Origin of the sequence: Geothermobacter hydrogeniphilus (assembly GCF_002898515.1) — a bacterium.
In the GTDB taxonomy this organism is placed as follows: domain Bacteria; phylum Desulfobacterota; class Desulfuromonadia; order Desulfuromonadales; family Geothermobacteraceae; genus Geothermobacter_A.
Genome location: NZ_PPFX01000011.1, coordinates 1 through 56,922 on the forward strand (window position 1 = coordinate 1; position 56,922 = coordinate 56,922).

The 56,922-nt window shown below is 61.2% G+C and carries 48 protein-coding genes, 1 tRNA gene and 1 pseudogene (1 of these 50 only partly in view); 35 read left to right on the top strand and 15 right to left on the bottom strand.

The window, feature by feature from the left end; all coding sequences use genetic code 11:
• The 9 genes and pseudogenes from C2E25_RS17475 to C2E25_RS17480 form a co-directional block, all read left to right on the top strand.
• Positions 1 to 1,442 (top strand): hypothetical protein (locus C2E25_RS17475; RefSeq protein WP_158247161.1); only part of this gene is annotated, 1,442 nt, incomplete at its 5' end.
• Positions 1,443 to 1,890: 448 nt separating this feature from the next.
• Positions 1,891 to 2,352 (top strand): annotated as a pseudogene (locus C2E25_RS18085) (SGNH/GDSL hydrolase family protein); the annotation flags it as partial.
• Between the two features lie 21 nt (positions 2,353 to 2,373).
• Positions 2,374 to 3,591 carry a hypothetical protein gene (locus C2E25_RS17810; RefSeq protein ID WP_233189359.1) on the top strand — a complete coding sequence of 406 codons (1,218 nt, stop codon included), beginning with the start codon at positions 2,374 to 2,376 and terminating at the stop codon, positions 3,589 to 3,591.
• Positions 3,588 to 5,396 carry a carbamoyltransferase gene (locus tag C2E25_RS06525; protein WP_103114958.1) on the top strand — a complete coding sequence of 603 codons (1,809 nt, stop codon included), beginning with the start codon at positions 3,588 to 3,590 and terminating at the stop codon, positions 5,394 to 5,396. Before C2E25_RS17810 ends, C2E25_RS06525 begins: the two co-directional genes overlap by 4 nt.
• Positions 5,397 to 5,422: 26 nt before the next feature.
• Positions 5,423 to 5,809, top strand: coding sequence for a hypothetical protein (locus tag C2E25_RS06530; protein WP_146032912.1), 387 nt, complete (start codon positions 5,423 to 5,425; stop codon positions 5,807 to 5,809).
• Positions 5,810 to 5,845: 36 nt separating this feature from the next.
• A complete protein-coding gene (locus tag C2E25_RS06535; RefSeq protein ID WP_103114960.1) occupies positions 5,846 to 7,945 on the top strand; it encodes a tetratricopeptide repeat protein in 2,100 nt (699 codons plus the stop codon).
• Positions 7,935 to 8,981: an SGNH/GDSL hydrolase family protein gene (locus C2E25_RS06540; RefSeq protein WP_158247163.1), complete on the top strand. Its 1,047-nt coding sequence runs from the start codon at positions 7,935 to 7,937 to the stop codon at positions 8,979 to 8,981. The genes C2E25_RS06535 and C2E25_RS06540 overlap by 11 nt, the downstream gene beginning before the upstream one ends.
• Positions 8,971 to 9,126: a DUF5989 family protein gene (locus tag C2E25_RS17635; protein WP_172399608.1), complete on the top strand. Its 156-nt coding sequence runs from the start codon at positions 8,971 to 8,973 to the stop codon at positions 9,124 to 9,126. Before C2E25_RS06540 ends, C2E25_RS17635 begins: the two co-directional genes overlap by 11 nt.
• Positions 9,127 to 9,292: 166 nt before the next feature.
• Positions 9,293 to 9,454, top strand: a complete 162-nt coding sequence (locus tag C2E25_RS17480) for a DUF5989 family protein (RefSeq protein WP_158247164.1) — start codon at positions 9,293 to 9,295, stop codon at positions 9,452 to 9,454.
• Here C2E25_RS17480 and C2E25_RS06545 read toward each other — a convergent pair.
• Entirely contained in the window at positions 9,446 to 10,777 is a 1,332-nt protein-coding gene (locus tag C2E25_RS06545) for a tetratricopeptide repeat protein (RefSeq protein WP_146032913.1), read from the bottom strand. The two genes, C2E25_RS17480 and C2E25_RS06545, sit on opposite strands and share 9 nt — an antisense overlap.
• Before the next feature lie 94 nt (positions 10,778 to 10,871).
• Positions 10,872 to 12,182 carry a tetratricopeptide repeat protein gene (locus C2E25_RS06550; protein WP_103114963.1) on the bottom strand — a complete coding sequence of 437 codons (1,311 nt, stop codon included), beginning with the start codon at positions 12,180 to 12,182 and terminating at the stop codon, positions 10,872 to 10,874.
• 382 nt (positions 12,183 to 12,564) lie between these two features.
• On the opposite strand from C2E25_RS06550, the gene C2E25_RS06555 reads away from it, so the two are divergent.
• The 3 genes from C2E25_RS06555 (at position 12,565) to C2E25_RS06565 (ending at position 15,140) form a co-directional block, all read left to right on the top strand.
• Positions 12,565 to 14,064: an FG-GAP repeat domain-containing protein gene (locus tag C2E25_RS06555; RefSeq protein WP_158247165.1), complete on the top strand. Its 1,500-nt coding sequence runs from the start codon at positions 12,565 to 12,567 to the stop codon at positions 14,062 to 14,064.
• Positions 14,065 to 14,574: 510 nt separating this feature from the next.
• Positions 14,575 to 14,826, top strand: coding sequence for a type II toxin-antitoxin system CcdA family antitoxin (locus C2E25_RS06560; RefSeq protein ID WP_103114965.1), 252 nt, complete (start codon positions 14,575 to 14,577; stop codon positions 14,824 to 14,826).
• Positions 14,826 to 15,140 carry a CcdB family protein gene (locus C2E25_RS06565; protein ID WP_103114966.1) on the top strand — a complete coding sequence of 105 codons (315 nt, stop codon included), beginning with the start codon at positions 14,826 to 14,828 and terminating at the stop codon, positions 15,138 to 15,140. Before C2E25_RS06560 ends, C2E25_RS06565 begins: the two co-directional genes overlap by 1 nt.
• A gap of 8 nt (positions 15,141 to 15,148) precedes the next feature.
• Here the strand turns inward: C2E25_RS06565 and C2E25_RS06570 are convergent, their stop codons facing one another.
• The 5 genes from C2E25_RS06570 to C2E25_RS06590 form a co-directional block, all read right to left on the bottom strand.
• Positions 15,149 to 15,889 (bottom strand): hypothetical protein, encoded by a 741-nt coding sequence (locus C2E25_RS06570; protein WP_103114967.1) that lies wholly within the window; start codon positions 15,887 to 15,889, stop codon positions 15,149 to 15,151.
• On the bottom strand, positions 15,886 to 17,391 hold the full coding sequence (locus C2E25_RS06575) for a 4Fe-4S binding protein (RefSeq protein ID WP_103114968.1): 1,506 nt from the start codon (positions 17,389 to 17,391) through the stop codon (positions 15,886 to 15,888). Before C2E25_RS06575 ends, C2E25_RS06570 begins: the two co-directional genes overlap by 4 nt.
• 214 nt (positions 17,392 to 17,605) lie before the next feature.
• Positions 17,606 to 18,541 (bottom strand): HEAT repeat domain-containing protein, encoded by a 936-nt coding sequence (locus tag C2E25_RS06580; RefSeq protein ID WP_103114969.1) that lies wholly within the window; start codon positions 18,539 to 18,541, stop codon positions 17,606 to 17,608.
• A complete protein-coding gene (locus tag C2E25_RS06585; RefSeq protein WP_103114970.1) occupies positions 18,535 to 19,275 on the bottom strand; it encodes a carboxypeptidase-like regulatory domain-containing protein in 741 nt (246 codons plus the stop codon). Before C2E25_RS06585 ends, C2E25_RS06580 begins: the two co-directional genes overlap by 7 nt.
• 4 nt (positions 19,276 to 19,279) lie before the next feature.
• A complete protein-coding gene (locus C2E25_RS06590) occupies positions 19,280 to 20,371 on the bottom strand; it encodes an ethylbenzene dehydrogenase-related protein (protein ID WP_158247166.1) in 1,092 nt (363 codons plus the stop codon).
• 229 nt (positions 20,372 to 20,600) lie between these two features.
• On the opposite strand from C2E25_RS06590, the gene C2E25_RS06595 reads away from it, so the two are divergent.
• The 15 genes from C2E25_RS06595 to C2E25_RS06665 all read left to right on the top strand — a co-directional run bounded on the left by C2E25_RS06595 (position 20,601) and on the right by C2E25_RS06665 (position 40,587).
• Positions 20,601 to 23,036: a hypothetical protein gene (locus tag C2E25_RS06595; RefSeq protein ID WP_103114972.1), complete on the top strand. Its 2,436-nt coding sequence runs from the start codon at positions 20,601 to 20,603 to the stop codon at positions 23,034 to 23,036.
• A 6-nt stretch (positions 23,037 to 23,042) separates the two neighbouring features.
• Positions 23,043 to 24,110, top strand: coding sequence for an MSCRAMM family protein (locus tag C2E25_RS06600; RefSeq protein ID WP_103114973.1), 1,068 nt, complete (start codon positions 23,043 to 23,045; stop codon positions 24,108 to 24,110).
• Positions 24,107 to 25,276, top strand: a complete 1,170-nt coding sequence (locus C2E25_RS06605) for a right-handed parallel beta-helix repeat-containing protein (protein ID WP_103114974.1) — start codon at positions 24,107 to 24,109, stop codon at positions 25,274 to 25,276. Before C2E25_RS06600 ends, C2E25_RS06605 begins: the two co-directional genes overlap by 4 nt.
• 11 nt (positions 25,277 to 25,287) lie before the next feature.
• Positions 25,288 to 26,340, top strand: coding sequence for a carboxypeptidase-like regulatory domain-containing protein (locus tag C2E25_RS06610; RefSeq protein WP_103114975.1), 1,053 nt, complete (start codon positions 25,288 to 25,290; stop codon positions 26,338 to 26,340).
• Complete coding sequence (locus C2E25_RS06615; protein ID WP_103114976.1) at positions 26,315 to 27,691, top strand: right-handed parallel beta-helix repeat-containing protein; 1,377 nt, start codon at positions 26,315 to 26,317, stop codon at positions 27,689 to 27,691. Before C2E25_RS06610 ends, C2E25_RS06615 begins: the two co-directional genes overlap by 26 nt.
• A complete protein-coding gene (locus tag C2E25_RS06620) occupies positions 27,688 to 28,722 on the top strand; it encodes a carboxypeptidase-like regulatory domain-containing protein (RefSeq protein ID WP_103114977.1) in 1,035 nt (344 codons plus the stop codon). Before C2E25_RS06615 ends, C2E25_RS06620 begins: the two co-directional genes overlap by 4 nt.
• A 3-nt stretch (positions 28,723 to 28,725) precedes the next feature.
• Positions 28,726 to 29,574: a right-handed parallel beta-helix repeat-containing protein gene (locus C2E25_RS06625; RefSeq protein ID WP_103114978.1), complete on the top strand. Its 849-nt coding sequence runs from the start codon at positions 28,726 to 28,728 to the stop codon at positions 29,572 to 29,574.
• A gap of 98 nt (positions 29,575 to 29,672) precedes the next feature.
• Complete coding sequence (locus tag C2E25_RS06630) at positions 29,673 to 30,449, top strand: alpha/beta fold hydrolase (RefSeq protein WP_103114979.1); 777 nt, start codon at positions 29,673 to 29,675, stop codon at positions 30,447 to 30,449.
• 86 nt (positions 30,450 to 30,535) lie between these two features.
• A complete protein-coding gene (locus C2E25_RS06635) occupies positions 30,536 to 31,777 on the top strand; it encodes a M48 family metallopeptidase (RefSeq protein WP_103114980.1) in 1,242 nt (413 codons plus the stop codon).
• Positions 31,774 to 32,940 carry an MFS transporter gene (locus C2E25_RS06640; RefSeq protein WP_103114981.1) on the top strand — a complete coding sequence of 389 codons (1,167 nt, stop codon included), beginning with the start codon at positions 31,774 to 31,776 and terminating at the stop codon, positions 32,938 to 32,940. Before C2E25_RS06635 ends, C2E25_RS06640 begins: the two co-directional genes overlap by 4 nt.
• A gap of 130 nt (positions 32,941 to 33,070) precedes the next feature.
• Positions 33,071 to 33,745, top strand: a complete 675-nt coding sequence (locus C2E25_RS06645) for an FKBP-type peptidyl-prolyl cis-trans isomerase (RefSeq protein ID WP_085009397.1) — start codon at positions 33,071 to 33,073, stop codon at positions 33,743 to 33,745.
• Positions 33,746 to 34,357: 612 nt separating this feature from the next.
• The gene (locus C2E25_RS06650; protein ID WP_103114982.1) at positions 34,358 to 34,996 is read left to right on the top strand and encodes a TetR/AcrR family transcriptional regulator; all 639 of its coding nucleotides are present in this window, start codon (positions 34,358 to 34,360) and stop codon (positions 34,994 to 34,996) included.
• Positions 34,997 to 35,108: 112 nt separating this feature from the next.
• Positions 35,109 to 36,446, top strand: coding sequence for a TolC family protein (locus tag C2E25_RS06655; RefSeq protein WP_103114983.1), 1,338 nt, complete (start codon positions 35,109 to 35,111; stop codon positions 36,444 to 36,446).
• A complete protein-coding gene (locus C2E25_RS06660; protein ID WP_103114984.1) occupies positions 36,443 to 37,510 on the top strand; it encodes an efflux RND transporter periplasmic adaptor subunit in 1,068 nt (355 codons plus the stop codon). The genes C2E25_RS06655 and C2E25_RS06660 overlap by 4 nt, the downstream gene beginning before the upstream one ends.
• Complete coding sequence (locus tag C2E25_RS06665; RefSeq protein WP_103114985.1) at positions 37,507 to 40,587, top strand: efflux RND transporter permease subunit; 3,081 nt, start codon at positions 37,507 to 37,509, stop codon at positions 40,585 to 40,587. The genes C2E25_RS06660 and C2E25_RS06665 overlap by 4 nt, the downstream gene beginning before the upstream one ends.
• A gap of 330 nt (positions 40,588 to 40,917) precedes the next feature.
• On the opposite strand, the gene C2E25_RS06670 is transcribed toward C2E25_RS06665, so the two are convergent.
• Positions 40,918 to 41,298 carry a desulfoferrodoxin gene (locus C2E25_RS06670; protein WP_103114986.1) on the bottom strand — a complete coding sequence of 127 codons (381 nt, stop codon included), beginning with the start codon at positions 41,296 to 41,298 and terminating at the stop codon, positions 40,918 to 40,920.
• A gap of 182 nt (positions 41,299 to 41,480) precedes the next feature.
• Between C2E25_RS06670 and C2E25_RS06675 the strand changes: the two genes are divergently transcribed.
• The 5 genes from C2E25_RS06675 (at position 41,481) to C2E25_RS06695 (ending at position 45,305) form a co-directional block, all read left to right on the top strand.
• Entirely contained in the window at positions 41,481 to 41,945 is a 465-nt protein-coding gene (locus C2E25_RS06675; RefSeq protein WP_103114987.1) for a nitrous oxide reductase accessory protein NosL, read from the top strand.
• A complete protein-coding gene (locus C2E25_RS06680) occupies positions 41,942 to 42,271 on the top strand; it encodes a hypothetical protein (protein ID WP_103114988.1) in 330 nt (109 codons plus the stop codon). Before C2E25_RS06675 ends, C2E25_RS06680 begins: the two co-directional genes overlap by 4 nt.
• A gap of 4 nt (positions 42,272 to 42,275) precedes the next feature.
• The gene (locus C2E25_RS06685; RefSeq protein WP_103114989.1) at positions 42,276 to 43,430 is read left to right on the top strand and encodes an ABC transporter permease; all 1,155 of its coding nucleotides are present in this window, start codon (positions 42,276 to 42,278) and stop codon (positions 43,428 to 43,430) included.
• A 190-nt stretch (positions 43,431 to 43,620) separates the two neighbouring features.
• Entirely contained in the window at positions 43,621 to 44,301 is a 681-nt protein-coding gene (locus C2E25_RS06690) for an ABC transporter ATP-binding protein (protein ID WP_103114990.1), read from the top strand.
• On the top strand, positions 44,298 to 45,305 hold the full coding sequence (locus tag C2E25_RS06695) for a hypothetical protein (RefSeq protein WP_103114991.1): 1,008 nt from the start codon (positions 44,298 to 44,300) through the stop codon (positions 45,303 to 45,305). Before C2E25_RS06690 ends, C2E25_RS06695 begins: the two co-directional genes overlap by 4 nt.
• 334 nt (positions 45,306 to 45,639) lie before the next feature.
• Here C2E25_RS06695 and C2E25_RS06700 read toward each other — a convergent pair whose 3' ends face one another.
• The 3 genes from C2E25_RS06700 to glpK all read right to left on the bottom strand — a co-directional run bounded on the left by C2E25_RS06700 (position 45,640) and on the right by glpK (position 47,882).
• Positions 45,640 to 46,101, bottom strand: a complete 462-nt coding sequence (locus C2E25_RS06700) for a ferritin-like domain-containing protein (RefSeq protein WP_103114992.1) — start codon at positions 46,099 to 46,101, stop codon at positions 45,640 to 45,642.
• Positions 46,102 to 46,249: 148 nt separating this feature from the next.
• Positions 46,250 to 46,325, bottom strand: a tRNA-Thr gene (locus tag C2E25_RS06705).
• Positions 46,326 to 46,406: 81 nt separating this feature from the next.
• Positions 46,407 to 47,882: a glycerol kinase GlpK gene (glpK, locus tag C2E25_RS06710; protein ID WP_103114993.1), complete on the bottom strand. Its 1,476-nt coding sequence runs from the start codon at positions 47,880 to 47,882 to the stop codon at positions 46,407 to 46,409.
• Between the two features lie 270 nt (positions 47,883 to 48,152).
• Between glpK and C2E25_RS06715 the strand changes: the two genes are divergently transcribed.
• The gene (locus tag C2E25_RS06715; protein WP_103114994.1) at positions 48,153 to 49,772 is read left to right on the top strand and encodes a glycerol-3-phosphate dehydrogenase/oxidase; all 1,620 of its coding nucleotides are present in this window, start codon (positions 48,153 to 48,155) and stop codon (positions 49,770 to 49,772) included.
• Positions 49,773 to 49,814: 42 nt separating this feature from the next.
• Here the strand turns inward: C2E25_RS06715 and hutH are convergent, their stop codons facing one another.
• The 4 genes from hutH to hutI all read right to left on the bottom strand — a co-directional run bounded on the left by hutH (position 49,815) and on the right by hutI (position 55,634).
• Positions 49,815 to 51,344 (bottom strand): histidine ammonia-lyase, encoded by a 1,530-nt coding sequence (gene hutH / locus C2E25_RS06720; protein WP_103114995.1) that lies wholly within the window; start codon positions 51,342 to 51,344, stop codon positions 49,815 to 49,817.
• A 228-nt stretch (positions 51,345 to 51,572) separates the two neighbouring features.
• Entirely contained in the window at positions 51,573 to 53,243 is a 1,671-nt protein-coding gene (gene hutU / locus C2E25_RS06725) for a urocanate hydratase (RefSeq protein WP_103114996.1), read from the bottom strand.
• A gap of 203 nt (positions 53,244 to 53,446) precedes the next feature.
• Positions 53,447 to 54,403, bottom strand: a complete 957-nt coding sequence (hutG, locus tag C2E25_RS06730; protein ID WP_103114997.1) for a formimidoylglutamase — start codon at positions 54,401 to 54,403, stop codon at positions 53,447 to 53,449.
• Positions 54,387 to 55,634: an imidazolonepropionase gene (gene hutI / locus C2E25_RS06735; RefSeq protein WP_103114998.1), complete on the bottom strand. Its 1,248-nt coding sequence runs from the start codon at positions 55,632 to 55,634 to the stop codon at positions 54,387 to 54,389. Before hutI ends, hutG begins: the two co-directional genes overlap by 17 nt.
• 101 nt (positions 55,635 to 55,735) lie before the next feature.
• On the opposite strand from hutI, the gene hutC reads away from it, so the two are divergent.
• Positions 55,736 to 56,455: a histidine utilization repressor gene (hutC, locus tag C2E25_RS06740; RefSeq protein WP_103114999.1), complete on the top strand. Its 720-nt coding sequence runs from the start codon at positions 55,736 to 55,738 to the stop codon at positions 56,453 to 56,455.
• A gap of 266 nt (positions 56,456 to 56,721) precedes the next feature.
• On the top strand, positions 56,722 to 56,922 hold the 5' end (the start) of the coding sequence (sfsA, locus tag C2E25_RS06745; RefSeq protein ID WP_103115000.1) for a DNA/RNA nuclease SfsA. 492 nt of this gene lie beyond the right edge of the window; only the first 201 of its 693 coding nucleotides appear in the window; its start codon is at positions 56,722 to 56,724; its stop codon lies beyond the right edge, outside the window.

A 56,922-nucleotide genomic window follows, 5' to 3' on the forward strand; every position in this document is an offset into this window, starting at 1 on the left:
TCGGCGACTTCGGCGGCGGCAGCTGCGATCTCTGCCACGCTCCCGGCGGCAGCGGTCCGACCGTGGTCTATCCGACCGGCAACTCCGGTTTTAGCGGTGAATCCTACGGCTCACATCTCAAGGCCTCGACTGGTGACACCCTGAGCGGTACCACCGACTGGTCGCTGCAGTGCCAGAAGTGCCACGGTTTCCACAGCGGTGATGTGCAGGTGCCGAACAACACCACCGTCGGCATCAACTACACCACCCATGGCGGCATCTGGCTGGGCGGCACGGCCACCGGCGGCAAGACCACCGAGGCGGAGATCTGCTGGAGTTGCCACGACGCCAACGGCGTCAGCGAGTGGGGGACCAACACCAACGCCAACACCGGCAACAGCACCTACAACTACGGGTCCTTAAGCACCAGCAACTGGACCACGGCGACCTGGACCAGCGCCAACTTCAGCTACAAGACCGGCGCCATCGAGTCGACCCACTCGGTCAACAGTGCCGGGACCAGCGCAGTGACCGGGACGGCCTACAACTACACCGAGAGCCCGGACGCGGTGGCGAATATCCGCTGCAGCTACTGCCACGACGTGCATAACCGCAACCAGGCGACCAACGACACCGTCACCGGCAAGCCCTACCTGCGCGGCACCTGGATGGGTAATCCTTACAACGAGGACGGCGCCCCACAGTCCGGAACCAATTATCCGAACAACAACAACTGGGGGCGGGTGCCGCGTGCCTCGACCACCACGACCATCATGGGCGGTTACTGGATCGACCAGAACAGCGGCAACCCGACCGCCGGCTGGACGCTTTCCTCTTCGGCCGGCCTGTGTACCCTCTGTCACGGCACCAATGTTGACAGTATGGATAAGAAGACCGGTGAAGGGCTCTGGGTCGGCACCAACGGCCACAGCAACGCTGTTATCGGCGGCAGCGGCTCCGCCAAAGCCAATATCTACGATGCCCGTGGCGGTACGGGCGGCAGGACCAATAACCCTTATCAGCATTTCAACGGTTTCTCCGACCCGGCCGACAACGGAAAATATGGTTTCCGGACCCCGAACAGTAAAGGTTGGCGATACAGTCCATTGTTGACTGACGGCGCCAATACCCGGCCGCGCAAATACAACAGTGATGAGTGGGGGGTTGATGAGAGTGGAGGGACGACCCAGACGCAGTATCACAAGTTCAGTTGTTCCAAGTGTCACAACCCGCACGCCAGCCGTCTACCGAAGCTGATGCAGACCAACTGCCTGGATACCAAGCATAACACCTGGGATAATGGTTTCCAGGTCAACGGCAGCGGCGGCAGCAACAACAACGGCCGATCCATTTCCAACTGGACCAGTGCCCAGAACTGCCATCGTCTCGGCGGCAACGATCCCAGTGACACTCGTGATTCGGCCGGGGTCGGCAACGGTTGGAACAAGGTCACTCCCTGGTAGTGGAGGAGAGATTCCTATGTATGAAGGTCTATAGTCATCCGAGGGTAGTGGGGAACGGTAACGTTCATCTCTGCTGAGCGGTAATCGAGTGAAAAGGCCGGGGCGTTTGTCCCGGCCTTTTCATTTTTTCAGCCCGGCGAGATTGTGTTATCGTAACGCGCAGATGCGTTCTTGGAGGGCTGGCTTGTTCAGGGCTTGGATGAAAAATATTGCAGCGCTGCTGGTGGGGATTGTCCTCCTGGTATTGCTGGAGTCACTGCTTGCTCTGCTGGGAGTGCCATCCCTCAGCCAGGAGGATCCGTTTGTAGGTTTTGCCGGTAAAAGCCCCCTGTTCGTGCGTGATGATAATGTCGAAAACCTCTTTCATCTCAACCCTGACAAGGCGGCTTATTTCAACCAGCAGCAGTTTGAAATGCCCAAAAAGAAAGGAGCTTTTCGAATACTGGTTATGGGAGGATCGACAACCTATGGTCGTCCCTATCTCGGAAAGACCGCGTTTGGTGCCTGGTTGGAAAAATTGCTTGAGCGTTACGTGCCGGGGCTTGACGTCGAAGTTATCAATGCCGGGGGTATCTCCTATGCCAGTTATCGGTTAAAGCGCCTGCTTCCGGAATTGCTGAATTACGATCCCGATCTGGTCGTCATTTACGCCGGTCATAACGAATTTCTTGAAAAGCGAACCTTTGATCCCCTGATCCGGGAGCCGGAGGGGAGAAGGCGCCTGCGCGGTATTCTTCACCACTCACGACTTTATTCAGAACTTTACCGAACCATTACGAAACTGCGCCATCACAAGGGGGGGGCTGGACGAACAGTTCTCGGAGAAGATGTGGAGGCGGTTCTTGAACAGGTCGGCGGTCCGGAACTTTACCACCGGGATTCCCGGTTCAGGGAAGGGGTCATTCGTCAGTACCGCTTTACTCTCGGAGACATGGCCCGGATGATCAGTCGGCGGAAGGTGCCGCTTATTCTCTGCACGCTGCCGGTTAATCTCTCCGGGGTTTCACCCTTCAAATCCGAACATCGCGCCGGTCTGAGAAAAGAGGAATGGCAACAGTGGCAGGCTGCTTTTGAGGACGGAGAGCAAAAGTCCCTTGCGGGAGATTTGACCGGTGCTTTGAACAGCTACCGGCAAGCTGAGCGTATTGATGACCAGTTTGCCGAGTTGTCATACCGTATCGGCAAGATCTATCTACGCCGGAAGCGGTTTCAGAAGGCGTATGAGGAGTTCGACCGGGCGCGTCAGAATGATATTGTGCCCTTGCGTGCCCTGGATGAATTCAATGTCATTATTCGACAGATAGCCGGGGACCGAAAGATTCCTCTGGCTGATATCGAGACGTTTTTCCGCAGGATTTCCCCTGGCGGAATCCCGGGGAACAATCTCTTTGCGGATCATGTGCATCCAACCCTTGAGGGCCAGCAGATTTTGGCCTGGGTTGTTCTTAATGCTGCGACAGATGCCGGTCTGGTACCGCTTTCCGCTGAACAATGGCAGGGGAGCATGGTTGACGCGAGAGCTTATCTTTCTTCTGAACTGGCAAAGATTCCAGAACGCTATCGGGCTCGTGGGCTTTGGGGGGTGGGGCGGCTTTATTACTGGGCCGGGAAATATCCAGAAGCGGAAAGGGCGTTGAAACTGGCATGGAAAACGGTACGGGATGAAGCGGAAATTCCCAAGCAGCTCGGCAGCCTTGCTCTCTGGCGGGGAGCGGGTTTCGAGGCCATGCAATATTTTGTTCAGGCGGAACAACTCGATCCCGGCGACCCCTGGATCAGGTTCGGCAGGGTTCAGGCGTTGCTGATGCAGGAGAGTGGGCGGAAAGCCCTGGATCTTCTGGATGAAACAACTTGGCCGGACGGCATGAAAATGCGTCTGGATGTTGCCCGCTGCAGGGCCCTTTTTCAAGCCGGACAGGATCGGGCGGCAAAAGCGTTGCTGAACAAGCTCCAACAGGTCGAGACGGACGTTCCGGCTTTGGAGAAGGAACTTGCCGATCTCTATGTGCTGGCCGGTCGGAAACAGGAGGCAAGGATGCATTATCTCAAGGCTTTACGCCTTGAACATCATCCGGCGCCGGATGCAGAACTTGAGCAGTGGTGGAACGATGTTGGTGCTCATCAGTTGAAAAAGAATGGCAACCCATGAATATCCTGGGACTTTCAGCCTATTACCACGACAGCGCCGCCTGCCTGGTCAGGGATGGAAAGATCGTTGCTGCCGCCCAGGAAGAGCGGTTCAGCCGAAAAAAGCACGATGCGGGTTTTCCGCTGCAGTCGTTGACCTGGTGTCTGGAACAGGCATGTCTTTCCAGTGACGATCTGGATGCGGTTGTCTTTTACGAAAAGCCGTTTTTGCGGTTTGAAAGGTTGCTTGAAACCTACCTGGCGTTTGCTCCGCGTGGCCTGAAGCAGTTCCTGACCGCTCTGCCGGTCTGGATGAAGGAAAAAATCTGGATCAAGGAAGCTATCCGTAAGCATCTCGATTACCAGGGGCCGATCTATTTCCCCGAGCATCACCAGTCACATGCCGCCTCGGCATTTTTCCCATCCCCCTTTGAAGAATCAGCTGTTTTGACCCTGGACGGAGTGGGTGAGTGGAGCACCGTCAGTTTCGGTCGCGGTTGCGGGAACCGGCTTGACCTGCTGGGAGAGATTCGTTTTCCCCATTCCCTGGGGCTGCTCTATTCCGCTTTTACCTATTATCTGGGATTCAAGGTCAACTCGGGAGAATACAAAGTCATGGGGTTGGCTCCTTATGGCGAACCGCGCTACGTTCAACGAATTCGTGATGAAATCATTGACCTGAAAGAGGATGGTTCTTTCCGGCTTAATATGGATTATTTCAACTTTGCCACCGGATTGACCATGACCAACGAGCGTTTTCACAAGCTGTTTGAAGGCCCGCCGCGCAAACCTGAATCAGAATTGACCATGCGGGACATGGACCTGGCCCGTTCCATCCAGGTGGTGACCGAGGAGGCGGTCTTGCGGATGGGACACCATGTTCATCAAGAAACCGGTTCGCCTCATTTGTGCATGGCCGGTGGAGTTGCCTTGAATTGTGTCGCCAATGGCCGATTGTTGCGTGAGGGTCCGTTTGAAAAGATATGGGTTCAACCTGCATCAGGTGATGCCGGAGCGGCGGTCGGGGCGGCACTGTTCGGTTGGTATGTGGCCCATGACAAAGAACGGAAAGTGCAGGGAGGTCTGGACTCCATGGCCGGCAGTTATCTCGGGCCGGATTATTCGGAGGAGGCCATTGGTACGATTCTCGACAAGTATCAGGCACCGCGTCAGCGCCTTGAGGAAGCGTCGCTGTTGAAGCGGACTGCCGAACTGCTTGCCTCAGGACAGGTGGTCGGCTGGTTTCAGGGACGGATGGAGTTCGGCCCTCGCGCGCTTGGGAATCGATCGATTCTGGCCGATGCCAGATCTCCGGAAATGCAGACCCGGGTCAATCTCAAGATTAAGTTCCGGGAAGGGTTCCGGCCCTTTGCGCCGGCCATTCGTGAAGAACGGGTGAGGGACTATTTCGACCACGACGCCGAAAGTCCTTATATGCTGTTGACTGCACAAGTCAAAGCGGAGAAACTGCGTCGATTGACCGAAGAAGAATCGCAGTTGTCGGGACTCGCCCGGCTCAGAGTGGCGAGATCCGAGATTCCGGCGGTGACCCATGTGGACAATTCCGCCCGCCTGCAGACGGTTTCGGCCGTCATGAACCCCCTGTTTCATAATCTGTTGCTGGAATTTGAACGTTTGACCGGCTGCCCGGTCTTGATCAATACCTCCTTTAATGTTCGGGGCGAACCGATCGTCTGTACCCCCGAGGACGCTTATCGCTGTTTCATGGGGACCGGCATGGACTATCTGGTTGTCGGCCCGTTTCTGCTGGATAAGAGGCTGCAGCCGGAATGGCAAGGTCCCAGTGGCGCGAAGGAACTCGATTGACGGGAGCCGGGATGGAGAAGAAGAGCATGGCAGACAGTCAACTGCGCTGGTTCGGTCTCGGTCTTGGGGGCCTGTTGCTCTTTGCGGCCGGGGTCGGTCCGGGATATTTCACCTGGCTCGGAAACGTCCTCTGCCTGGCCGCGGCAGCGGGTTTACTGTGTGCCTGGCTGGCCCCTTCACGGCTCATGTTGATCTACGGACCGTGGATGAAGCTGGCTGCTGTCGTTGGTGGAGTCATGACCAGGCTGGTGCTGGTCGTGGTTTTCGTGCTGGTTGTTTTCCCCACCGGCCTGATCGCCCGTTTGTCCGGAAAATGTTTTCTTGAAAAAGGCCCGGATCCGGATGCTGTCAGTTATTGGCAACTTAGGGATACAAACGCTCCGGTTGGAAAAAATTGGGAAAGGCAATTCTGATTCTGGCGGGTTGCCGGAGCTCTCCAGTATGGTGCGATGAAGCAACGATGGTATGGAAAATTGCTGCTGGTTCTTTTCGGGGTGATGCTGCTGGCGGCGGGGGAGGGGGTGTTGCGCCTGGTCTGGACTCCCTCGGGAACCGGGACGGATGACCTTGCCTGGACCCGTATTGATCCCTTTATTGTTGCCGGTGATGTCGTTGAAACTCGTCGGGAGTTTCTGGGGGCTCTGCGTCTGCAGCGGTTCCCGCGGCATAAGGAAACGGGAACCTTTCGGATCTTCTGTATCGGTGGTTCAACGACCTTCGGCTACCCGTATCCTGCTGAAGCCGCCTGGCCGTCGAGGCTTGCCGAAGGGTTGAAGGAACTTTATCCCCGTCGAAAATTCGAAGTGATTAACCTTGGCGGCACCGCCTACGGGAGTTCACGGGCTCTGGGTATCCTGCGGTCTTTGCCGGATTATGCTCCCGATCTGGTCATTGTCTGTGTCGGGGATGCGGAATTTGTCGAGGATTCCTACCGAACCTCGATCAAAAACAGCCGTCGGGGATGGAAACTGCTGCGCAGCCTGCGATTGGCGCAATTGATGAGGCATCTGTTGCCCAAGTCCAAGTCGTCAAGCAGAGAGACCATCGATGTTGTCGACAATCTTGGAGGGGTGGTTTTCTCCCCGGTTATCGACGGCACGGTTTACAGCCCCGATGCGGCAACCCGACGGGAAGTTGTTGCCCGTTTCAACAAGAATCTTGTGCAGATGATTATCTTCGCCCGGCAGGCAGGAATTCGACTCATGTTCTGTACCCTGCCGGCCAACCTCGCTGACTGGCCGCCGGCTGAAAATGGAAAACAGCCGAATGCCCTGCTTGCGGATGCCCGGATGGCCATGCGGGATGGTCGGCCGGACGAGGCATTGAATATCCTCTCTCGTCTGGAACCGGAGATGCGGGATGATGCCCGGTTCTGTTTCGATTTCGGTCAGGTGCTTCGGCGTTTCGGCCGTCTTGACCAGGCCCGGTTCTATCTGCGCCGGGCGGCGGATCTTGATCCTGTCCCGGTGCGGGCGACATCACGAACGAACAATGAAATCAGGGATCTGGCGAAAGCCAACGGCTTGCCGTTGGCGGACCTCGAAGGAGAGCTGAACCGCAGATCTTCCCTGGGCCTGGCCGGCAACCGGATGATTCTCGATTATGCCCATCCGACCCAGCGGGGACATGCGGCGATTGCCTGGACGGTCTGGAAGACGCTTGCGGCATCTTTTCCGGAATGGCCGGAAGCGGATCAGCGGCGGATCTTAAGGTGGCGAAAGGTGCTTGATGGTCTGGATGAAGGAGCCGTAGAGATGGATGCCCACCTGGCGTTTACCTGGGGAAAGATCTATCTGCGGCAGGGGGCTTTGAGCCGTGCCTCTGAGATGTTGCAACTCGCGCTGAAAAAAGGTTATCCGGGGCCTTATGCGGCGGCCGAACTTGCCAAAGTGCGCTATCGTCAGGGTCGTGAGGCCGAGGCCCTGAAACTCCTGCAACGGGTGTTCGGGAAATATCCGGATTACCATGAAGCAGATCCGTTTATGGCCCTGCTGCTGGAGCATGCGGGCAAGAATGAACAGGCTGTCCAATGGTATCGTCGTGCGCTTGACAATGGACCGCCGCGAAAAGATATCTATGCATCTCTGGTAGATCTTCTGTTGCGGTTGAAGAAGTTTGACGAAGTCCTGCGAGTGGCAGACGAAGCGCTTCGGAATTTTCCTGCCGATTGTGATCTGGCATCCCTGCGGGGGCGTGCCCTGGAAGGTGCGGGGCAATTGCAGAAGGCCGCCGATCTCTATCAGGGGCTCTTGAGTGAGGCCCCGGGCTGCCAACCCGCCCGGGAAAACCTGGGGCTGGTCCAGATGCGACAAGGACAATGGAAACAGGCTGAAAAGACGTTTGTCGCAGCCCTGGCCGGTCGCAATCCCTGGCCGACCCATTATCTGAACCTGGGTGTGGTCTATTACCGCGGGCTCGGAAAGCGGGCAGAGGCAGTTCGGCAGTTCGGCCGTTATCTTTGTCGGGAGCCGCGCGGAGCGCACAATGTACCCGCCGAGTTGCGGAATGAGGCGGTCGCGGAGGAAAAGGATTGCAGTCATGTCCGTTGACCGTCAGCCCTTGCGCGTCATTATTCCGGCAATTTTGTTCGGTATCCTGGTTTTCTGGGGGGCAGGGGAGGTTGGCATCCGTCTGCTGACGATCTGGCGGCCGCAATATGATGTTGAAATGTGGAAATATGCCGAGCGGGTCAAGGTCGTCAGTAATCATCCGGGGATGAGATTCGAGCATCGTCCCGGAGTCTGCGAAATCCTCATGGGGGTCGAGGTCTGTACCAACAGTGATGGGCTGAGAGACCGGGAGCATTCTTTTGAACCGGATTCAGCTCACTTGCGGATAGCGATCCTGGGAGATTCCATCACCTTCGGCTGGGGAGTTCCGCAGCGGGATGCCTATCCTGCGCTGCTGGAGAAAACTCTTGCCGGGGTTAAGCCCGGACTTCAGATTGAAACACTGAATTTCGGGGTCGGCAATTACAACTCGGTCGATGAACTGGCCATGTTGAAGAATCATGCCCTGAACTACCGTCCGGATATGGTGCTGGTGGGTATTTTCCTCAATGACGCCGAACCTTCCAGGGCTCTGGAATTCCACCCGCTGTTAAAGCAGTCGGCTTTTGCCGTCTGGTTGTGGGGACGGCTTGATGCCCTGCAGCGCAGGCTGGGTTTCCGGAAGGATTTTGATCACTATTATGAAGATCTCTTCCAGGCGGATTCGTCCGGTTTCAAAGAGATGCAGTCGGCATTGCGGGAGATGGTCAGCCTTTGCCGCCGCAGGGGTATTCCAATTGTTTTTGTCATGCTTCCGGAACTTCATGATCTGGCCAGAGATGAATTTGCGGACATCCGTCTGCGGTTGCGGCGGCTGATTGATGCTGCGGGTGTTGAATTCATAGATCTGCGCCCGGCTTTGCCGCAATCGGGGGGACGGGAGTTCTGGGTCAGCGCGGAGGATTCTCATCCGAATATCCTTGCACATCGCCTCTATGCAGATGAACTTGCGCGCCGGTTGCCTGAAACGTTATCATGGCAGGAAGCGGTGACTTCCATGGAACAGCGCAGGGGATCAGGATCTAATGAAAAATGAGATTATTCGGGAAATCATCCAGTTTATCTTCAGCAACAAGAAATGGTGGCTGGGGACAATTTTGGTTCTCCTGGTTGCCCTGGGGGGGCTGCTGGTGCTGACGGAAGGGTCTGCTCTGGCGCCCTTTATCTATGCCCTTTTTTAGTCTCCAGCCTGAATCCGTGAGTTCCTGTTGGATGGAAAGTGCAAGCGCTTGGTCTGAACGAGATTTTCAAAAATCTGAAGCGCACCCATAGGTTCGCTGGTGATTTCAGGTCCAGAGCAAAGAGAGCGTGACAGGTTGTGACCCTCTCTGTCGGCAAGGGGTTAGGATGATGCGCGGGTTCGAGACTTTAAGAGAATTGTCCCGGTTTTTGCTGGAACGGAAAAAATTCGTCCTTGCTCCGTTGGTGCTGGCGCTGGTGCTGATGACTGCCCTGATTCTTCTTGCCGAAATTCCCGTACTGACACCCTTCATCTACGCGTTATTTTGACAGGCCCTTGGTGGGGGGATTTCTCTCTCCAGGGGGCTTCCGGGGTGTTTCACTGACTTGCGAGATCAGGTTTTTCAGGCGGGTCGGCATATCCGGATAATAGACTTCAGACCAGGTTTTCGTCTGCAGATCGCGGTAGATTGCAAGTGCACCTGCCGCGTGTCCGGCCCTCTTCCACGCGGCGGCTGTTTCAAGATCAATGTAGTGGTTGTCGGGGAAAATCAGTTTGGCCTTCTGCAGCATCTCAATCGCCTTGTCCGGCCGCCTCGCAGTTTCGGCATCGCGGGCCAGGGAAAGATATTCATAGCCGAAGCCGGGGTCAAGTTCAACCGCCATGGCGAGTGTTTTCAGTGCGGTATCGCCCTCTTTGGCGCTTCGTTCAAAGCGGTACAGATCGTAGAGCAGGGCAGGGTCGTCGGGAAAATCGAGTACGGTCTTTTTCAGCAGGTCGAGGGCCTTGTCATTGATCATGAAGGTTGCCAGGTAAAGAGCTTTTTTTCGTGTTTCCCGTAGCCGTCGCCTTGCCGCGGACAGGCCTTCTGCGTTGAATGATGCCTGGATGTCCTTGCCGAGGAATCTCAGGTTCATCTCAACCATGCCTTCCTCTTCCGTTGAGTAGGAAAGAGTGGTCATGGACGGTTTCGGAAGAGCCTTGACCAGTTGTTTCAACGTCGATTCCAGCAGGTCGTAAATGGGAGTTTTGACCTCGTTTTTATAGAGGGCCTGGAAATAGCTCAGGTCAAAATGAACGATCAGGTTTTCATGGAATTTTTCTGTTAGGGAAAGGTCCATGATTGTTGTCATCATGAGTTGATGCCCCCGGAGAGGGGATAGAATCATGTGCTTCCGTTTTGTCAGCAGTTCCCTTTCTTCCGCAGTCAGGATTCCGCTTTCGACCAGTCGATCGCCCAGTCGGTTCAGATCGAAGTCCGCAATGGGGATTCGGCTTGGAATGACCCAGAGGACGTCGGAGACCAGTCCACACTGCAGTGCGGCGCTGATTGCCTGCGAGGGCAACAGTATGGGACCGGGTCGGAAGTACCTGGCTTTTTTCTCGAAATCTTCCGCGCGCCCGTTTTTGACGAGGGACTGGACTTTCTCTCTTAATTGCTTCGGGATGGGTTGCAGGAAAGGTACATTGCTCAGAACCACCATGGTGGCCGGTTCCGGAAGTGTTCGCCACTTCACCAGGGCGTCGGTCGACAACTCAAACAGGTTGACTGCTGCACCTTGTGGTTTCCCGCCCCCGGGGGTTCCATAACAGGCGGAGCTCAGGGCTAAAAGCAAACTTGCGATGCCAAAAATGGATAGTTTTGAGCGCATATGGGACCTTTATTTTATCTTTGTTGGTGGATCAGGTAATGTGGAATTGTGTGGGAGGACAAAGTGACCACTGATGGCCCTTTACCGAAGTCCATCATCTGTTTTTATCGGTTGCCGGATGGTCACGGGGCGGTTGGCGGTTTTGAATCTGTTCAAGAGTCTTTGCGTAATAGATCTTTGACCAGGGCATTGACTTTAATCGTTGCAGCAGACCAGTCATTGGCTGCCGGCGATTGATCTGTTCAAGGATCTCCATCTGCCGCAACAGCGGAGCGGGGCTTTCCGGATGGGTCGCCGCCGCCAGTGAAAGCATCCGCAGCGCGGCGTCGGGTCGTTTCTTTTCCATCGCGGTGTCGGCCAGGGTGAAATATTCCAGGCCGTAGCCGGGGTCGAGGCGAACTGCTTCGGCGAGCCGTTGCAGGGCTGCGTTGCCGTTTTTAAAGCGTCGCTGGACCTGGTAGAGGCCGTAGAGAACATCGGGGTTGTCCGGTTCGAGACGATCCATCTCATTGAAGATCTTCAGCATCTCTTCTTTTTTGAAAAAATTCTCCAGGTAGAGTGCCCGGGCGCGCAGATCCCAGGTGCGGGGCAGGGGGTCATCCAGCATTGCCGGATGTTCAAGGATCTGTTTCAGGTCCCGCCCGAGAAAACGGATGCCGAGCGGCACATGGCCGGAGAGGTTGCCGAACGAGATACTGACAGTGTTGACCGCCCATTGCTGTTGCTTCCAGCGTTTTAGATCCTCTCCGAGCAGGCTGTAGACCGGGGTCCTGATCTCGTTACGATAGCGGACAGAGAAAAAACTCAGGTCGATGTGAACCGCCAGCAGCCCTGTCAGGTCCGGGAGGTTGTTTGAACCATAAATGTCCAACGGGATCCCGCGCACGCTGCCGGTAAAATGCCCGGCGACTTTTTTCAGCCGGTTCGCTTCGGTTTTGTCGAGGACACCATGGCTGAGCAACTGTTCGCGAATTTTTTCCACCGTCGGCAGCGGGGCCTTTTCGTCCAGAGGGAGAACCCATATCAGGCGGGAAAACATTCCTGCCTCCAGGGCGGCGGAGACTCCCATACCGGGCAGCAGCAGCGGGTCGCTGGTCGGCAGGACCGCCCGACGACGAAAGTTCCCGGCGTCGGCATTGAGAACCAGGTTCAGGGCATCCTTTTTCACCGTCTCGGGAATCGGCAGCAGGAAGGGGTCGTTGGAAAACAGCAGCAGGGTCGGATTGTCATCTGCCTGTTTGCGCCAGGCGAGCAGGGCTTCCGTGTCGGTCTCGACCAGGGTGGTGGCGACCGGGGTGTTCAGCAGAATGGATGGTTTTGCGGGGTCGCCGGTTGCTGGTGCCGCACCTGCGGTTGATGAAAGCAGCAGCAGGATGGGCAGCAGCAGGCTGAGGAGGGTTGACATGAATGATCCTTTCCGGGGGCGTCAATGGCCTGTCGAGTTTCTGCCTTGATGGAGTACGCGAGGATGAAAAGCTGTCCCGGCTGACTCGCTTCTGCCTATTGTAAATGAGCCTGACGGTCGATACCAGTGGAAGTTGATATCGGTCCCCTCCGCTGGTTTGACAGGCGTGGATTTTGCAGTTACTCTGAATTGAACAGGGACTGGACAATGGCTGGAGTACTTATCTGTTATGTGTCTGTTGTCCTGCTTCTTAGACGTTTTTCTTTTTGATTTTGAATGGTTGCCTGGTATCTGTGCGGATGCCTCCCATACGGAAATGGTCGCGTAATCCCTTTCAGGGTTCTTCATGAAGACGGACCTGTCGGTGAAAAGGAGAGGAAGCATGTGTAAAAAGACGTTGTGTATGCTGCTGGCTTCGGTCATGGTGCTGTTCGGCGCCGGGCTGAGCATGGCCCAGGAGTTTTCGGACATCTCCGCAACAGCGGGGGTTGCCGACGCCGGTTTCGGCAAGGGGGTTGCTTTTGCCGACATCAACAATGATGGCCTGGTGGACCTCTATGTGTCCAACAAGGGAGGCGCCAATAAGCTCTACCTGAACAAGGGCAACGGCAAGTTCGAGGACATCACCGCCAGGGCGGGCGATGGTCTTGACTATCCCGGTTTCGCCATGGGCAGCGTTTTCGGCGACTACAACAACGACGGCTTCGAGGATCTCTATCTTGCCACCGGCGGCCGCTATGAAATTGAGGCCAACCGCCTGTTCAAAAACAACGGTGACGGTACCTTCACCGATGTGACCAATGAGGCGGGCGTCGGCCTCAAGGCCTTCACCTACGCCGCCTCTTTCGTCGATTATGATAATGACGGCAATCTCGACATCTACTGCGCCAACTACGGTGTCGGCGCCAAGAACATCCTCTATCACAATAACGGTGACGGTACCTTCAGCGACGTGACCGATGTTGCCGGAGTCGGTGACCGTTCCTGGAGCTGGATGGCGGTCTGGGCCGATGTCAACAACGACAACTTCGTCGATCTCTACGTGGTCAACGGCCAGTACCCGGTCGGTGAGCCGAATCGGCTCTACATGAACAATGGCGACGGAACCTTCAGGGAAGTTGCCAAGTCCGCCGGTGTCGCCGATCCCAACTGGGGGCTCGGGGCCGCCTTTGCCGACATCGACAAGGATGGTGACCAGGATCTGTTTGTCTCCAATTACGTCGGTCCCAACAACCTTTATCTGAATGACGGCAAAGGTCATTTCACCATGGCCAGCGAAAAAATTGCTTCCACCCACGAGGGGTGGGGCAAGGGACCGACCTTCGGTGACGTTGACCACGATGGTGACCTCGACCTCTACGAAGGTGACTGCAAACTGGCCAACCAGCTCTATCTCAACGATGGCAAGGGCAATTTCCACAATGTTGCTGATCAGCAGCCGGTTCTCAAATGTGAAACCGTGCGCACCAAGGGAACCGCGTTTGCCGATATCGACAATGACGGCGACCTTGATCTCTATGTCATCAACTGGGGCGCCGAGAACAGGCTCTACCTGAACAACCAGAACGACAACAACTGGATCAAGGTCAAGGTGACCGGCACCATTTCCAGCAAGGATGCCTACGGCACCAAGGTTACGGTTTTCGAAACCGGCAAGACCAGGCTGGAGGGCATGCAGGAAATCCGTTCCGCTACCGGGTTCTGTGCCCAGAGCCCGAAAGTCGCCCATTTCGGTCTGGACGCGAGCAAGCGTTACGATGTCGTCGCGACCTTCCCCAGCGGTATTCAGGCGCGTCTCGACAACCTGAAAACCGGCCAGACCGTTGAACTGATTGAGCCCTCGGTGGTCGAGCAGAAGCAGCTGGCAAGTATCGACAAGTAAGCAGCAGCAAACTTGGATAGAAGAACCAAGCAAGTTCCATTAACCTGAAACCAACAAGGAGGCGACGATGAAAAAATATCTGAAGCCGCGTGTTGTCGGCAGCGGGAACGTTCATCCCTGCTGAGGACACGCACCACATGAAAAGGAAACGGGCCGGAGAACAAATCTCCGGCCCGTTTCCTTTTTAAGCTTCCTGTATCGGGGCTCCGGCCCGGCCCTGTCGAATTCCTGAATCAGGGAATTCTGAGGTCTCGTCTGGAATGCTCAACCCGGCAATTAAGTTGTCCTGAATCAGTGAGCCCCTTGTCGGCGGATAGCCCAAGTCATTGCTCTGCCTGAGCTTCCCAAAAATCACCAGCGAACCTGTGGGTGCGCTTCAGATTTTTGAAAATATCATTCAGACCAAGCACTTGTGCTCTCCATCCAACAGGAACTCACTGATTCAGGGTTGTTTCTGTTATTGTGTGAGGGTATGCTATGCGCACAAACTATCTTTGCAAGGGGGACGCAATGAAGGCGCAGAATGTGTATCGTCCCGAAGCTCCTAAAAGGCCGGTCAATCTTACCGTCAATGAGGATCTTCTGCGGGTTGCGAAACAGGTCGGGATCAACCTGTCCCGGACCTTTGAAGAGGCTGTTCTGGTCAAGGTGCGCAAGGCTCTGGAGGAGCAGTGGCGTGAGGAGAACAAGCAGGCGATTGCCTCCTACAATGCCCGTATCGAGAAGCAGGGTGTGTTCGGGGCCCGCAAGAGGAGGTTCTGATGGCTCAGTTTGATGTCTATGAGAACGAGGAGCCGGACTCCAAAGAGGTCATCCCTTTCCTTCTTGATGTTCAGCATGACCTGCATAACACCCTTGTGACGCGTGCGGTGGTCCCTCTGGTCCTGGTCTGTTCGGCATCTGAGGTCGTCGCAAAGCTGTGCCCGCGATTTACTGTGGGAGGGAGGGATGTGATGATGTCGACGCCTGAAATGGCAGGTTATCCCGCCGGTGAATTGCGCAACAAAGTGGCGTCACTGGAGGGTTCCCGCGGCGAAATCCTGGCCGCGATTGATTTTCTGTTGCATGGTTTTTAGCGTCCCGGTCACCTTTCCCCGTTTTCCTTCTCAATTCTTACATCATCAAACAGCACCGGCTCCTTGCCGCCGGGTCCGTCTCGGAAGAAGAGCAGGTGGATCATCCGGGTCTCGGGACCGGTGGTGAAGGACGCGCTCTGCGGCTGCCAGTCGATTTTTCCGGACAGGTTGATGAGTACGGAGGCGGCCCGCTGGTGTTCATCCAGTTGTTTGCGGGTGAACTGGTCGCCGATCCAGAGGAAACGATCGAATTCGATGACGCCGATGCCGCAGACGGCTCCTTCGGGAAGATTAGCCTTGAAGGTGGCGCTGACGCGATAGCGGGTATCGGGGGTGACGGCGATCGGGGCGAACCAGCCGAGCGTGTCGACGCCGTTGATGCTGCGCATGGAAAAGGCCCGGTTGCTTTCGACGGGACGGTCGGTCACGCCGCTGATGCGCCGCAGATGGTCGAGATAGGTGGCCCAGAAGGGGTAGAGCTTGTCATCTTTTTCCGGCCGCGCCGGCCCGACGCGGGGGAAGAGGGAGATCTGCGGCTGCCCCTGAAAATTCTCGAACAGCGGCGGGGAGGGGGGCACCGGGGTCTGTTCGGCGGTCTCTGCCGGCTCGGAAACCGCATCGGCTGTCGTTGCCGCGGACTGTTCAGTCTTCGGGCCGTCTTCGGGACTCGCCGATGAGGTTTGTTGTGATTGGTCGCAGCCGCCGGTCATCAGCAGGACGAAGAGCAGGATCGGGATTGTCTTTTTCATCGGATGAACAACCAGCGGATGAGGGTGGCGACGTACATGGCGGACGGCAGGGCGATGGCCAGCAGGGCGCCGAACAGGTAGCCGCGTCGGGACGTATCGGTCGGTAATTGGTCGGCGCAGCGTCTGGCGGCGAACAGGGCCACCAGGATGCCGCCGGCGAGCAGGCCGAGGACAATCCACTTGAGGATGTCAAGCGGGATCAGGATGCCCGGTCCTGGCAGGGTGTGCATGACGTTGATGGCGAGGAAACTCTTGACTCCCGACGGGTCACGCAGGGCGAAGGGCAGGTAGCCGGCCTTGGCGTTGATCTTGACCACGGCAAGGACCAGGTGAACCGCCAGCAGCAGCGGGATGACCGGCAGCGTCAGGTAGCCGATACGGTGCCAGAAGCCGTGTTCGGTCCGGGGGGGAGCCGTCGGTGCGGTAGGCGCGGCTGTTGCCGGCAGCGCGGCGACCTGCAGGTCGGCCAGTCGCCAGGCGGCCCAGGCCGGCAGCAGCATCAAGACTGGCAGCAGCAGGGCGACCCAGAAGGCGGCCAGCAGGTTGAAGCCGTCTCCACCCCAGCCGAGCAGCAGGGCGGCCTGTTGCGGCGGCCAGAGCAGCGCCTCGCGCAGGTCGATGTAGACCTTGCTGAAGTTGGCGGTCAGCAGGCCGAGCAGGACGACGAGAAACAGTGCCTCCCCCGCCGGCAGCGGTGACTGCCCGAGGTCGGCCATCCAGCGGCGGAAGCCGACCCGGATGCTGTTGTTGCGGCAGTTGTGGACGCAGTTCAGGCAGAGGGTGCAGTCGCGGCTGTCCCGGATCTGTTCGGGGACCAGGTCGACGGGACAGTCGTCGCGGCGGCTGTGCCAGAAGAAGACCCCGCGGCCGAGGGAAAAACGCCGCCACTCGCTGCCGCCGGCGACACAGGACTGGTCGCTGCAGGTGGCGCAGCCACCGTTCTGCTTGACCCGCAGTTCGAAGGGGGCGAGCCGGGCATAGAGCCCGAACACGGCACCGGCCGGGCAGAGCAGCATGCAGAAGGCGCGCTGCCGGAACAGCAGCCCGCAGCCGACCGCCAGCGCCACCAGCAGCGCCAGCAGGCGGGCGGTCAGATCGGGGTAGCGGTGAATGGCGAACAGGTAGACCACCACCTGCAGGGCCACCAGCGCCAGGGTTACCGGGATGTAGCCTTTCAGCCAGCCCGGCAGCTCCCGCCGCAGGCCGATGCGTGCAGCCAGGCCGTTGAGCCATCCCAGCGGACAGACGGCGCACCAGCTGCGGCCGAAAAAGAGCGCGACGATCACCACGCCCATGATCCACCAGACCCAGAACAGATGATTGGTCAGGTTGGTGTACATCAGCGCGTCACCGGCCTTGATGCCGGGGATGCCATGTTCTTTCCAGCCCCAGGCGATCATCGCCAGCAGCAGTACCAGGGCGCCGAGGCGCAGCAGCCGCCAGGTCCAGCGCGAGCGGAGCAGGGGGCCGAGCAGCGGGATGTCGAAGAGGTTGGAAAACATGTGTCAGCTGTCTCCGGTGTGAGCAAAAAAGGTAATTTGGGCCGAGGACACCAAGAAAACCATTTTTAACGGAGAGACGCTGAGATGGAGAGAACGCGGAGAAAGACATAAAACCTTTTTTGAGGTTTTAAAATCCGAAAGATTTTCTCTTCTTCTCTGCTCCTCTCCGCCTCTCCGTTGAATGATTTTTTTGTTTTGGTGCCCTTTATGGATTTCAGTGATAAATCTTGTAGGGCATCACCAGCTTGCCCTTGGCGTCGCGGTAGCGGACATGTTCACCGCTGACCATTTCCAGGGAGCGGGCGGCCCATTCGCGGACCACCATCACCGGGTCTTCCAGGACCGGTCGCAGGGCCGCGGCCGCGGCCGGACCGCCGAGCGGACCAAGAGCCATGGCGGCATTCATTCGGTTGCGCCAGTCGGCATCCCGCAGACCCCGGATCAGGGCATTTTCGGCGCGTGGGTCCTTGAGTTTACCGAGGGCCATGAAGACTTCGCCCCGGTTGGGGCCGTCGACTGCCTTCAGCAGTAATTCGAGGGCGCGCGGGTCGCCGATATCCCCCAGTGCCCGGATCGCTCCGGCCTGGCCGCGCGGCGGGGCCTGCGGCAGGTAGCCGAGCAGGGGAGCCACCGCCCTGGTGTTGAAGCGGATCAGGGAGCGGGTGGCGTAGCGGCGCACGCCGCTGTCATCGTCGTCGAGAGCCTGCAGCAGTTCCGGGATGCTGTTGACGTCGCCGATCTGACCGAGGGCCCATGCGGCGATGTAGCGGCGACTGAAACTCTTGTCGCGCAGGGATTTGACAATGACCGGCACCGCTTCTTTGGCCTGCAGGGTGCCGAGCGAGGCAATGACGTATTCGCGCAACACTCGGTCATCGCTGTCGGCCTGGTCGATAAGGGCCGGGATGGCGGCTTTGCCGAGCTGGGTGACCAGAGGGTAGACCTTGTCGTTGAGACCGTTGTCGGTACGGCCGAGCAGGGAAACAAGCTGGCTGACCGCCTTAGCGTCACCGGCCCGGGCGGCGTTGTCAAGGGCGGTCAGGTCGAGAGCCGGTTCGCTGCTGCAGCCGCAGACCAGCAGCAGCGAGATTAGCAGCGAGATCAGCAGCCGTCGGCAACCGGCTCGATTTTTCAGGTCCGACCTTACCATACCTTGGTGACCGTGATGTCGATGTTCTTGAGGATTTCGCCGTCACGAACCACCACCGCCGAGGGTTCGATGGTGCCCTGATCATAGCGTCCGTAGAGGTCGCCAATCTGCGGCGGTCCGCCGAATTTGTCCCGGGCGGCCAGGTAGTAGGTGCCGCCGGACGGCAGGTAGATCAGGTAGTGGCCGTCGGGACCGGTTTTTTCGGAAACGTATTTGGGGCGTTCGGACATCTGCACGTGGTCGTAGACGTGAATGCGGGCCCCTTCGACCGGTTTGCCGTCCGCATCGCGGATCATTCCGGAGATCCCGGTGCCGGATTCCGGCAGGGCGCTGGTGAGGCGGCGTTCGTCGCCGATCTTCACCGGAGCGGCAACGGTCAGCTCGATGGGGTTACCGGCGGCGGTGAGATTGATGAACCCGCTTTTGTAGTCACCGGCCCGCACCGGCCCGGCGGCTTCGCCGTTTTTACGCTTGCGCGCCACGGCAATATAGTCGCCGGGCGGCAGGCTCAGTTCGAAGCTGCCGTCGGGTCCGGTCGGCCGGGAGACGGTCATGGCCGGCCCGTAGAGGTCCATTCCCTTCTGGTAGATGTAGAGATAGGCGCCCTCCAGGGGAACCATCACCTTGCCGCTGATTTTGGTCATTTTTCCAGGTTGGTCCTGTCCCTGGTCCTGCTGACAACCGAGTGTCAACAGGACCATCACAATCAGTAACAGCCATTTCAGAGGTTTCATCGATTCACTCCGGATTGCCGGCCTCGGCGGCGGAGGGCGGAAGCAGGATCAACCACTCGCTGCCGCGCGAGGCGTAATGTTCGTCGAGGGTATTGTCCATCACCGACAGGCCGAAGGCGATGCCGTCGGTCAGGGCCGGACTGAATTCTACGTCATGCGGGTCGCCGGTCACAAGGGGGCGGCGGAGGATGACCGTCCAGTGGTCGTTTTTCCAGAAGGCTGTGGCACGGACATCGGCCCGGTGGCCGATCGGGCGTTCGACCATCCATCCCGGTGCGAGGCTGCCGGCCGGTCGGAACTCCTTGCCGATGATGCGCCCCTGGCCGTCATAAACCGGCGCGTCCTTGTCGCCGAAGAGGCCGACTGTCTCGGTCTGCCCGGAAGCCAGCCGTGAGTTCGGGCGCATCAGGTCGCCCGGCAGGTCGCCATGCATGCCTTTCTGGTCGAGCCAGCGATCGTCGGCAAAGCCGAGCCGCCCGGTACGGTCGGCCTTCCAGTTCCAGAGGTCGAGCCAGGGTCCCGCTTTCTCAAGTTTCATCTTGTTGGTGGCATGGAAGGTCGCGCCGGCAACTCCGAAATCTTCGATATGGCAGGCCAGGGTGCAGGAGAAGGGGCGCTGGTCGGTGGGAGGCTGCCACATCAGCCCGAACCCGTCCTCCTTCAGGCCGTTGCTGGTCCAGCGGCTGCCGTCAAAGCGCCATTGCTGCATGGCATCGTCACGGGTCAGATCGCGCCATCTCAGTCGCAGATAGAGGTCGCTGTCGGTGTAAAAGGCCCGGACATCGACGGTCAGGGGCCGGGGAATGGCACCGCCGTGGTGGCAGGACGGGGTCGAGGTATGCACCGTGTCCTTGTCGATATCGGGAAAGACATCGATCTTGTGGACCCGGCCGCCGCGCACGATAATCGGGTGCGGCAGAGCGCGTTCCCAGTCGGCGGCGGTCGGCGCCTTCGCCAGGTGCAGGGCGTAGAGCCGGTTGCCCTCGGGATCGCGGCAGCCGACGACGATAAGCATCAAAACGGCGATGCCGAGCAGGGTCAGCGGAATGAGGAAGCGCGGGAACCTGCGGAGGTCTTGTTCGGAAGTCTCTTTCACAGTCGAAGAGATTTTGCAAATCATATACCAGCTTGAGGCTTGTCCCGCGGCCGCTTGACGGGCCGTTTGCCGTGGAATCGGGACGGGCGCATGGCATTTTTCCGCCCGGTTGCGTTGGGGGCAGGCAAATAAATGACATGACTGGACTTTTTGTGTCGCGATAAACGCCTTGAGAGGCACCCGCGGCGTGAGGAAGGCTCGGCACAGGGCTTGCTATTTCAGTTCCGCTATGACGTCCATCGACCTCGATCGCCGAACCTGCTGGGGGATGTTCACCATCTCTCTGGCCGGCCTGATGTACGAGTTGATCCTGACCCGGATCTTCTCGGTGCTGATGTGGTACCATTTCGCCTCCATGGCCATCAGCCTGGCGCTGTTCGGTTTTTCAGTCGCCGCGTTGCTGGTGCAGTTGCGTCCCGGCTGGTTCCCGGTGGAACGGACCGCGCGTGACTGTTCTCTCTGCAGTTTCGGTTTTGCCCTGGCCCTCGGGATGATGTTCGGCCTGTTTGTCCTGTTTCGACTGCAGCCGCAATTCGCCTTCAAGGTCCTTTCCTTCTTTCACCAGCCGTTTTACCAGCCGTTCCAGCAGGGGTTCTACAACAAGGGGGTTCCCTTCGGCCTGTTGCCGGTGCTGGCCCTGCTGTACCTGGTGACCGCGCTGCCCTTTTTCTTCAGCGGCCTGGCGGTGACCCTGCTGCTGCGTCGTTATCTGCGCCAGATCGGCCGCCTTTACAGCTGGGACCTGTTCGGCGCCGGTGCCGGCTGCCTGCTGATCATCGGCGTGTTGCTGCTGGTCGGCGGCATCAGCGGCCTGCCGCTGATCGCCCTGTTCGGGCTGCTGGCCGCGTTCCTGTTTCTGCCGCGGCCCGGTTCGCGAGGCGTCAGGCTGCTGCTGGCCGGGGCGTCGCTGGTGCTGGTCGGCCTGACGGTCGGCAACCTGGCGACCGATTTCGCCGGGGTGCGTTTCGTGCGCGGCCGCTATGAACCGAACCTGCTCTGGAGCGCCTGGAATTCCTTTTCGCGGGTGGCGGTTTATCCGTCGCGCGGAGAGGAGCTGCAACAGGCCTGGGGGCTCTCCCGCACCTATCGCGGCCCGATTCCCGAACAGCTTGGCATGGTGGTTGACGACACCGGCTATACCACCATGTATCGCTGGCGGGGAGAAGAAACTCTTGATTATTTCCGCAGCAATGTCATCGCCCTGCCGTACCAGCTCAGAGGTGGCGGCAGCGGCCTGGTGATCGGTCCCGGCGGCGGCAAGGATGTCCTCGCCGCCCTGGCCAGCGGCGCCGATCGGGTGACGGCGCTGGAACTCAATCCGCTGATCGCCCGGGCGGTCGATGACCGCTTCGTCGCCTTTACCGGCGGACTCTACCGGCGCCCTGATGTCGAGCTGGTGGTCGACGAGGGACGCAGCTGGATTCGCCGCCAGCAGCGCACCTGGGACGTGATCCAGGCCTCGGCGGTGTTCGGCCGCATGGCGCCTTCGGCCGGGGCCTTCACCTTGTCTGAGAACAATCTCTACACCCTCGAATCCTTCGCCGACTACTGGAACCACCTGTCCGACAACGGCGTGCTGTCCATCTCCCGCTTTATCTTCGAGCGTGAAACCCTGCGCCTGGTCTCACTCGGCCTGGCGTTCCTGCAGCAGCAGGGGGTGGCCGATCCCGCCGCGCATATCGCCGTCATCAAGGAGCGCGGGTTGGCCAACTTCATGCTCAAGAAAAAACCCTTCAGCGCCGCCGAGATCGCCCGGCTGAGGGCGATCTCGGCGGCGCTCGCGTTTCAGGAGGTGCTGCTTCCCGATCGTCGTGATGGTGACGATCCCTTTCACCGCCTGGTCCGCAGTGGTGGGGACGCGGCCTTTCATGACGAATTTCCGTTCGACATCTCCCCGACCACTGACGATCGTCCGTTTTTCTACTACATGTACAAGCCGGCCGATTTCCTGACCCTGTTCACCTTCCCGGACAAGAGCCGCTTCGAGGATCGCGCGGTGCTGATTCTGCGCAACCTGCTGGTGGTGGTTGCGGTGCTGACCCTGGTGTGCATCATCCTGCCGCTGCTGATCTGGCAGCGAAAGGCCCTGCGCCGACCCAGCAGCGGCCGGCGGCTGCTCTACTTCGCCTGTCTAGGCCTTGGTTTCATGTTGCTTGAAATCGGCCTGATGCGGCGTTTCATCCTCTTTCTCGGCCAGCCGATTTACGCCCTGGCGGTGATCCTTTTCGCCCTGCTGGTTTTTTCCGGCCTGGGGGCGCTGCTCGCCGGCCGTGTGCCGCGCGGCGGCGAACGACGTCTGCTGCTGCCGTTGTTGTTGGTACTGGTTTTGCTATCTCAAGGCTATGGTTACGGTCTTCCGCCGCTACTCGATGCCCTGCTGACTCTGCCGCTGGCGGCCCGCTGTCTGCTGGCCGGACTGTTGTTGGCTCCGCTCGGTGTGCTGCTCGGTTTTCCCCTGCCGCTCGGGATGCGGCTGCTGCATCCCGATAACCGGGATGTTGCCTGGAGTTGGGGAGTGAACGGCGCCACCGGGGTGCTGGGTTCACTGTTAGCGGTGGTGGTGGCGATGAACTGGGGTTATACCCTGACCCTGCTGGCCGGCGGTCTGGTTTACCTGCTGGCGCTGCTGGCGGTTCTTTCGCGGCGCTCGGCCGCTTTCGGATAAGGTCCTATGCGACGTATTTTTCTGCTGTTTCTGACCTGTCTGCTGCTGACCGGTTGCCAACGCTCCGGCCCCTCGGGGCTGAGCGGAGAGTTGCAGTTCGACGACAAACCGCTGGCCGGGGCCAGTGTCGAGATCTACCTCAAGGCGGACAAGGACCGCTCGGTGCAGCCGTTCGCGGTCACCACCACCGACGGCGACGGCCGCTACCGGTTGGAGCTGCCGCCCGGTCGCTATTTTGTCATCGGCAAGCAGCGTCGCACCGCCGCTGACGGGCGGCCGCAGATGCTGATGGCGGAGTGCCCGGCCAATCCCCTGGAGGTGACCACGGGGATGCTGGAGGTGCCGACCTTCAGCCTGCGGGAAATGGGCCGGGACGGAAGGCTGGTGGCCGACGCCGACACCTCGCTGGCGGGACGGGTGACGCGCGATGGGGTCGGGGTTGCCGGCGCATTCGTTTATGTCTATACCGAAGCCGGAGTCGACCTGATGGGGCCTTCCTACGGCGCCGCGGTTGAAACCGATGCCGACGGGCGCTTCCGGGTCGCCCTGCCGGCCGGTGAGTTCTGGTTGGCGGCCCGCAAGCATCTCGACGGCTCACGACTGGGCGAACCGAAACCGGGCGACCTGACCGGCAGCCTGGAGCAGAATCCGGTTCACCTCGCCGCCGGGCAGAATCTCGACCTCGGTGAAATCAGGGTCCGCCCGGTCGATGCCGCGCGCTACCGGCAACGTCAGCGGCAGGGACGGTTCGCGCTCAGCGACACGGCGCTGACCGGCAAGGTGGTCGACGAAGATGGTGCGCCGGTGCCGGGGATTTATGTCTTCGCCTATCTCGACAGCCGGATGGTCGGCAAACCGACCTACATCTCGGCGCCGAGCGCGGCCGACGGTTCCTATCGGCTCAATCTCGGCCGCGGCGGGGCCTATTATATCGGCGCCCGCAGTGCCTACGGCGGACCGCTGGAGCCGGGGGAATGGGTCGGAACCTACGATGAACAGCCGGAACACCGGATCGATGTCGACACTGGTCGGGTGGTTGAACTCCCTCCGTTGCAGGTGCGGGAGGTGTGGTGAGAATCCTGTTGCTGATCGGTTTGTTGTGGCCGACCCTGCTGTCGGCCATGACCCTGGACGGCGAAACCCGCTGGCAGGGCGCGATGACCATTCGTGAGCCGGTCCGGGTCGCGTCCGGGGCGACGTTGCGCATCGAACCCGGGGCCCGGATCACCTTTGCCGGTGGCGGATTGACGGTGAGCGGCCGATTGATCGCCAGGCAGTGCGAGTTGAGCGGCAAAAACTGGAGTGGCATCGTTCTCAAGGGCGTCGGCGCCGACACCCTGCTGGCCGACTGCCGGATCAGCGGCGCGGCCACCGGCGTACTGGTCGAAAGCGGTGAGCCGCGGCTCGAAGGCCTGACCCTGGAGGGAAACCGTATCGGTATCGAGTTGCGCCGGAAGAGCGCCGCCACCGTCACCGGCTGCCTGCTGCGCGACAACAGCCGGGTCGGCCTGTTCGTCAAGGATGGTACCACCGCGGCGGTGGTCAACAACCGGTTTGAAAAAAACGGCCGGTTCGGCGCCTATCTCTACAAGGCGCAGCCACGGCGATTCACCGGCAATGTTTTTACCGGCAACCCGACCGGCCTGATGGTCAGTCATTACGGCTCGAACCCGCGGCTGGTCGAGAACAGCCTGACCGGCAACGGCACCGCGGTGCTGGTTGACCGGGCGGCCAGGCCGGTGCTGCGGCGCAACGACATCCGTGACAACGAGATCGGGGTGCGCTGTTACCGGCGTTCCGATCCGCTGCTGGAGAAAAACCGCATCAGCGGCAACCGGACCGGGGTGAGCATCGCCTATTCGAGCTATCCGCGACTGCGGGGTAACGATCTTTCCGGTAACGGCACGGCGCTGTTTCTTGAATATCAGTCGGCGCAGTGGGAGCGGGAGAAGGGTGCCGCGGCGCGCGAGCAGGAGGTCTCCCGCAGCGCCTTCGGCGGCCGGCCGCGTCAGGAGGTGGGGGAGGCCGAGCGGCGGCCGCGCAAGCTCGACGGCACCATCGACGCCCGCGGCAACTGGTGGGGAGATGCGGCGACCGCCGAACTGGGACGGATCGGTGATGACGGCAATCCCTCCTTCATCGATGACGGTCGTGACCGGCCGAACTTCGAGGAGGGGGGACGAAACTGGCCGCTGGACAGGGTGCGGTTCGCGCCCTGGCTGCATGAAGCGGTCAGGTAAAAGGAGAGCGGATGCGACAATTTCCCGCGAGATATCTTTTTCTGCTTGTACTGTTGTGTGTTGCCCTGCCGGCCTGGGCCGGCAGCGGTGTCAAGGGCCGCGCCGCCTGGCGCGGGGAACTGGTTCCCGGCCTGCGGGTTTCGGCCTACCGGCAGATCGACGATATCCCCCTTGGCAAGGTGCTGGCAGTCTCCGAGCCGACCGCCCTTGACGGCACCTACCAGCTGGAACTGCCGCCCGGCAGCTACGTGCTGGTGGCGCGCAGCTTCAGCGGCGAACCGAAACCGGGCGATTATTTCTGTTACTACAGCGGTTCACCGATTCAGGTGCAGGCCGGACATTACACCAATGTCGGCTTCAACCTGATCCGGGTGCCCGTTGAGCCGGCACCCCGTAAGGCACAGCGCAGCGGCCTGCAGGGGGAGATCAGTTACCAGGGGGAACTGCTGGAAAAGGTCTACCTCTATGTCTATCGTGATACCAAAAGCGGCTTCAAGGGACCAGCGTACAATATCGTTCCCGTCGAGAAGGGAAAATTCCGCCTGCGGCTGCCGCCCGGAGACTATTACCTGCTGGCCCGCAAACGACTTGCCGGCGGGCGTTACGGGCCGGTGGCGATCGGCGATTACTTCAACTTCTATTACGGTAATCCGGTGCATCTGGAGAAAGGCACCATCCGTTCGATTCACCTGGAGACCATCACCCGCTTGTCCAACCTGGAACAGGGTGAGGATGAACTGCCCTTCCAGGGGGTCCGCGGGCGGGTTTTGGGTGCCGACGGCGCCCCGGTTGCCGGGCTCTACGTCTTCGCCTATCGCCATCCGAAAATGACCGGGACACCCGATTTCTTCTCCGCCGCCACCGATGCCGAGGGCCGTTTCGCGTTGCGTCTGCCGCCGTCCGGCCGATACTACCTGCTGGCGCGGCAATCCTTCGGCGGGCCGGCCGCTGAAGGTGAACTGTACGGGAAATATTCCCGGAACAGCGAGCACCGGGTCGAGTTGACCGAAGCGAACCCGGTGCGGGAGGTCGAAATCCATGTTCAACCGATTTCTGCGCGTTAGCCTGCTGCCCGCCCTGTTGCTGTTCGTATTGCCGGCGGGCAACGGATATTGCGGCGCCGATTATTCCGGGCGGCTGCTCGGGCACAGCCTCTGGCAGGGAGAGGTGCGCTTGACCGGACCGGTCGAGGTACCGCTCGAAACCACCCTGACCATCGCCGCCGGCTGTCGGGTGACGGCGGCGAACCCCGCCGCCAAGCTCACGGTTCGCGGCACCCTGCTGGTCCAGGGGAGCGAAAGTGAACCGGTGGTGTTCCAGACGCCGCCGGGTTGGCAGGGGATTGAATTCATGGAGTCGGGCGGCAAGAGCATCATCCGCCAGGCCCGTTTTTCCGACAGCGAGGCGGCCCTGAGCAGTTACGGCAGCCACTTCGAAGTCACCGACAGCGAGTTTTCCAACTGCCGGTTCGGTGTCCGGCTGCTGCGCGAGTCGGATCCGCTGATTGCCGGCAACCGCTTCATCGGCGGCAAGATCGCCATCGACAACGAGATGCGCTCCAGCCCGACCATCCGCGACAACCTGTTCCGGGGATTCAAACAGATGGCGATCCTCGCTTCCCACAACAGCCGGGGAATGATCAGCAACAATCGTTTTATCGGCAATCAGCAGGGGGTCGGTCTGCAGCAACCCTACCCGGACAAGGTGGTCGACAACCTGTTCCGCGACAACGAGATCGCCATGTTCTGCAACCAGACCAAGGACACTCCGCAGATTCTCAACAACCGTTTCGAGAACAACCGCACCGCGCTGATCAATTACGCCTTCGCCTATCCACGGGTACGCGGCAACGTTTTTGTCGGTAACGGCATCGCCATCCGCAACGACCAGTACGGCTCGCCCTTCGTTGAGAACAACCGATTCGAGAAGAATGAAACCGCCATCTACAACTATCGCAAATCGAATCCGCGTATCCGCAACAACGTCATTGCCGACAATGATCTGGCCCTGTTCTGCGACTACTCTTCCTATCCGCTGGTGCGGGAGAACAATTTTCTCGGTAACCGTCAGGCGGTCAAGCTCGGCATCTACCAGAGCGCCGACTGGGAAAAACGGTCCGGATCGAAGGCTCTGGTGATGCAGAAATCACGCGAACGGGGCAGCAAGAACAGTATGCTGGCCCAGGCGCCGACCGACTTCGAGGATCGGATCGACGTGTCGAAGAACTGGTGGGGCGCAGACAACCAGCGCCTGGCCGCCGCCGACGAACAGACCAATGACGATCTTTTCTGGGATCGCCATGATCAGCCGACCGTGGTCTACGAGGGCTTTGGACCGGAGGCCTATCAGCTCGATCGGGTGGTGTTTCAGCCGGTCCTCGATGCCCCGGTCGCCGCCGCGGGACCGCAAAGATGAAGACTCTGCTGCTGGTGCTGATTCTCGCGCTGCTGCCGCAGGCGGCTGTTGCCGGGCGGGTTTCCGGCCGGGTGGTGGCCGACGACCGACCGCTGGCCGGTCTGCGGGTCGGTGCCTACCGGGACCTGCTGCCGGGCAGCGAACCGCTGGCGAGTACCCGCAGCAACGCCGAAGGGCTCTACCATTTCGATCTGCCGGCGGGACGCTACGCTTTTTTCGCCGCCGACCGGGACCACCGGCTGTTCGCCTTCAGCGGCCGCAATCCGGTCATTGTCGGCAAGGATGACCTCTGGCTGGGACTGCAGGCGGTACCCGTGAGTGCCGCCGTGGTCAGCGATTATGATGACGAGTACAGCGCCGCCCTCGAAGGCCGGGTTCTCTTTGCCGGCAAGCCGCTGGCCGGAGCATTCGTCTACCTCTACCTCGATACCGCCGAGGGCCTGAAAGGGCAGGGGTACCGGATGTCGCCGCCGACCGGGGCGGACGGCAGCTTCTTTTTTGACAATCTGCCGGAAAGCAGTTACTTCGTTCTTGCCCGGCAGCGGCAGAACGGTCAGCAGGTGGGACCGGTGCTGGCCGGAGACCGGATCGGGTTTTACCCGGGCAACCCGGTTGTGCTGCGGGCCGGAAAAGTGATGAAGATAGAACTGGCGACGGTGGAGAAGCAACACAGCGCCGCGGCCAGTGAGACCCTGCTGGCTACCGGCACCACCCGCATCAGCGGTCGGGTGGTCGATGCCGCCGGGCAGCCGGCCGCGGGGGTGCATGTCTTTGCCTATACCAACCGGGTCATCGGTCACCAGCGACCGGCCGCATTGTCGAGTCCGACCGGCGCTGACGGCCGGTTCCAGGTTTTTCTGCCGACCGGCGGCACCTACTATCTCGGCGCCCGGGAATTCTACGGTGACTCCCCGGCACCCGGGGAACGCTTCGGTCTCTATCAGGAGACCGCCGATCACGGCCTGACGGTCGCGACCGGAGAGAGGGTCGACAAGCTGCGGATTGTTGTCGAACCGATCCGCCTGGAGTAGCTGATGCGTCTGTGCCGGAGATTGCTGATCCTGCTGTTGTTGCTGCCGGGGGCCTGCGCCAGGCCGCAACCGGCCGTTCTGACGTTCGGCGACCATGTCATCGCCGGGGCGGAGACCTGGAGCGGCGAGGTGCGGATCCGCGGCGTGGTGACGGTCAAGAAATCCGGTTCGCTGACCATCCTGCCCGGCACCCGGGTGCTGTTCGCGAAGGTTGACCGCGACGGTGACGGTATCGGTGATGCCGAGTTGCTGGTCGAAGGTCGGCTGGTGGCGCGCGGCCGCAGTGATCAGCCGATTCTGTTCAGCAGTGCCGAACAGGAACCGGCCCCGGCTGACTGGAAATATCTTTATCTTGATTTCGCCCGTCCCGCGGAAATCTCTCACCTGATCTCAGAGTACGCCTACAGCGGCATCCAGATCCATTTCAGCAAGGCGCAACTGACCGATTCCGAGTTCCGGTACAATATCGACGGGGTTCGTTTCTCGACCGTCAATCTGGAACTGGCCCGCAACCTGATTCACCACAATCGCAACGGATTGCGTTACGAGGAGCGTCGCAGCACCGGCCGCGTCCACCACAACACCATCCGTGACAATGACGTCGGCCTGTTCGTGGTCACCCGTTCCAGCGGCCGGGTGCTGGTCGAACAGAACAACATCGTCAACAATCGTGAGTACCAGGTCAAGTTCGGCCTGCAGCAGCGTCGGGACGTCGCCTTTCCCCGCAACTGGTGGGGAAGCACTGACCGGCAGGCGATTCAGAAGCGGTTTTTTGACCAGCGCTTCGATCACGCCCTCGGCCGTGCCGCCGCCCCCCAATTCCTGCTCGCGCCGGTGCCGGGAACGCCGTAACGGGTTCCTGAACCGCCCCATTGGCGATTGTTCCTCCAGGTGGTATCCTCCTTGAACACTTAAGTCACTGATTCAGGTGAACGCAAAGGAGGCCTGTCATGCTCAGTTTTGACGATGTCGGCCGTGGCCCGGCGGTGGTGCTTGTTCATGGATTCCCCCTCTGCCGCAAAATGTGGCAGCCGCAGGTCGAGGAGCTGGTCGCCGCCGGTTACCGGGTGATCACCCCTGATCTGCCGGGATTCGGACAGTCGCCGCTGTCGGGTGAGGCGAGCATGGATGGTTACGCCGATGCCCTGGTCGAACTGCTCGATAAGCTGGAACTTGATCAGGCGGTTGTCGGCGGGATGTCGATGGGGGGATACGTCCTCTGCAACCTGCTGGACCGCTACCCGCGACGGTTGTCAGCGGCGATGTTCCTGATGACCCGTGCCGCGGCCGATGACGAGGCGGGGAAAGCGAAGCGGACCGCCCTGGCGGCCGAGGCCGCCGCCGGCAACCTGGCGCCGATCGTCGAGGCCTTCGAAGCGATCCTGTTCGCCCCGGGGATCGCGCAGCAGCGGCCCGAACTGGTTATGCAGGTGCGTTCATGGATGCTCGCGACCCCGTCGCGCGGGGTCGCCGGGGGACTGCTGGCGATGCGTGACCGACGTGATTATCTCGAACAGTTGCGCGATTTCGACCTGCCGGCGCTGGTGGTCGGGGCCGAGCAGGATGTTGCCATCGCCCTCGGCCATTCGCAGTTGCTCGCCGAGCAACTGCCCGCCGCCCGATTTGAAATCATCCCCGGTGCCGGTCACCTGGCAAACCTCGAACAGCCGCAGATGTTCAGCGCCGTACTGCGGGATTTCCTCGCGGAGTTGGCGTTGGAGGAATAAGCTGTAAGCTGCCGCTGACAGCCGGCAGCTTACTTTTCCAGGGCTCGCGCTTGCCTGCCTCCGGTTCCTGCTGTATTCTCGCGGACATGTCGGCTAGTTTTCTTTTTCTGCTGCTGGCGGTCTATGCTGGCAAACTGCTGCTGCGTGCCCTCAATCTGAGATTTCTCGCCCGTCACGGTGATGATATCCCCGACGGCTGGGAAGCGGATATCGGCCGGGACCGGTTGCGAAAGGCGAACCGCTATACCCTCGCCGGCAGTCGGCTGGGGTTGCTCGAATCGCTGTTCAGCCAGGCCCTGGGGCTGTTGTTCGCTTTTCAGCTGCTGCCCCATTACGATGCCTGGGTGCAGGCGAAGAGCAGTCATCTGGTACTCCAGGGGCTGCTTTTTTTCGGTCTGCTGGGACTTGCCCAGGCGCTGCTCGGACTGCCGTTCAGCGTCTGGCGGATCTTCGTCATCGAAGCACGTTTCGGTTTCAACCGGACCGGCTGGCGGCTCTGGCTGCAGGATCTGCTGAAGGGTGCCCTGGTCTCGGTCCCCCTCTTCGCGGCGCTGGTGTCGGGGGCGCTGGCCCTGGTCCTCTGGAGCCCGCAAGGCTGGTGGCTGCCGGTCTGGGGCTTCATGGCGCTGCTCAGTCTGTTGCTGCTCTATATCTCCCCCTACCTGATCGAACCGCTCTTTTTCAAATTTTCCCCGCTGCGGCGTCCCGGGCTCGAAAACCGTGTGCGGGAGCTGGCGGAGGGGGCGGGGATCAGGGTGTCGCGGGTGCAGCAGGTTGACGCCTCGCGCCGCAGCGGCCATTCCAACGCCTATTTTACCGGCATCGGCCGGGTCAAGCGGATCGTGCTGTTCGACACCCTGCTGGAGCAGTTGACGGACGGGCAGGTGCTTGCCGTCCTGGCCCACGAGTTGGGACACTGGAAGCATGGTCACCTGCGCCGACGCCTGGTCGTCGGCCAGCTGGTCAGCCTGGCGTCCTGCCTGGCCGCCTGGTGGCTGTTGCAGCAGGACTGGCTGCCGCGGCTGGTCGGTGCCGCCGATCTGGGTTTCTGCGGTCGCCTGGTGGTGCTGTCCCTGCTCGGCGGCCTGCTCGGATTCTGCTGGACGCCCGTTTCCAGCTGGCTGTCCCGGCGCGATGAGCGACAGGCCGACCGCTACGCCGTGCAGGCAACGGGTCAGCCCCGGGACCTGGCCGCGGCCCTCCGGCGGATGGCACGCGAGAATCTCAGCAACCTGCATCCCCATCCCCTTTACGCGGCGATCTATTTCTCCCATCCCCCGGTGGTGGAGCGTGTTGCCGCCCTGATGGAGGCGGACGAGGGACCATGAAACTGATCATCCTCACCACTCTGCTGACCCTGTCGGCGCTCTATGCTCCCCAGCCGCTGCTGCCGGTGCTGGCGCGTGAATTCGGCGTCAGTCGTGACGCCGTCGCCCTGCTGACCACAATCGCCTTTATCCCGTTGAGTGTCGCTCCACTGCTGTACGGTTACCTGCTGCAGTCGGTCTCCGCGCGGCGGATGCTGCGCTGCAGTCTGTTGCTGCTGGGACTGTCGGAGTTTTTTTTCGCCGCTGCCGATGTTTTTCCGCTGCTGCTCGGCCTGCGCCTGCTGCAGGGGCTGCTGGTGCCGGCGATACTCACCGCCCTGATGACCTATGTCTCCCAGCGATCGACGGCGGGTACCGTGCAGCGTTCCATGGCCGTCTATATCGCCGCGACCATTCTTGGCGGCTTTCTCGGTCGCCTCTGTTCCGGTGGATTGGCGACCCTGTTCGGCTGGCGCAGCAGTTTCATCGTCCTCGGCATCAGCCTGCTGCTCTGCGCCTGGCTGCTTGGGCGGTTGCGGGATGTCAGCGAGGTTCAGCTGGCAAAACCCCACCCGCGCCTGCTCTGGCAGGTGCTGCGCCAGGGCTGGTTTCTGCGCACCTATCTCGCTGTCTTCTGCCTGTTCCTGGTGTTCGCCGCGGTGATGAACTATCTCCCCTTCCGGCTGACGGAAATCAGCAGCGAGGCGAGCGAGCTGCGGATCGGGTTGATGTATTCCGGCTACCTGATGGGGGTGGTCACGGCCCTGACCGCGGTGCGGATTATCAACCGCTGCGGCGGGGCGATTTTCGCCATGCTGATCGGCTTCAGCGGCTACCTGGTGGCCATCGGCGGTCTGCTCGGCAGCAGTGTCGCCGGGCTGTTCGCCGACATGTTCCTTTTCTGCGGGACGATGTTCCTGGTGCATGCCACTGCTTCCGGATGGCTCAACCGTTCGGCCGGCAGCCACAAGGGGGTGGTCAACGGGCTCTACATCGCCTTCTATTACGGTGGCGGCGTGGTTGGCTCATCGCTGCCCGGCCCGGTTTACAGTCGTTTTGGTTGGGAGGGGGTGGTTTACGGGCTTGCCGCCGTTGCCGCGCTCGGCCTGGGGCTGGTTTTTTCCTGTCGTGGCGCGCAGACCAGGGGATTGCCGGAACTGGCCGCGGACCCGGACCGTTCCTGAAAAGTTGACAGCCGCCGTTTCTGAGGGTAAAACTTGAAAAGTTTTTATCTTTTTCCCGCCCGAGTCAGTGATCTTCAGCTGTCCCCCAGTGATGAATTCACCGATTCCGGCCCTACTGAAAGGAAGATCAATGAAACGCATTGTCACACTGCTGGCCTTGGCCGGCTTCTGCTGTGTCGGGGTACTGCAGGCGGCAGCTGAAACGAAGAAACCGACCTCTCTCGAAGACCGGGTCAGTTACGGTATCGGGATGAATATCGGCAAGGACTTCAAAAACAAGGATTTTGCCGTCAATCCCGAGCTGCTCGCCCAGGGTCTCAAGGATGTCCTCGCCGGCGACAAGACCCTGATGACCCCCGAGGAAGTTCAGCGGACGATTATGGAACTGCAGTCGGTGCTGCAGAAGAAGATTGGTGACAAGAACCTTGCCGAGGGCAAGGCCTTTTTGGAGGCCAACAAGAAAAAGGAAGGGGTCAAGGTGACCGCCAGCGGTCTGCAGTACAAGGTTCTCAAGGAAGGCAGCGGAGCGACCCCGACCGCGGAGAGCAATGTCAAGGTCAACTACAAGGGAACGCTGATCGACGGCACCGAGTTTGACAGCAGCTACAAGCGCGGCCAGCCGGCCACCTTCCAGGTCGGCCGGGTCATCAAGGGCTGGGTCGAGGGGCTGCAGTTGATGAAGGTCGGCAGCAAGTACCAGTTTGTCATTCCGCCGGAGCTGGCCTACGGCGACCGCGGCGCAGGTCCACAGATCGGACCGAACTCGGTGCTGGTGTTCGAGGTTGAACTGCTGGAAGTCAATTGAGTTCCGTTGCCGGATAAAACAAAAAAAACGGGCAACTCCTGTTAGGGTGTTGCCCGTTTTTTTGCCTCACGGTTGCCAGATGCCAGGCGCTCGCAGGTCGAGGAGCGAGAGTCGCAGCGGTAGCTACGCCGCAGCGACGAGGCCAGGGGCAATGACACCGGTGGGCATTTTTCATCGGTTTATCGCTTAGAAGACCAGTGTCCATGGTGGGGACAATATAGATGTCTCCATGTGTATCCTGAGGATTGCAGCAGGCCGGGATGCGGCAGGAGGTACTGCACCTGATGGAGTTGCTTGGACGGGCGACCTCGGATTGAATCCCTTTTTTGATGCTGTCCTCATACGCCCCGCTGTACTGCGGGGTTTTTTGTTTGAGATGCGAGGGCAGGTCTCGGATTATCGGTTATTCTCTTCCCCTTGTCGATCATCGAATCGTATTGTCTGACAGGCTTCACCGAACTGTCCTTGGACGATCTTCAGAAGCCAGTCAGAGAGCTGTGCCCGGCCCCACAATGCGCGTCATCCTTTTCCGATAAATGCCCTTGACAAGACCCGCGAGGCTTCTGTAGCTTTAAGTAAGTAATTGATTACTTACTTTGCAGCGGAGGCACCATGACGGCTCAAAAAAGACATCTCCCCTCGAAGAAACGGCGTGTGACAATCGTCGAGTCCGTGGTCGAACTGGCCGCCTTTCAGAATCCGACCGGGATCACAACCGCTGCCATTGCCGGGCACATGGGACTGACTCAGGGGGCTCTGTTCCGGCACTTCGCAAGCAAGGAGGAGATCCTGCAGGCGGTAATGGAATGGGTGGCCGAGCGCCTGTTGCCGCGCGTGGAAAAGGCAGCACAGGCGGCGCCCCCCCTGGCGGCTCTGGAGGCGGTTTTCATGACACACGTCGACTTCGTGATTGAATGGCCGGGAGTCCCGCGCATTCTGTTCGCCGAGCTGCAGAGAGCCGAAGACAGCCCGCCCAAGCGTGTGGTCCAGTCTCTGATCCAGCGCTACGGAGAACAGCTGCAGAGACTGATCGAAGCCGGCAAGGCTAACGGCGACCTGGATCCACGCCTCGACACGGAAGCCGCGGCGAGCCTGTTTATCGGCACAATCCAGGGGCTGGTGATGCAATCACTGCTGGCAGGGGACGTCAATCGCATGCGGCAGGAAGCTCCGAAAGTTTTCGCCATCTACCGGCGCGGCATCAGAAATTCCTCCCCGGGCCTGAACGGTTCGGAAAGGTGCGGCCAATGAGAAGCTGTTCGCATATTTTACGGCGCCGGCAAAAGGTCGGCGGGAAGCCGGAAACCCCGGGCAGCACCCGGCCGGCGGCAGGCGTTCTCCCCCAGTTGAGGAGGAATTGACGATGAACCGGTCCCGCGGCCCCGGGATTCTGAGCCTGTTCTGTCTGCTCGCCCTGTTCCTTCCCGCTGCACCGGGACGGGCCTTCACGCTTGACGATTGCGTGGAGCTGGCCTTGCGGAACAACCCAGGGCTGCAGAAACAACGAATGGGGCCAGATCTCGCTCAGACCGACCTCTCCGCCCGGAAGGGACTGCGGTTCGGCAGGCTGGATGCCGTTTCTTCCTACACCCACTACAACCTGCCGCGGACCCTGGTTCCACTGACTCCGGGGGCCATCTTCGCCAACCCGGCGGGTGTTGCCACCACCGAGGATCTGTTTACAGTCGGAATTATCTACGAGATCCAGCTCTTTACCGGGTTCGCCCAGACCCGATCCATCGAGGCCGCCGCACTGCAGAAAGAACTGGCCGACGCCACCCTGAGACTGAGCCGGGAACAGCTGGTCTACAACGTGAAGACCCTTTACGTGAATATCCTCTCGTTCCAGGCCCGGGAAAAAGCCCAGCGAACCTATGTCGAGTCTCTGCAGCGACTCCACGAGCAGATCTCGCGGGAATTCCGGCTGGGCAAAAAGGCGCGCGTCGATCAACTGAAAGCCGCCGCCGAACTGGAAGCCGCCAAGGCAGAACTGGCGGGAACCGGAGCCAATATCGCGGCCACGAAAGCTGCCCTGGAAAGCCTGCTTAATCTCGACCGGCTTCCGCCGCTGGAGGAGATCAAGCTGTCCCCGGAGTCGGTCACGGCCGCCCAGGAGCAGCTTGTCGCCCGGCTGAAGGACACGAGTCGCCTGCGGATCGCCCGGCTGGCCAGGCTCAGAAACGCCAGGCTTGCCGACAAGGAGACCTCCGCCCTGTATCCCCAGATCGTCCTGAATGCCGGCTATGGGCAGAACTTCGGCCCCAACGACAGCAGCCATCCCGATTCCGGCGACTGGAACAACCATGAGGTCTGGCAGGTTGGCCTGAATCTCAAATGGAACATCTTCGATTTCGGCAACACTCGAAACAGGCTGGCAAAAGCCAGGATTGTCGAGCAGCAGAGCCGTTACCAGGAAACGGAAACCCTGCTCGAGCTGAAACGCGCCGTCAGCGAAGCGGTGACCAAGATCAATGCCGCCGTCAGCGATTATCTGAGCGCGCGGACCGAACTCGAACTGACCCGCCAGACCGCGCAGATTGAACAGGTCCGTTATGACCGAGGAGCCGCGACGCTCAACGACCTGCTTTACGCCAGGGCAAGGCATCTGCTGGCCGAAAGCCGCTTCATCGCCGCCGGCTATACCTATGAGGTCGCGAACTTCCACCTCGAGTATCTGCTCGAAACCGGAGACCAAAAATGAAGAAGACCCTCCTCGTTGTCCTGCTTGCCGGCCTGGTTGCCGCAGGTGGGATCCTGCTGAAAAAACGCTGGCAGGAAATTGCCGAAGCCCCGGTCGCGACGCTGCCGGTTCATTCCGTCAGAATAACGCTGCCAGAAACCCGGACGGTTTCCCGGACCGGCAGCTTTCTGGCCGAGCTGAAAGCAGCCAAAAGCGCCGAGATCTCCGCGAAGATTTCCGGACGGATCGTCCGGCTGCCGGTACACGAGAGCCAGCAGGTCCGCCAAGGCGAGATCCTGGTGCGGATCGACGACCGGGAACTCGTCGCCGGCATCAGGGCGCTGCAGTCGCGGCTGGTGGCAGCCAACAGGCAGCGGGATTACGCCCGGGCCGAACATGAACGGAACCTGGAGCTGTTCCGGGCCGGCGGCATCTCCCGGGAAAAACTCGAAGCATCCGAAGTCACCAGATCCTTCACGGACGCCGAGGTGGACGATCTGCAACAGAAAATCAACAGCCTGGAAAGTCAGCTCGACTATCTGAACATCCGGGCCCCGTTCGACGGGATTGTCGGCACTATCCTGCTGCGGGAAGGGGATCTGGCGGTACCCGGCAGGGCCATTCTTAGACTCAATTCCCTGCCCCGGAAATTGACCTTCCGTTTCGTTCCCGAAACCGTCAGGATCGAAACGGGGCAGGAGGTTCTGCACAAGGGCGGAAAGTTCGGTCGCGTCGCCCGGCTTTACAATGACGCCAGCGATGGGCTGGCGGTGGCCGAAGTTGTGCCGGACCGGGACATCGACCTGCCGGTCGGCAGTTTCCTGATGCTCGACGTGGTGCTTGGTACTGCAACCGGCTGTTCGCTGCCGGTCGAGGCTATCCTGCACCGGACGCAGGGCGTCAGCGTCATGCTCTACCAGGATGGCCGGTTCACCGAACTGCCGGTCAGCGTCCGGATGCAGGATTCCAGGTACGCCTTGGTGTCACCCTGCCCGACTCTGCCCGTGGCCCTGGCCCCGGAAACCCGGTTGAGCCTGTTGCCCGGCTACGGTCCGGTCAGGATTCTTTCGGAGCCGAAGGAATGACCGGCGACTGGATCGAACGCCTGCTGGGGCGTCCCTATTTCATCTATTCTTTTCTGGGCATGTTCCTGCTGCTCGGCCTCTTCGGGTACGAAAGACTCGACCGCAAGCTGTTCCCGGACTCCAACTACCCCGAAATTGCGGTAGTGATTGTCCAGCCGGGCGGCTCGGCCGGAACCATCGCCGCCAACATCAGTGTTCCGGTCGAGGAAGAACTCTACACTCTGGACAAGATCCGCCGGGTCTACTCGACCACCATCGACGAGGTCGCGGTGATCCGGGCCGAATTCGATTACGGCAAGGATCTGGAAATGGCGGCCAGCGATGTCAGCAATTCGCTCGGCAAGATCCGCTCGTCGCTTCCGGACGATATTCTCGAGCCCCAGGTACACAAGATATCCGCCGCCACCGCCCCGGTGCTGGTGATCGCTGTCAATCCCCGCCAGGCCGCTGTGCCGCTCGAGGATATCCGGATGCTGGCCGAACAGCGCCTGAAACAACGGCTGATCAAACTGCCCGGAGTCGCCAATGTCGAAGTTTTCGGTGGCTACAAGAAGGAACTCCAGATCATTGTTGACAAGGGAAAACTCGACCGCTACGGGCTGGGAATCGGCGACCTGCTGGCGGCGGTGCGGGCCAACAACCGCGATTACGCGCTCGGCTTCATCACCAGCGACCGCAGCCGCTACCTGCTCAGGTCCCCGGCGCGCGCGGAGAGCGTCGAAGAGCTCAGGGCATTGCACCTGAACACCGAGATCACTCTGGCCGATGTGGCGGACGTCTACTTCGGCCACTACGAGAACAGCGCCGCCTACTATGGCAACGGCAAGGCGGCCATTGCCCTGGCTGTCCAGCGCGGCCTCGACAGTGACGTGATCCGCACCATCGAAGGTGTCGAAGCGGAACTGGACGCCATCCGTTCCGAATACCCGCAGCTCGATTTCGAGATTACCGATACCCAGAAAGACACCATCGTCCAGTCGACCGACAACATGTTCGAGTCCCTGCGGGACGCGATTCTCATGTCGATCTTTGTGGTCTTTCTCTTCCTGGCCAGTTTCCGGCAGGTGCTGGTGGTGCTGGTCACCATCCCCCTGGTGTATGCTTCGACCGTCGCCCTGATGTGGCTGGTCGGCATCGAGTTCAATGTCGTGACCCTGACCGGGATCATCCTGGCGCTGGGGCTGCTGCTCGACGATGCCGTGGTGGTCATGGAAAATATCGAACGCCATTACCGGGAACTGGGGAAGGGAATCCGCAAGGCGGTCCTGGAAGGCACTCGGGAGATCATGTTCGCCGATCTTTCCGGCACGGTCACGACCATGATCGCCCTGGCCCCGATCCTCTTTGTCGGCGGCTACCCGCAGACCGTGTTCCGCCCCCTGGCCTCGACCCTGCTACTGGCGCTGGCGGCCTCCTATGTCATTTCAATCACGGCGGTCCCCCTGCTGTCACTGAAAATCCTGCCCCTCAACCACCCGCTGCTGCTTGCCGCCGAGGCCTTTTTTTACCGTCTCAGCAACCGGGCTAACGAGACGGTGCAGAATTTTTTTCGGCGTGCGGTCGAAGCGGCACTGGATCGCAAAGCGGTTGCCGTCATCTATTCGGCCGCCCTGTTGCTGCTGTTTGTCATCAGCGTAAGAATCGTGATGCCGACGGTTGGCAGGGAGTTGATGCCGCCCATGGATACCGGGGGCGTGCGCATTCACATCACCACTGCCCCCAATCTGCCGATTGCCGCCAGTCGGAAAATCGCTCGTCAAGTCAACCGGATCGTCACCGACGCCGGCCCGCTGGACTATCTTTCCACGACCATCGGCAGCGAGCCCGGGGTCCTGAGCATCGGCAGCGGGTCCGGCATCGACCACATCGCCGTGACCGCCACCTACGTCAACCGCTACAAGCGCAAGGAATCGGTCTGGGCGATCGAGCAGCGGCTTCGCGAGCGCCTGGCCCGGGTCGAAAACATCAAACAGCTGGAAGTGGTCGACTACGGAGCCACCGCCCTCTCCAGCATCCGCGCCAATATCGACATCATGCTGTCTGGCCCCGACCTCGAAGCCCTGGTGCGGGCCGGCGACCTGGTGGAACAGGCTCTCTACCGGGTCCGCGGCATCGTTTCGGTCGGCCGGACCTGGCATCTCGACAAAAGGGTCTACAATCTTGAAATCGACCGGGCCCGGGCCGCGCACTACGGCCTGGACAATGCCGCCATCACCAGCCAGCTCCAGGCCCTGCTGCGCGGTGCCCTGGTGAGCAGCTTTCCCGCCGGCAACAGCCTCGACTTCGGGGTGAGGGTCTGGCTGCCGTCCACCCAGCGCGACCGGCTCGAACTGTTCTCCACGCTCCTGCTCGACGCTCCCGTAGGGAAAATCCCGCTCGCGGCGATTGCCCGCATTCGACGCGACCTGGAACCTGGGCTTATCTCCCGGGAAGGGCTCGCTTACACGCTCAACGTCTACGGGTACCGTGAAAAGTCCGCCATCTCGCACATCATGGCGGAGTTTGAACGGATATTCGCCGGAACGGAACTGCCGCCTTCGGTCAGGATGGAGCAGGTTGGCGACATCCGCGAATTCAACAATTCAGCCGGGCGCATGGCCGGCGCGATCGGCTTTGCGGTCCTTCTGATCTTCTTCACCCTGATCCCCCTTTTCAATTCGATCCGAGTGCCACTGATGATCATCCTCTCGATTCCGCTGACCATCATCGGGGCGGCATGGGTCCTGCTGCTGCTCGGCTACCATGTTTCGATGCCGGCAATGATGGGTTTCATCCTGCTTTCCGGCATCATCGTGAACAACGCGATTTTGCTGATCCACTTCGCCCAGGAAAAAATCGCCGAAGGGCTGGATAAAAGGACGGCGATGATCGAAAGTATCCGCATCCGTACCCGGCCGGTCCTGATGACCGCGTTCGCCGTCGCGGCCGGAATGCTGCCGGTGGCCCTCGGCTCGGCCATCGGCCTGGAACGGCTGGCCCCGCTCGGCGCCGTGGCGATCGGCGGCTTGTTGGTTGGAACATTTCTGACCCTGGTCTTCATTCCGCTGATCTTCATCTGGACAACCAGGACCCCCTAGAGGACATTGCCTGGAGAAAGAGCCTTGTTATGCTTGCGGGACGTTGGTTGATTGTTGAATGAGAAAGTTGCTCATGAATTTCATCATCTACGAATATATTGATGTCTGCGCGAGAGGTTGAAGGAGCGTCTGTGGGAGGAGGAAAGAAAAGTAAAGCCGAGCCCTGAACAGGACCCAGCTTTCTCTCCAGGTAGAAAGGTAGAATATTGCAAGGCGGCTCAAAAGGTTGCAGATGCGAGGCGCCCGCCGGCCGAGGAGCGAGTCGTAGCGGCAGTTACGTCGCAGCGACGAGGCCAGGGGCAACGAAGCAGATGTGACCTTTTCAGCCGCCTACCCCTTGGTAGACCAGTGTCCGTGGAGGTTGCAGTACTCGCGGGCGGTCACGGCCGTGGCGGTGATCGGGAAGGTTGCTTCGGGAGCGTCGCCGGGGTTGAGAAACTGGCGGTAGACTTTGCCGTCGGCCAGCAGTTCGATCCACTCGATGTAGTGATCGTCCTGCATCGGGTGAGCGACACTGCCGATCTTGACGGTGATGCTGTCGGTGCCGATTTCGATCACCGGGACATGCTTTTCCAGTGCCGCGTCAACGGTATTCTCCGTCATCAGGGTCATTTTCTGGTTGCAGCAGACCAGCGGCGCGGCCCCGCTGTGCAGGACTTCAACGATGTTGCCGCAGAGTTCGCATTTGTAGACTTCGAGTTGTTTGGCCATCAATTTTCTCCTTGGTAAAGGGACGGATTCAGGGGTGAAAACAGAGGAAAGCTTACCACAGCCTGGCGGTTCTTCAAGTTGGCCGGGGGACGCTTCGAGTGTCTCCGGGGCTTGCCTTCGGCCATAGACCTGATATAAGGTTCCAATGTTATTTCCATGAGTTGCAACGATAGGAGCGCTTGATGAGCCGATTCAGCCTGTTCTCCGCCGGATTGCTGCTGTTCTTTTTCACCGGATCCCTGCCCGCCCTGGCCGGCCCGCCACCGGCGCCCGGGCCCAAGGTGCGCTGCCCGGTCTGCGGTATGTTTGTCGCGCCCTATGCCGCCTGGCAGTCGAGCATTCTTTACAGTGATGGTCACCGCGACTATTTTGACGGCCCGAAGGACCTGTTCCGGCAGTTCTTTTCTCTCGATGAGGCCGGCCTCAAGTCCGTCCGCGAGGTCTGGGTCACCGAGTACTATTCAACCCAGCCGATTCCGGCCGACGAGGTCTACTTCATCGGCGGCAGCGACGTGCTCGGCCCGATGGGAGAGGACCTGGTCCCGGTCAAGGGGCGCAAGGCGGCGGAAACCTTTCTCCGCGACCATGGCGGCAAGCGCATCCTGCAATTCGATGGTCACCAGCTGAATCCCGTGGCCGCGCAATGATCCACCGCTGGCAGCTGTTTACCGCCCTCAGCCTGTTGCTTTTCTTCCTGCTGGGAGCCTTGTGGCTGACCGGCAGCCGGCGCCGCGGGCGGGAAGATGGTTCGTTGCTGGCCGTCCGACGGCAGCTGGTCGCCGGTCTGCAGTTGACCGATTTTGCCATCTGGACCGAGGCGCGTTACACCCGGCATCCTTCCCAGGCCGATTTTTTCACCCCCTTCCAGGATTTCCCCGGAGCCCTGGAGCATTTCCCCGCAGGTTCCCTGCTGGCGCCGCCGGTTTCGCATCCGTTGACGCGGCTGCGGGTTGCCAAAGCGAAAAGGCCCTGATTCCGTGCGCCAGTTGAAGTTGCTGGAATATGCTCTCTCCGCTCTCTGGCGTCGCAAGGGGAAAACCACTGCCATCCTGGTGGTCTATGTCCTGACCGTGGCGGCGCTGGCATCGGTGCTGTTTCTCACGCAGTCGCTGCGCACCGAGGCCGAGCTGCTGTTGCGGGATGCGCCCGAGCTGGTGGTGCAGCGTCTGGCGGCCGGACGGCATGCCCTGATTCCGGAGGATTACGCCGCCGCCATCGCCGCTATCCCCGGGGTCGGCAAAGTTCAGCCGCGGATCTGGGGCTATTACTACGATGCCCTGACCAAGGCCAACTACACCCTGATCGGCGTGCGTTCGAAGCAGGGGCCGATGCCCCTGCTCGCCGGGCGGCTGCCGACCGGGGTGGATGAGTGTGCGGTCGGGCAGGGGGTGGCCGAGACGCGTGATGTCGAGGTCGGGGATGATCTGATTCTGATCGATGGTGACAATCTCGGCGTCAGCCTTGAGGTGGTGGGGGTTTTCTCCTCGGAATCGCGGCTGTTGACCAACGACCTGATCGTGCTTGAGGATGAGGCCCTGCGGCAGTTTTTCCGCCTGCCGGAAGGAGAGGCGACCGACCTCGCGGTGCAGGTCCACAATCCGCGTGAGGTCAACACCGTGGCCCGCAAGGTGGTGCGCCTGAAAGCGGATGCCCGGCCGATCACCCGCAGCGAGATTCTGCGTACCTACGATGCCGTTTTCAACTGGCGCAGCGGCATGTTGCTGTCGATTTTTATCGCCGCGCTGAGCGCTTTCGCTATCCTTGCCTGGGATAAGGCGACCGGGGTCAGTGCCGAGGAAAAACATGAAATCGGCGTCCTCAAGGCGATCGGCTGGGATACCGGGGACGTGCTGCTGCTGAAGTTCTGGGAAGGCCTGGCGCTGTCGCTGACCGCGGTGCTGCTCGGGCTGTTGGCGGCTTGGATCCATGTCTTCTGGTTCGGTGCCCCGCTGCTGGCGATGGTGGTCAAGGGCTGGTCGGTCCTCTTCCCGGCCTTTGACCTGGTGCCGCGGGTCGAACTGCAACAGCTGCTGGCGCTGATCCTGCTGACCGTTGCGCCCTACGTGGTGGCAACGGTGATTCCCTCCTGGAAAGCGGCGATAACCGACCCGGACACGGTGCTGCGGGGGTAACCCGTTATCGGGTCGCCATGTTCAAGGACAATTTCAACGCAGAGCGGGAGAGAAGGAGAGACGGAGAGATCGTAAAGTTAACTTCAGAAAAAAGATTTCTCTCCATCTCAGCCTCTCTCCGCCTCTGCGTTGAAAACAGGTTTTGACCTTCTGGGTGTCTTGGCGGCACCGAATATTGCAAGGTTCTGTCATGGTCCAACTGGAAAACGTCATCAAGGTCTACAACCCGCGCCGGCCCGACCGGGTCGAGGCGCTGCGTGGTCTGTCGCTGCGGATACCGGCGCAAGGGGTGAGCGTGTTGCGGGGGCCGAGCGGATCGGGCAAGAGTTCATTGCTGTCGCTGATCGGTTGCATGGCGCGGCCGACCAGCGGCCGGGTGCTGATCGAGGGGCGCGAGGTTTCGCGCCTGCCTGAGCGGTTTCTGACCGAGGTGCGGCGGGAAACGTTCGGTTTTATCTTCCAGCAGTTCAACCTGGTGCGGGCATTGTCGGTGCGGGAGAACGTGCTGCTGCCCCTCTATCCTCTCGCCGAGGGGTTTGCCGCCATGCGCCGCCGGGCGGATCGGCTGCTGGAGCAGTTCGGACTTGCCGACAAGGCGCGGCGCCGGGTCGCGACCCTTTCCGGCGGGGAACAGCAGCGGGTCGCCATCGCCCGGGCGCTGATCAATAATCCGCGCATCATTATTGCCGATGAGCCGACCGCCCATCTCGACAGCCGTCTTTCCGGCGAGCTGCTGACGGCTCTGCAGCAACTCGCCGTGGAGGGGCGCACGGTGATCATCGCCACCCATGATCGTCTGGCGGCCGAGCATCCGATGGTGGACCGGCGTTTTGAGTTGCGTGATGGGCTGCTGGTGGAGTCCGCGGCGTGATTCTCCATCCCGGTATCCTGGCGTTGCTGTTCGGTTCCGGGCTCTCCCTGCTGCTGCTGAGCCTGGCCGTGCCGCTGGCCATCCGGGTGCTGCGGCGCTGGGATCCCGCTTCCAGCGATGCCGGGCAACTGCTGCTGGAGAGGCAGACCTACCTGCTGTCGACCCTGGTCAGCTATGCCTGCGGTTTTCAGCTGCTGGCACTGCTGCTCTACGTCTTTACCGCCGATAATCTCCACCAGCAGTTTGTCGGCGCCATGTGCGCCACCGGCACCTTCAATGCCAATCCGGTCGGTTGGACGCTGCTGAAGCTGAAACTGCTGCTCTTTTTTGCCGCCGGTCTGTGGCTGGTTTTCAACAGCATCACCCGGCAGTCCGCCGACTATCCCCTGACGCGCCTCAAGTATGCCCTGCTGCTGGTGCTCTGGCCGCTGACGCTGCTCGACCTGGTCTGGCAGCTGCAGTTTTTCCACGGGCTTGAACCGCAGATCATCACCTCCTGCTGCGGGTCACTTTTCAGCGCCGCCGGCAGCGGGGTGGCCAGCGGTCTCGCTGAACTGCCGCTGGTGCCGATGATGTGGACGTTCTACGGCGGCGCCGCGCTGCTGCTGGTGTTACTCGCCGCGCAACTGCGATTCCGGGGGGGCTGGCTGCGGTACCTGGCGGCTGTCTGCGGGGTCGGTTTTTTCGGTCTTGCCCTGGCGGCGATGGTGACCTTCATTTCAGTCTACATCTACCAGCTGCCGAGTCACCATTGTCCCTTCGACATCCTGCAGAGCGGCTATGACTGGATCGGCTATCCGATCTACCTGGGGCTGTTCGGGGGCGTGTTCTGTACTCTGGTCACGGGGCTTTACGCATGGCTGCGGCGGGTGCCGTCGCTGGAACCGCTGGTGCAGAGAAAGGAACGTTTCTGGACCCTGGTGGCGCTGCTGCTGCTGGTGCTGTTCCTGGTCCTCAGCAGTTGGCCGGTGGTGACGGGGCCGTTCCGTATGGTGTATTCCTGATGGAACACCGGCGGGGGGCGCCCGCCAGCGCCTTACTTTTCTTGCTTGCCCAAGAAAAGTAAGCAAAAGAAGGGCACCCCGACGCAGCCATCCTGGCGGATGCCTTAACTCCGCTGTGCGTCTGCGGGAGGTAAAAAACTCGGCTGACGCCTCAGACAGTTTTTACCTCTGTTTCCGCAGACACTCCGCTCCGTTCAGTGTCTGCTAACGGGGGAATACAAAAGAACATGCCTTAACTTCTTGCGACGTGCTCAGGCTTCTCTCTCTCTCTGACAAAAAAGCCGACTCCTTACGAAGCCGGCTTTTTCAGCTATTGTTATGTTGTTCAGGCTGTTCACCCCGACTGTCCGAGCATCGCCCGGTAGTCCTCCTCGACCAGCAGCATGTGCTGGTGGGTGGAGCCGGCGTTGGCGAGGTAGACGTTGCGGATCGCCTCGTCATCGATTTTCGCCGCCATTGCCCGCAGCTGTTTTTCGAGGGTCTCCTCCTGCTCGATGGCCAGTTCCAGGGCCAGGCGCTCGTCGAAGTCGTTGAGCATCGCCTTCTGCAACGCCTTCCACCAGTCCGAATCGGTGTCTGGAGCAGCCGCCATCATGCTGTCGAAGTCGGGCAGATCATTGCCGGGGTAGGCCTGGTAGAAGGTCAGGGCATGCTGCCGCTCTTCCCGGCCGAGGATCTCGAACGTTTTTCGGACCCTGTCATCAACCGCCTTTTCGGCGGCAAAAAAATAATAATCCATCGCGTCCTTTTCAGTCTGGATCGCGTCCTTAAGGGCTTCATTCAGATCAAAATGCATGTGGAACCGCTCCTCCTGGATAGTATACAGTATACAAAGATAGCATGGTTGAAGCAGATAATTCCAGTTTAAAAAGGATGGACGGAATCCGACGGTGCCAAAACAGGAACGCCCCCGGAGGCTGTCTTCCGGGGGCGTTCTTTTCAACTGGAGCCGCTAATCCGATTCGAACGGACGACCTGCTCATTACGAGTGAGCTGCTCTACCAGCTGAGCTATAGCGGCCGATACAATCGCGGTCCTGTAATTACCTCAATTTGCCGGTCCTGTCAATGACCAGAATCCGTGCGGGGCGGAGAGTATGGCTCATTCCGTACGGACCTTGCTGATCGCCTCATCCCAGCCGGCGATCAATTCCCGTCTCAGCCCCGAGGTCATCTGCGGCTTGAAGTCTGACTGACACTGCCACTGTGCGGCGATCTCATCGAGGGATGCATAACTGCCGGCCTGCAGCCCGGCCAGACAGGCGGCCCCGAGGGCGGTGGTTTCGGTGACCTCCGGTCTTTCAACCGTCAGGTCGAGCAGGTCGGCGAGAAACTGGCAGAACCAGTTGTTGGCCACCATGCCGCCGTCGATTCGCAGGGCGGTGGGCGGCACCGCGCCGTCGGCGGCCATGGCGGTCATCAGGTCGCGGGTCTGGTAGACGACCGATTCGAGGGTGGCGCGGGCGATTTCGGCGATGCCGGTGTCGCGGGTCAGGCCGAAGAGGGCACCTCGTGCCTGCGGATCCCAGTGCGGAGCGCCGAGCCCGGTAAAGGCCGGGACCAGGTAGACACCGTGGTTGGAGCCGAGCCCGGCCGCCAGTTGTTCGGTCTCGGCGGCGTTGGTTATCAGTTTCAGGTTGTCACGAATCCATTGCACCGCCGCTCCGGCGATGAAGATTGAACCTTCGACGGCGTAGCTGGTGCGGCCGGCGATCCGCCAGGCGATGGTGGTCAGCAGCCGGTTGCCGGATCGGATCGGCGAATCTCCGGTGTTCATCAGCACAAAGCAGCCGGTGCCGTAGGTACTTTTGGTCATTCCCGGCGCGAAGCAGGCCTGGCCGATGGCGGCTGCCTGCTGGTCGCCGGCGATGCCGAGGATCGGCAGGCGGCAGCCGAAGATGGCCGGGTCGGTGGTGCCGAAATCGGCGGCGCAGTCTTTCACCTCCGGCAACAGGACGGCGGGGATATCGAACAGGGTGAGCAACTGCTGATCCCACCGCCGTTTGTGAATGTTGTACAACAGGGTGCGCGAGGCATTGGTGATGTCGGTGGCGTGGACCTTGCCGCCGGTCAGTCGCCAGAGCAGGTAGCTGTCGACGGTGCCGAAGGCCAGTTCGCCTTTTTCGGCCCGATGCCTGGCGCCGGGGATGGTCTCCAGCAGCCAGTGCAGCTTGCTGGCGGAAAAGTAGGGATCGAGCAGCAGCCCGGTGGCGGCGCTGACGCTCTCCTCATGACCCTGCCGTTTCAGTTCGGCGCAATAGTCGGCGGTGCGCCGATCCTGCCAGACAATGGCGTTGTGGAGCGGCCTGCCGGTCGCCCGCTCCCAGAGCAGGGTGGTCTCGCGCTGGTTGGTGATGCCGATGGCCTTGACCGCAGGGCATTTGGCCTCGGCTTCTTCGAGCGCGGCACGGCTGACTCTGAGGGTGCTGTTCCAGATATCCTCCGGGTCATGCTCCACCCAGCCGTTCTGCGGGTAGTGCTGGGGAAACTCCTGCTGCGCGCTGGAAACAATCCGGCCCCGGCGGTCGAAGACTATGGCCCGGGAGCTGGTGGTCCCTTGATCAATAGCGAGAAACATGAGTCCTCCTGAGGGCGGCCGATACGCACGCATCTGCTGCGTTGCTCGCACCTTCAGTCGCTGCGGAGTAGCTGCCGCTACACCTCACTCCTTCAGTTGCGAGACGCCTTGCAGCTACGCACGTCTCGACCGCCTCGAACCGTTTGTGCTGGGGCGGGCGATACGCACGCATCTCTTGCAAGCATGGCCGGTTCCGATAGAATGTCAACCAGTGAAACGTTAAAAACGCAATGATTCAATGTGGATAACCACGACATAGGGGGAGGACCGATGGGCATCGGCCGGGAACAGACGCTGCAGACCCTGCGCGGCGGCAAGACGTTTGATCTGCTGGTGATCGGCGGCGGTGCCACCGGCTGCGGCATCGCTCTTGATGCCGCCAGTCGCGGGCTGCGGGTGGCGCTGGTCGAAAAGCAGGACTTCGCCGAGGGCACCAGCAGTCGCAGCACCAAGCTGGTGCATGGCGGGGTGCGCTACCTGGAGGCGGCGATCCTGCACGTCGACCCGGTTCAGTACCACCTGGTTCGGGACGCGCTGCGCGAGCGCGGCATCCTGCTGCGCAACGCTCCCCACCTGGCGCGCCGGCTGCCGCTGGTCACGCCGCTCTACCGCTGGCTGGAAATTCCCTACATCTGGATCGGCCTCAAGCTCTACGACCTGCTGGCCGGCGGCTTGGGGATCGGCCACAGCCGGCTGCTGGGACGGCGCCAGGCCCTGCGGCGCTTCCCGCTGCTGCGCCGTGCCGGACTCAGGGCCGGGGTGCTCTACTATGACGGCCAGTTCAATGACGCGCGCATGGCCCTGACCCTTGCGCTCAGCGCCAGGGAGCGGGGGGCGGTGATCCTCAATCGCCTGGCGGCGATGGGACTGCTGAAAGAGCAAGGGCGGCTGGTTGGCGCCGAACTGGAAGATCAGCTGGACGGGGGCCGTTTTGCGCTTCGGGCTCGCGGAGTCATCAACGCCGCCGGTCCCTTTGTCGACCGGGTCCGGCGGTTGGATGACCCGGCCGCGATGGCCATCCTGCAGCCGAGCTCCGGGGTCCATATCGTCCTCGACCAGCGTTTTGCCCTGCCCAATGTCGGTCTACTGATTCCCAAGACCGAGGATGGCCGGGTGCTGTTCGTGCTGCCCTGGGAGGGGCACGCGCTGATCGGCACCACCGACGAGCCGGCCGAGGTCCGTGAACATCCGCGGCCGCTCGAAGAGGAAATCGCCTACCTGCTGCGCCATGTCGGCCGCTATTTCAACCTGCAGGTGACGCCCGGGGATGTCAAGAGCGCCTGGTGCGGGTTGCGGCCGCTGGTGCGTGATCCGAAGGCTTCTGATACCGCCAGACTTGCGCGCGACCATGTTATTGAGGTCAGCTCTTCCGGTTTGCTGACCATCGCCGGGGGCAAGTGGACCACCTACCGCAAAATGGCGCAGGATGCCGTCGATCATGCCGTCAGGGTCTTCGGACTCAATCCGCTGCGGGACTGCCGCACCGAACAGCTGCCGCTGGTCGGTGCCGGTGGTAACTGGCAGGAGATCGAGACTGAGCTGCGGGAGGAATTCGGGCTGTCCGCGGATCTCAGCGGGCATCTCTATCATGCCTATGGGGACCGGGCGTCGGCCGTGGCCCGATTGGCCGCCGGAGGGTTGACGGCCCGGCTGGACGAGAACCATCCCTTTATCGAGGCCGAGGTTGTTTACGCCGCCCGCTTTGAAATGGCGGTGCATGCCGTCGATGTGCTGGCCCGACGTCTGCCGCTGGCCCTGCTTGACCGGGACGCGGCCCGGGGGGCGGCATCCCGGGTGCTGGAGCTTCTGGCGGGGGAACTCGGCTGGGATGCAGAACGGCACTCGCAGGAGGCCGCGCTGGTTGAGCAGCGGCTACGGGAAGGCCTGTAGGAAATCCCCCCTCCCTGGAAAGGGGGAGGTTCCCTTCCATCCTCACAAGCTCGGCAGCAGTTTCTCCGGGATCAGGTCATTGTAGGCCCCGTTGCGGACCAGTTCCCCGGCTTGCTGAATGTCCGGCGCGAAGTAGCGATCCTGGTCGTAGAAGGGGACCCGCGCGCGCAGGCGGCTCCTGGCCTCTTCGAGGGGACGCGAGGTTTTCAGCGGCCTGCGGAAATCGACCCCCTGGCAGGCGGCCAGCAGCTCGACAGCGAGAATGCCGGCGCTGTTGTCGGCCATGTCGCGCAGTCTGCGGGCGGCGAAAGTAGCCATCGAGACATGGTCCTCCTGGTTGGCCGAGGTCGGCAGGCTGTCGACGCTGGCCGGGTGGGCGAGGGTTTTGTTCTCGCTTGCCAGGGCCGCGGCGGTGACCTGGGCGATCATGAACCCGGAGTTGAGACCGCCCTTTTCGACCAGGAACGGTGGCAGCTTGCTCAGGTTGCTGTCGATCAGCAGGGCGATGCGCCTCTCGGCCAGGGCGCCGATTTCGGCGATCGCCAGGGCCAGGTTGTCGGCGGCCATCGCCACCGGCTCGGCGTGGAAGTTGCCGCCGGAGAGGATGTCGCAGTCGGCGCTGAAGACCAGTGGGTTGTCGGAGACGGCATTGGCCTCGGTGACCAGCACCCGCGCGGCATGGCGGATCTGCTCCAGGCAGGCGCCCATCACCTGCGGCTGGCAGCGCAGCGAGTAGGGGTCCTGGACCGCCTCGCAGTTGCGGTGGGAATCCTCAATTTCACTGCTGTCGAGCAGACTGCGGTAGGCGGCGGCGGTGTCGATGCAGCTCTGATGACCGCGGACGGCGTGAATCCGCTCGTCGAAGGGTTTACGGCTGCCGAGGGCCGCCTCAACGCTGAGACTGCCGCCGACCAGGGCGGCGGCGAACAGGTCCTCGGCGGCGAACAGGCCGCGCAGGGCGAAAGCGGTCGAAGCCTGGGTGCCGTTGAGCAGCGCCAGTCCCTCCTTGGGGGCCAGCCGGAACGGTTTCAGACCGGCGATCTCCAGCCCCTTGCGACCCGGCAGCCGCCGGCCGTGGTGCAGCACCTCCCCCTCGCCGAGCAGCACCGTCGCCATGTGCGCCAGCGGCGCCAGATCGCCGGAGGCGCCGACCGAGCCTTTTTCCGGGATGCAGGGATAAACCTGAGCGTTGAGCAGGCGGATCAGTGCTTCGATCACCTCGCGGCGGATGCCGGAGTAGCCCCGCGCCAGGCTGTTGATCTTCAGTACCAGCAACAGCCGCACGGTCGCTTCGCGCATGAACGCACCGATCCCGGCGGCATGGGAGAGGACGATGGAGCGCTGCAGGGTTTCCAGTTCGTCGTTGGGGATGCGGGTGTTGGCCAGCAGGCCGAAGCCGGTATTGACCCCGTAGACCACCCGTCCCTGCTCGATGACGTCGTGAACGGTGGCGGCCGATCGGTCGATCGGCTCCGCGGCTTCAGGGCTGAGACTGAGTTCAACCGGCTGCGCCTGGACCTTGCGCAGGGTGGCGAGGTCGAGTTGGCCGGGGGTGAGTTGCAGTTTGAACATGGTGTGACTCCGTGGTGTCAGTTTTTTGGTGCCGCCAAGTCGCCAAGAACGCCAAGAAAGGCAAAAATTCATTTAACGGAGAGGCGGAGAGGGGCAGAGCCAGAGAGAGTTTTTGGGTTTAAAATCAAAACCTGATTTTGATTTTCTCAGCCTTCTCTCCCTCTCTGCGACTCTCCGTTAAAAAGTTTTTTTGCACTCCTGGCGGTATCTTAGCGGCGGAATGAGATTTCATTTTCGCAGCATCGGCAGATCCAGCCCCTGCTCCTTCGCGCAGTCTCGGGCGATCTGGTAGCCAGCGTCGGAATGGCGCATGACGCCGCTGGCGGGATCATTCCACAAGACCCTTCGCAGGCGCTCCTCGGCCGCGTCTGTGCCGTCGGCGACGATCACCAGTCCGGCGTGCTGGCTGAAACCCATGCCGACCCCGCCGCCGTGGTGCAGGCTGACCCAGGTGGCGCCGCCGGCGGTGGAGAGCAGGGCGTTCAGGAGCGGCCAGTCGGAAACCGCGTCGGAGCCGTCGAGCATCCCCTCGGTTTCGCGGTTGGGGCTGGCGACCGAGCCGGAATCGAGATGGTCGCGACCGATCACCACCGGGGCCCGCAGTTCACCGCTTTTGACCATCTGGTTGAAGGCGATACCGAGACGGGCGCGGTCCTTGAGTCCGACCCAGCAGATGCGTGCCGGCAGTCCCTGGAAATGGATGCGTTCCTTCGCCATTTCAAGCCAGTGGTGCAGGTGCGGATCGTCCGGGATCAGCTCCTTGACTTTGGCGTCGGTCTTGTAGATGTCCTCCGGGTCGCCGGAGAGTGCCGCCCAGCGGAATGGACCGATTCCTTCGCAGAACAGCGGCCGGATGTAGGCGGGCACGAAGCCGGGGAAGTCGAAGGCGGTTTTCACCCCCTCTTCGAGTGCCATTTGGCGGATGTTGTTGCCGTAGTCGAAGGTGGCGGCGCCGCGCCGCTGCAGTTCGAGCATCGCCTCGACGTGTCGGGCCATCGACTGCTTCGCGGCCTTGACCACCCCCTGCGGATCGTTCTGCCGCCGCTCATCGGCCTGCTCCAGGCTCCAGCCCGCCGGCAGGTAGCCGTTGAGCGGATCGTGGGCGCTGGTCTGGTCGGTGCAGACATCGGGGGTTATTCCCCTTTCGACCAGTTCCGGCAGCACCTCGGCGCAGTTGCCGAGCAGCCCGACGGAGACCGGTCTGCGTTCTTTGCCGGCCTGTTCGATCAGTTGCAGGGCGCTGTCGAGGTCGGTCACCTTGCGGTCTAGATAGCCGGTCTGCAGGCGCTTGTCGATGCGCGATTCGTCGCATTCCACCGCCAGCATCGAGAACCCGGCCATGGTCGCCGCCAGCGGCTGGGCGCCGCCCATGCCGCCGAGGCCGCCGGTGAGAATCCAGCGCCCGGCGGCATCGCCGCCGAAGTGTTTTTTCGCCACCGCGACGAAGGTCTCGTAGGTGCCCTGGACGATGCCCTGCGAGCCGATGTAGATCCAGGAACCGGCGGTCATCTGGCCGTACATCATCAGCCCTTTACGGTCGAGTTGGTTGAAATGCTCCCAATCGGCCCAGTGCGGCACCAGGTTGGAATTGGCGATCAGCACTCGCGGCGCGTCGGGATGGGTCGCAAAGACGCCGACCGGCTTGCCTGACTGCACCAGCAGGGTTTCATCGTCGCGCAGGCGCCTGAGCACTTCGACGATCTTGTCGAAACACTCCCAGTCGCGGGCGGCGCGGCCGATGCCGCCGTAGACCACCAGCTCTTCGGGGCGTTCCGCTACTTCGGGGTCGAGGTTGTTCATCAGCATCCGCAGCGGCGCTTCGGTCAGCCAGCTGCCGGCGCTCAGTTCGGTGCCGCGCGGGGCGCGGATCACCCGGTTCGGGTCGTGTCGGTTGGACATGGGTTGCTCCTTGTTTAGCAAGAGTGTCAGCAAGAGCACAAAGCAAGTTTTAACGCAGAGGTGGAGAGAAGCAGAGACGGAGAGCATTCTTTGAATCTTTTTTTTTCCGAAAAACCTCATCCTTTGCTTTTCTCTGCGGTCTTTTCCTCTCTGCGGCTCTGCGTTAAATTGTTTTCTGTTTTTCTTTGGCGCCTGTTCCTTTTTCATTTCTCCAGCGAACTCAGCAGCAGGTGGCAGAGCCTCGCCGCCACCTTCGCCGTGCGTCCGTCGATGTCGTACTCGGGGTTGTACTCGGCGATGTCAGCCAGGCGCAGTTTCTTTCCCGCCTGGCGGCGGATCCGTTCCAGCAGGTGTTCGAGGATTTCCAGTGGCAGACCGCGGGCCGCCGGGGCGCTGACGCCGGGGGCGACGGCGGCCGGCAGGACATCAAGGTCGATGCTCAGGTAGAGGGCGTCGCAGCCGGCGATGAAATCGTGCAGCCTGCTCTTGACCGGGGCCAGGTTCCAGGGGACCAGCCCGCGATCCTCGATGATGACGGTCCCCAGTTCAGCGGCGCGACGGAAGAGGGCGGCGCTGTTGGCCGGGCGGCTGATGCCGAGGCAGAGGTAGCTGAAAGGCCGGGCGGCCTCGCGTGCCATGTCGGCGATCTGGGCGAAGGGGGTGCCGGAGTTGGCGCGGGGGGCGTTGCGCAGGTCGAAATGGGCGTCGCAGTTGATGACCCCGAGGCGGCCGGTCTGCTTGTCTCTCTGCAGGTGGCGCAGCATGCCGCAACCGCTGCCGCAGGCGATCTCATGGCCGCCGCCGAGCAGCAGGGGAAAATGACCGGCATCCAGCAACGCCGCGACCATCCCGGCCTGCTCCTCCTGCAGCGCTTCGAGGTTGTCCCCGTTAATAATCAGGTTGCCGGCATCGTAGAGAGGACCGTCAAGATGCCAGGCCTGTCCGGCCAGGGCGCGGCGGATGGCATCGGGCCCGGCGGCGGCGCCGGAGCGGCCCTGGTTGCGGCTGACACCGGCATCGCTGCAGACACCGAGGATGACCCGGCCCGGTTCAGCGTCACGCGGCAGCGGTTTCACCCGCTGGTGCCAGCGCAGCGCCTCCGGTCCGTCGGCACTGTCGATTCGCCCGCTCCAGAGGCTCATGTCAACCGGTCGCTTCATGAACGATCTCCCCGTTAAAGATACGCTGCCGAGGCGAAAAAGTTCCGACCTCGGCGGCCAGCTGGTCCGGATGAGCAATATTCCAGAGCAGCAGATCGGCCCGGTAGCCGGGCGCGAGGATGCCGAGCTGATCGCCCAGTCCCAGGGCGCGGGCGGCATGGCGGGTGACCCCGGCCAGGGCGTCCTCCGGCGAGAGCCCGAACAGCACGCAGCCCATGTTCATCGCCAGCCGCAGCGAGGCCAGCGGCGAACTGCCGGGGTTGAGATCGGTTGCCAGGGCGATGGAAACCTGTCGCTTGCGCAGTTCCTGTACCGGCGGCCGCCGGGTTTCGCGGAGATAATAAAAGGCTCCCGGCAACAGCGTGGCAACGGTGCCGGATGTCTTGAGAGCGGCAATCCCTTCATTGTCGAGGTGTTCGAGATGGTCGACCGACCAGGCGCCATGGCGCGCACCCAGGGCCGCGGCACCGCTGTTGCCGAGCTGTTCGGCATGCAGCTTGAGGCCGAGGCCATGGCGCCGCGCGGTCCGCAGCAGGCGTTCTGTCTGCTGCGGGTCGAAGGCGATGCTCTCGCAGAAGACGTCCATCGCGTCGGCCAGACCTTTGGCTGCCACCTCGGGCAGTAGCCGCTCACAGATCAGCTCGACATAGTCATCGGCCCGCCCGGCGAATTCGGGCGGGACGGCATGGGCGGCCAGCAGGGTGGTGCGGACGCGCACCGGGAATTCTTCGCCCAGGGCGCGGGCGGCCCGCAGCATTTTCAGCTCATCATCGCAGGTCAGCCCATAGCCCGACTTGATTTCGACCGTCGTCACCCCTTCGTTGAACAGGGCCCGCAGGCGGGGCCGCGCCTGAGCGATCAGGTCACGTTCGCAGAGGGCGCGGGTGGCCCTGACGGTGGCGAGGATGCCGCCGCCGTCCCGGGCGATCTCGGCGTAGCTGGCGCCGGCGAGCCGTCGGGTGAATTCGCCGCTGCGCTGACCGCCCCAGATCAGGTGGGTGTGGCTGTCGATCAGCCCCGGTGTCAGCCAGGCGCCCCCGGCATCGATTGGTTTGCCCGGTAGGGCGTTCAGGTCAAGCTCCGTCATGGGGGCCAGCGCCCGGATCCGTCCCCGGCAGACACCGAGGACGCCCTGTTCAACGATGCCGTAGGGGCCGGGACGCTGCGGGTCCATGGTCGCCAGGTTGGCGTTGATCCAGATCTGTTCACATTGCTGCCAGGGGGCTTGCATCGGCTCTCCTTCGAGTTATTCTTTGACTTGTCTTATAATTGTATATACAATGCTAGACAAATAGCAAGGGCGTTTTGTTTGTTTTATCCGACGAGGTATCGATGAAAGGTTCGGGTGTTCAGCCGCGCTATCGGGCGGTCAAGGAATTTATCAGCGACAAGATCCGCAGCAGAGACTACCCCGAGGGGGCGCGGATTCCGACCGAACAGCAGCTGACCGAAATGTTTGCCGTCAGTCGCATGACCGTCAATCGCGCCCTGCGGGAGTTGGTTGCCGAGGGCCTGCTGCTGCGGCGCCAGGGGGTCGGCACCTTCGTCAGCAGCGTCCGGGCCGAGTCCCCGCTGCTGGAGATTCGCAATATCGCCGACGAGATTCGTGACCGCCATCACGTCTACAGCAACCGTCTGGAATGCCTGGAGTCGGCCCGGGCGGATGAACGGATTGCCGCCCGGCTCGGGGTTGCCATCGGCGCGGAGGTCTGGCATTCGCTGCTGGTGCACCTCGAGAACGGGATCCCGGTGCAGCTGGAAGACCGCTATGTGCGTCGGGACATCGTGGCCGATTACGGTGCCCAGGATTTTTCCCGGCAGACGCCGAACCAGTATCTCAGCACCCTGTTCCCCCTCTCGGAGCTGGAGCATATCGTCGAGGCGATCCTGCCGGAAGAACGGATCCGGCGGCTGCTGGATATGGATCGTCACGATCCCTGCCTGCTGGTTACGCGCCGGACCTGGTCGGGGCAGCAACTGGTCAGCTGTGCCTATCTTTACCATCCCGGCAGTCGTTACCGCCTCTGTTCGCGCATCGGCACGACCGATTGACCCGCCGGCCGGCGGGCGGTATGCTCGCGCGGAGGCATTTGAATTCACAGGTTTTGCAGGCCGCCAAGACGCCAAGAACGCCAGGAAGTTCACAGGCAAATTTAACGCAGAGACGGAGAGGAGCAGAGGTGGGGAGAAAATCTTTTTGGATTTTAAAACCCCAAAAAAGATCTTATGCTTTTCTCGGCGCCCTCTCCATCTCTACGCCTCTCCGTTAAAAAAGATATTACAGGCGCTCTTGGCGTCTTGACGGCAAAGGATTTATGATGCGCCTTCCATCCCCTCTGTTGCCAGGAAAACTGGTCCGGCGCTACAAGCGCTTCTTTGCCGATATCGAGCTGGATGACGGCACCCTGGTCACCGCCCATACCCCCAATACCGGATCGATGCTGCAGTGCGCCGTCCCCGGTTACCCGGTGCTTGTTTCCGGCAGCGACAATCCCCGCCGCAAATTGAAATACACCCTG

What these genes read in the sequence shown, in the direction of transcription:
- C2E25_RS17810 (WP_233189359.1), top strand. Translation starts at nt 2,374, where the DNA reads ATGGCCCGGATGATCAGTCGGCGGAAGGTGCCGCTTATTCTCTGCACG.
- C2E25_RS06525 (WP_103114958.1), top strand. Translation starts at nt 3,588, where the DNA reads ATGAATATCCTGGGACTTTCAGCCTATTACCACGACAGCGCCGCCTGC.
- C2E25_RS06530 (WP_146032912.1), top strand. Translation starts at nt 5,423, where the DNA reads ATGGCAGACAGTCAACTGCGCTGGTTCGGTCTCGGTCTTGGGGGCCTG.
- C2E25_RS06535 (WP_103114960.1), top strand. Translation starts at nt 5,846, where the DNA reads ATGAAGCAACGATGGTATGGAAAATTGCTGCTGGTTCTTTTCGGGGTG.
- C2E25_RS06540 (WP_158247163.1), top strand. Translation starts at nt 7,935, where the DNA reads ATGTCCGTTGACCGTCAGCCCTTGCGCGTCATTATTCCGGCAATTTTG.
- C2E25_RS17635 (WP_172399608.1), top strand. Translation starts at nt 8,971, where the DNA reads ATGAAAAATGAGATTATTCGGGAAATCATCCAGTTTATCTTCAGCAAC.
- C2E25_RS17480 (WP_158247164.1), top strand. Translation starts at nt 9,293, where the DNA reads ATGATGCGCGGGTTCGAGACTTTAAGAGAATTGTCCCGGTTTTTGCTG.
- C2E25_RS06545 (WP_146032913.1), bottom strand. Translation starts at nt 10,777, where the DNA reads ATGCGCTCAAAACTATCCATTTTTGGCATCGCAAGTTTGCTTTTAGCC.
- C2E25_RS06550 (WP_103114963.1), bottom strand. Translation starts at nt 12,182, where the DNA reads ATGTCAACCCTCCTCAGCCTGCTGCTGCCCATCCTGCTGCTGCTTTCA.
- C2E25_RS06555 (WP_158247165.1), top strand. Translation starts at nt 12,565, where the DNA reads ATGTGTAAAAAGACGTTGTGTATGCTGCTGGCTTCGGTCATGGTGCTG.
- C2E25_RS06560 (WP_103114965.1), top strand. Translation starts at nt 14,575, where the DNA reads ATGAAGGCGCAGAATGTGTATCGTCCCGAAGCTCCTAAAAGGCCGGTC.
- C2E25_RS06565 (WP_103114966.1), top strand. Translation starts at nt 14,826, where the DNA reads ATGGCTCAGTTTGATGTCTATGAGAACGAGGAGCCGGACTCCAAAGAG.
- C2E25_RS06570 (WP_103114967.1), bottom strand. Translation starts at nt 15,889, where the DNA reads ATGAAAAAGACAATCCCGATCCTGCTCTTCGTCCTGCTGATGACCGGC.
- C2E25_RS06575 (WP_103114968.1), bottom strand. Translation starts at nt 17,391, where the DNA reads ATGTTTTCCAACCTCTTCGACATCCCGCTGCTCGGCCCCCTGCTCCGC.
- C2E25_RS06580 (WP_103114969.1), bottom strand. Translation starts at nt 18,541, where the DNA reads ATGGTAAGGTCGGACCTGAAAAATCGAGCCGGTTGCCGACGGCTGCTG.
- C2E25_RS06585 (WP_103114970.1), bottom strand. Translation starts at nt 19,275, where the DNA reads ATGAAACCTCTGAAATGGCTGTTACTGATTGTGATGGTCCTGTTGACA.
- C2E25_RS06595 (WP_103114972.1), top strand. Translation starts at nt 20,601, where the DNA reads ATGACGTCCATCGACCTCGATCGCCGAACCTGCTGGGGGATGTTCACC.
- C2E25_RS06600 (WP_103114973.1), top strand. Translation starts at nt 23,043, where the DNA reads ATGCGACGTATTTTTCTGCTGTTTCTGACCTGTCTGCTGCTGACCGGT.
- C2E25_RS06610 (WP_103114975.1), top strand. Translation starts at nt 25,288, where the DNA reads ATGCGACAATTTCCCGCGAGATATCTTTTTCTGCTTGTACTGTTGTGT.
- C2E25_RS06615 (WP_103114976.1), top strand. Translation starts at nt 26,315, where the DNA reads ATGTTCAACCGATTTCTGCGCGTTAGCCTGCTGCCCGCCCTGTTGCTG.
- C2E25_RS06620 (WP_103114977.1), top strand. Translation starts at nt 27,688, where the DNA reads ATGAAGACTCTGCTGCTGGTGCTGATTCTCGCGCTGCTGCCGCAGGCG.
- C2E25_RS06625 (WP_103114978.1), top strand. Translation starts at nt 28,726, where the DNA reads ATGCGTCTGTGCCGGAGATTGCTGATCCTGCTGTTGTTGCTGCCGGGG.
- C2E25_RS06630 (WP_103114979.1), top strand. Translation starts at nt 29,673, where the DNA reads ATGCTCAGTTTTGACGATGTCGGCCGTGGCCCGGCGGTGGTGCTTGTT.
- C2E25_RS06635 (WP_103114980.1), top strand. Translation starts at nt 30,536, where the DNA reads ATGTCGGCTAGTTTTCTTTTTCTGCTGCTGGCGGTCTATGCTGGCAAA.
- C2E25_RS06640 (WP_103114981.1), top strand. Translation starts at nt 31,774, where the DNA reads ATGAAACTGATCATCCTCACCACTCTGCTGACCCTGTCGGCGCTCTAT.
- C2E25_RS06645 (WP_085009397.1), top strand. Translation starts at nt 33,071, where the DNA reads ATGAAACGCATTGTCACACTGCTGGCCTTGGCCGGCTTCTGCTGTGTC.
- C2E25_RS06650 (WP_103114982.1), top strand. Translation starts at nt 34,358, where the DNA reads ATGACGGCTCAAAAAAGACATCTCCCCTCGAAGAAACGGCGTGTGACA.
- C2E25_RS06655 (WP_103114983.1), top strand. Translation starts at nt 35,109, where the DNA reads ATGAACCGGTCCCGCGGCCCCGGGATTCTGAGCCTGTTCTGTCTGCTC.
- C2E25_RS06660 (WP_103114984.1), top strand. Translation starts at nt 36,443, where the DNA reads ATGAAGAAGACCCTCCTCGTTGTCCTGCTTGCCGGCCTGGTTGCCGCA.
- C2E25_RS06665 (WP_103114985.1), top strand. Translation starts at nt 37,507, where the DNA reads ATGACCGGCGACTGGATCGAACGCCTGCTGGGGCGTCCCTATTTCATC.
- C2E25_RS06670 (WP_103114986.1), bottom strand. Translation starts at nt 41,298, where the DNA reads ATGGCCAAACAACTCGAAGTCTACAAATGCGAACTCTGCGGCAACATC.
- C2E25_RS06675 (WP_103114987.1), top strand. Translation starts at nt 41,481, where the DNA reads ATGAGCCGATTCAGCCTGTTCTCCGCCGGATTGCTGCTGTTCTTTTTC.
- C2E25_RS06680 (WP_103114988.1), top strand. Translation starts at nt 41,942, where the DNA reads ATGATCCACCGCTGGCAGCTGTTTACCGCCCTCAGCCTGTTGCTTTTC.
- C2E25_RS06690 (WP_103114990.1), top strand. Translation starts at nt 43,621, where the DNA reads ATGGTCCAACTGGAAAACGTCATCAAGGTCTACAACCCGCGCCGGCCC.
- C2E25_RS06700 (WP_103114992.1), bottom strand. Translation starts at nt 46,101, where the DNA reads ATGCATTTTGATCTGAATGAAGCCCTTAAGGACGCGATCCAGACTGAA.
- glpK (WP_103114993.1), bottom strand. Translation starts at nt 47,882, where the DNA reads ATGTTTCTCGCTATTGATCAAGGGACCACCAGCTCCCGGGCCATAGTC.
- C2E25_RS06715 (WP_103114994.1), top strand. Translation starts at nt 48,153, where the DNA reads ATGGGCATCGGCCGGGAACAGACGCTGCAGACCCTGCGCGGCGGCAAG.
- hutH (WP_103114995.1), bottom strand. Translation starts at nt 51,344, where the DNA reads ATGTTCAAACTGCAACTCACCCCCGGCCAACTCGACCTCGCCACCCTG.
- hutU (WP_103114996.1), bottom strand. Translation starts at nt 53,243, where the DNA reads ATGTCCAACCGACACGACCCGAACCGGGTGATCCGCGCCCCGCGCGGC.
- hutG (WP_103114997.1), bottom strand. Translation starts at nt 54,403, where the DNA reads ATGAAGCGACCGGTTGACATGAGCCTCTGGAGCGGGCGAATCGACAGT.
- hutI (WP_103114998.1), bottom strand. Translation starts at nt 55,634, where the DNA reads ATGCAAGCCCCCTGGCAGCAATGTGAACAGATCTGGATCAACGCCAAC.
- hutC (WP_103114999.1), top strand. Translation starts at nt 55,736, where the DNA reads ATGAAAGGTTCGGGTGTTCAGCCGCGCTATCGGGCGGTCAAGGAATTT.